The organism is Microbispora hainanensis (genome assembly GCF_006874475.1).
GTDB lineage: Bacteria > Actinomycetota > Actinomycetes > Streptosporangiales > Streptosporangiaceae > Microbispora > Microbispora hainanensis.
The window spans coordinates 1-56,215 of record NZ_VIRM01000056.1 but is presented as its reverse complement, the minus strand read 5'-3'; the positions used below and the strand labels follow the sequence as shown (position 1 = coordinate 56,215).

The 56,215-nt window shown below is 72.1% G+C and carries 52 protein-coding genes (1 of these 52 cut by a window edge); 23 read left to right on the top strand and 29 right to left on the bottom strand.

Going from position 1 to position 56,215, the window contains the following annotated elements; translation table 11 throughout:
* The 4 genes from FLX08_RS33050 to FLX08_RS33035 form a co-directional block, all read right to left on the bottom strand.
* On the bottom strand, positions 1–336 hold the start of the coding sequence (locus tag FLX08_RS33050) for a glycoside hydrolase family 16 protein (RefSeq protein ID WP_142624181.1). It extends 1,059 nt beyond the left edge of the window; only the first 336 of its 1,395 coding nucleotides appear in the window; it begins with the start codon at positions 334–336; its stop codon lies off the left edge, out of view.
* Positions 337–641: 305 nt separating this feature from the next.
* Positions 642–2,021: a DHA2 family efflux MFS transporter permease subunit gene (locus FLX08_RS33045; RefSeq protein WP_208761808.1), complete on the bottom strand. Its 1,380-nt coding sequence runs from the start codon at positions 2,019–2,021 to the stop codon at positions 642–644.
* Positions 2,018–2,554, bottom strand: coding sequence for a PadR family transcriptional regulator (locus FLX08_RS33040; RefSeq protein WP_142624180.1), 537 nt, complete (start codon positions 2,552–2,554; stop codon positions 2,018–2,020). The genes FLX08_RS33045 and FLX08_RS33040 overlap by 4 nt, the downstream gene beginning before the upstream one ends.
* A 39-nt stretch (positions 2,555–2,593) precedes the next feature.
* Positions 2,594–3,097, bottom strand: a complete 504-nt coding sequence (locus FLX08_RS33035; RefSeq protein WP_142624179.1) for an anthrone oxygenase family protein — start codon at positions 3,095–3,097, stop codon at positions 2,594–2,596.
* A gap of 167 nt (positions 3,098–3,264) precedes the next feature.
* Between FLX08_RS33035 and FLX08_RS33030 the strand changes: the two genes are divergently transcribed.
* The 7 genes from FLX08_RS33030 to FLX08_RS33005 all read left to right on the top strand — a co-directional run bounded on the left by FLX08_RS33030 (position 3,265) and on the right by FLX08_RS33005 (position 10,216).
* Positions 3,265–4,272 (top strand): AraC family transcriptional regulator, encoded by a 1,008-nt coding sequence (locus tag FLX08_RS33030; protein ID WP_142624178.1) that lies wholly within the window; start codon positions 3,265–3,267, stop codon positions 4,270–4,272.
* A 254-nt stretch (positions 4,273–4,526) separates the two neighbouring features.
* Positions 4,527–5,828, top strand: a complete 1,302-nt coding sequence (locus FLX08_RS33025) for an ABC transporter substrate-binding protein (protein ID WP_142624177.1) — start codon at positions 4,527–4,529, stop codon at positions 5,826–5,828.
* Between the two features lie 87 nt (positions 5,829–5,915).
* Positions 5,916–6,521, top strand: a complete 606-nt coding sequence (locus tag FLX08_RS43310; RefSeq protein WP_341874366.1) for a carbohydrate ABC transporter permease — start codon at positions 5,916–5,918, stop codon at positions 6,519–6,521.
* A gap of 39 nt (positions 6,522–6,560) precedes the next feature.
* Positions 6,561–6,938 carry a carbohydrate ABC transporter permease gene (locus FLX08_RS43305; RefSeq protein ID WP_425280658.1) on the top strand — a complete coding sequence of 126 codons (378 nt, stop codon included), beginning with the start codon at positions 6,561–6,563 and terminating at the stop codon, positions 6,936–6,938.
* The gene (locus FLX08_RS33015) at positions 6,931–7,755 is read left to right on the top strand and encodes a carbohydrate ABC transporter permease (RefSeq protein ID WP_142624176.1); all 825 of its coding nucleotides are present in this window, start codon (positions 6,931–6,933) and stop codon (positions 7,753–7,755) included. The genes FLX08_RS43305 and FLX08_RS33015 overlap by 8 nt, the downstream gene beginning before the upstream one ends.
* Positions 7,752–9,140, top strand: coding sequence for a GH1 family beta-glucosidase (locus FLX08_RS33010; protein ID WP_244313083.1), 1,389 nt, complete (start codon positions 7,752–7,754; stop codon positions 9,138–9,140). Before FLX08_RS33015 ends, FLX08_RS33010 begins: the two co-directional genes overlap by 4 nt.
* Positions 9,141–9,220: 80 nt before the next feature.
* Entirely contained in the window at positions 9,221–10,216 is a 996-nt protein-coding gene (locus tag FLX08_RS33005) for a LacI family DNA-binding transcriptional regulator (RefSeq protein ID WP_142624175.1), read from the top strand.
* 3 nt (positions 10,217–10,219) lie between these two features.
* Here FLX08_RS33005 and FLX08_RS33000 read toward each other — a convergent pair whose 3' ends face one another.
* From FLX08_RS33000 to FLX08_RS32990, 3 genes are read right to left on the bottom strand one after another with little or no spacing between them, the layout of a single operon-like run.
* Complete coding sequence (locus FLX08_RS33000; protein WP_142624174.1) at positions 10,220–11,416, bottom strand: hypothetical protein; 1,197 nt, start codon at positions 11,414–11,416, stop codon at positions 10,220–10,222.
* A gap of 2 nt (positions 11,417–11,418) precedes the next feature.
* Complete coding sequence (locus tag FLX08_RS32995) at positions 11,419–11,805, bottom strand: Rid family detoxifying hydrolase (RefSeq protein WP_142624173.1); 387 nt, start codon at positions 11,803–11,805, stop codon at positions 11,419–11,421.
* Positions 11,806–11,818: 13 nt separating this feature from the next.
* Positions 11,819–13,060, bottom strand: a complete 1,242-nt coding sequence (locus tag FLX08_RS32990) for an alanine racemase (protein ID WP_142624172.1) — start codon at positions 13,058–13,060, stop codon at positions 11,819–11,821.
* Positions 13,061–13,176: 116 nt separating this feature from the next.
* Here FLX08_RS32990 and FLX08_RS32985 point away from each other — a divergent pair, with 116 nt between their 5' ends.
* From FLX08_RS32985 to FLX08_RS32975, 3 genes are all read left to right on the top strand, one after another.
* Positions 13,177–13,854 (top strand): tetratricopeptide repeat protein, encoded by a 678-nt coding sequence (locus FLX08_RS32985; protein ID WP_208761807.1) that lies wholly within the window; start codon positions 13,177–13,179, stop codon positions 13,852–13,854.
* 411 nt (positions 13,855–14,265) lie between these two features.
* Complete coding sequence (locus FLX08_RS32980; RefSeq protein ID WP_244313082.1) at positions 14,266–14,847, top strand: hypothetical protein; 582 nt, start codon at positions 14,266–14,268, stop codon at positions 14,845–14,847.
* A 60-nt stretch (positions 14,848–14,907) separates the two neighbouring features.
* Positions 14,908–16,188 (top strand): hypothetical protein, encoded by a 1,281-nt coding sequence (locus FLX08_RS32975; protein WP_142624170.1) that lies wholly within the window; start codon positions 14,908–14,910, stop codon positions 16,186–16,188.
* Here the strand turns inward: FLX08_RS32975 and FLX08_RS32970 are convergent.
* Genes FLX08_RS32970 through FLX08_RS32945 form a run of 4 tightly spaced genes read right to left on the bottom strand, consistent with a single transcriptional unit; the run spans position 16,166 to position 22,501 of the window.
* Entirely contained in the window at positions 16,166–16,399 is a 234-nt protein-coding gene (locus tag FLX08_RS32970) for a hypothetical protein (protein WP_142624169.1), read from the bottom strand. The two genes, FLX08_RS32975 and FLX08_RS32970, sit on opposite strands and share 23 nt — an antisense overlap.
* Before the next feature lie 7 nt (positions 16,400–16,406).
* Positions 16,407–17,951 (bottom strand): N-acyl-D-amino-acid deacylase family protein, encoded by a 1,545-nt coding sequence (locus FLX08_RS32965; RefSeq protein ID WP_142624168.1) that lies wholly within the window; start codon positions 17,949–17,951, stop codon positions 16,407–16,409.
* A 25-nt stretch (positions 17,952–17,976) separates the two neighbouring features.
* Complete coding sequence (locus FLX08_RS42565; RefSeq protein WP_244313081.1) at positions 17,977–21,786, bottom strand: DUF4153 domain-containing protein; 3,810 nt, start codon at positions 21,784–21,786, stop codon at positions 17,977–17,979.
* Positions 21,787–21,811: 25 nt separating this feature from the next.
* Complete coding sequence (locus FLX08_RS32945; RefSeq protein ID WP_142624167.1) at positions 21,812–22,501, bottom strand: response regulator transcription factor; 690 nt, start codon at positions 22,499–22,501, stop codon at positions 21,812–21,814.
* A 210-nt stretch (positions 22,502–22,711) separates the two neighbouring features.
* Between FLX08_RS32945 and FLX08_RS32940 the strand changes: the two genes are divergently transcribed.
* Together FLX08_RS32940 and FLX08_RS32935 are read left to right on the top strand one after the other, a co-directional pair.
* Positions 22,712–23,305, top strand: coding sequence for a hemerythrin domain-containing protein (locus FLX08_RS32940; RefSeq protein WP_244313080.1), 594 nt, complete (start codon positions 22,712–22,714; stop codon positions 23,303–23,305).
* Positions 23,306–23,681: 376 nt separating this feature from the next.
* Positions 23,682–23,876: a hypothetical protein gene (locus FLX08_RS32935; protein ID WP_142624166.1), complete on the top strand. Its 195-nt coding sequence runs from the start codon at positions 23,682–23,684 to the stop codon at positions 23,874–23,876.
* 114 nt (positions 23,877–23,990) lie between these two features.
* On the opposite strand, the gene FLX08_RS32930 is transcribed toward FLX08_RS32935, so the two are convergent.
* Positions 23,991–24,311: a DUF3817 domain-containing protein gene (locus FLX08_RS32930; RefSeq protein ID WP_167530665.1), complete on the bottom strand. Its 321-nt coding sequence runs from the start codon at positions 24,309–24,311 to the stop codon at positions 23,991–23,993.
* Between the two features lie 68 nt (positions 24,312–24,379).
* The gene (locus FLX08_RS32925; RefSeq protein WP_142624165.1) at positions 24,380–25,267 is read right to left on the bottom strand and encodes an SURF1 family protein; all 888 of its coding nucleotides are present in this window, start codon (positions 25,265–25,267) and stop codon (positions 24,380–24,382) included.
* Between the two features lie 156 nt (positions 25,268–25,423).
* Here FLX08_RS32925 and FLX08_RS40950 point away from each other — a divergent pair, with 156 nt between their 5' ends.
* Together FLX08_RS40950 and FLX08_RS32920 are read left to right on the top strand one after the other, a co-directional pair.
* A complete protein-coding gene (locus tag FLX08_RS40950; protein WP_167530664.1) occupies positions 25,424–25,597 on the top strand; it encodes a hypothetical protein in 174 nt (57 codons plus the stop codon).
* A gap of 201 nt (positions 25,598–25,798) precedes the next feature.
* A complete protein-coding gene (locus FLX08_RS32920) occupies positions 25,799–27,262 on the top strand; it encodes a flavin-containing monooxygenase (protein ID WP_142624164.1) in 1,464 nt (487 codons plus the stop codon).
* 70 nt (positions 27,263–27,332) lie between these two features.
* Here the strand turns inward: FLX08_RS32920 and ggt are convergent, their stop codons facing one another.
* Positions 27,333–29,099, bottom strand: a complete 1,767-nt coding sequence (gene ggt, locus FLX08_RS32915; protein WP_142624163.1) for a gamma-glutamyltransferase — start codon at positions 29,097–29,099, stop codon at positions 27,333–27,335.
* A 207-nt stretch (positions 29,100–29,306) separates the two neighbouring features.
* Here ggt and FLX08_RS32910 point away from each other — a divergent pair, with 207 nt between their 5' ends.
* Both FLX08_RS32910 and FLX08_RS32905 read left to right on the top strand, forming a co-directional pair.
* Positions 29,307–30,458 (top strand): sensor histidine kinase, encoded by a 1,152-nt coding sequence (locus tag FLX08_RS32910; RefSeq protein WP_244313079.1) that lies wholly within the window; start codon positions 29,307–29,309, stop codon positions 30,456–30,458.
* Positions 30,455–31,117: a response regulator transcription factor gene (locus FLX08_RS32905; protein WP_142624162.1), complete on the top strand. Its 663-nt coding sequence runs from the start codon at positions 30,455–30,457 to the stop codon at positions 31,115–31,117. The genes FLX08_RS32910 and FLX08_RS32905 overlap by 4 nt, the downstream gene beginning before the upstream one ends.
* A 21-nt stretch (positions 31,118–31,138) precedes the next feature.
* Here FLX08_RS32905 and FLX08_RS32900 read toward each other — a convergent pair whose 3' ends face one another.
* Positions 31,139–31,759, bottom strand: a complete 621-nt coding sequence (locus tag FLX08_RS32900; protein WP_142624161.1) for a TetR/AcrR family transcriptional regulator — start codon at positions 31,757–31,759, stop codon at positions 31,139–31,141.
* A gap of 88 nt (positions 31,760–31,847) precedes the next feature.
* On the opposite strand from FLX08_RS32900, the gene FLX08_RS32895 reads away from it, so the two are divergent.
* Positions 31,848–33,314: an MDR family MFS transporter gene (locus FLX08_RS32895; RefSeq protein ID WP_142624160.1), complete on the top strand. Its 1,467-nt coding sequence runs from the start codon at positions 31,848–31,850 to the stop codon at positions 33,312–33,314.
* Between the two features lie 131 nt (positions 33,315–33,445).
* On the opposite strand, the gene FLX08_RS32890 is transcribed toward FLX08_RS32895, so the two are convergent.
* From FLX08_RS32890 to FLX08_RS32880, 3 genes are read right to left on the bottom strand one after another with little or no spacing between them, the layout of a single operon-like run.
* Complete coding sequence (locus tag FLX08_RS32890; protein ID WP_142624159.1) at positions 33,446–34,264, bottom strand: MerR family transcriptional regulator; 819 nt, start codon at positions 34,262–34,264, stop codon at positions 33,446–33,448.
* Positions 34,265–34,285: 21 nt separating this feature from the next.
* A complete protein-coding gene (locus FLX08_RS32885) occupies positions 34,286–35,461 on the bottom strand; it encodes an anhydro-N-acetylmuramic acid kinase (protein ID WP_142624158.1) in 1,176 nt (391 codons plus the stop codon).
* A gap of 20 nt (positions 35,462–35,481) precedes the next feature.
* Positions 35,482–36,111: a TetR/AcrR family transcriptional regulator gene (locus FLX08_RS32880; protein ID WP_142624157.1), complete on the bottom strand. Its 630-nt coding sequence runs from the start codon at positions 36,109–36,111 to the stop codon at positions 35,482–35,484.
* A gap of 76 nt (positions 36,112–36,187) precedes the next feature.
* On the opposite strand from FLX08_RS32880, the gene FLX08_RS32875 reads away from it, so the two are divergent.
* On the top strand, positions 36,188–36,907 hold the full coding sequence (locus FLX08_RS32875) for a carboxymuconolactone decarboxylase family protein (RefSeq protein ID WP_208761806.1): 720 nt from the start codon (positions 36,188–36,190) through the stop codon (positions 36,905–36,907).
* Positions 36,908–37,047: 140 nt separating this feature from the next.
* On the opposite strand, the gene FLX08_RS32870 is transcribed toward FLX08_RS32875, so the two are convergent.
* Entirely contained in the window at positions 37,048–38,619 is a 1,572-nt protein-coding gene (locus FLX08_RS32870; RefSeq protein WP_142624156.1) for a glycoside hydrolase family 10-like protein, read from the bottom strand.
* A 244-nt stretch (positions 38,620–38,863) separates the two neighbouring features.
* Here FLX08_RS32870 and FLX08_RS32865 point away from each other — a divergent pair, with 244 nt between their 5' ends.
* A complete protein-coding gene (locus FLX08_RS32865; protein WP_142624155.1) occupies positions 38,864–39,763 on the top strand; it encodes a MurR/RpiR family transcriptional regulator in 900 nt (299 codons plus the stop codon).
* Positions 39,764–39,833: 70 nt separating this feature from the next.
* Here FLX08_RS32865 and murQ read toward each other — a convergent pair whose 3' ends face one another.
* The 6 genes from murQ to FLX08_RS32835 all read right to left on the bottom strand — a co-directional run bounded on the left by murQ (position 39,834) and on the right by FLX08_RS32835 (position 46,803).
* Positions 39,834–40,862, bottom strand: a complete 1,029-nt coding sequence (gene murQ, locus FLX08_RS32860; protein WP_142624154.1) for an N-acetylmuramic acid 6-phosphate etherase — start codon at positions 40,860–40,862, stop codon at positions 39,834–39,836.
* 65 nt (positions 40,863–40,927) lie between these two features.
* Entirely contained in the window at positions 40,928–41,932 is a 1,005-nt protein-coding gene (locus tag FLX08_RS32855; protein ID WP_142624153.1) for an ABC transporter ATP-binding protein, read from the bottom strand.
* A complete protein-coding gene (locus FLX08_RS32850) occupies positions 41,929–42,960 on the bottom strand; it encodes an ABC transporter ATP-binding protein (RefSeq protein WP_142624152.1) in 1,032 nt (343 codons plus the stop codon). The genes FLX08_RS32855 and FLX08_RS32850 overlap by 4 nt, the downstream gene beginning before the upstream one ends.
* 2 nt (positions 42,961–42,962) lie before the next feature.
* Complete coding sequence (locus tag FLX08_RS32845) at positions 42,963–43,871, bottom strand: ABC transporter permease (RefSeq protein WP_142624151.1); 909 nt, start codon at positions 43,869–43,871, stop codon at positions 42,963–42,965.
* 103 nt (positions 43,872–43,974) lie between these two features.
* Positions 43,975–44,982 (bottom strand): ABC transporter permease, encoded by a 1,008-nt coding sequence (locus tag FLX08_RS32840; RefSeq protein WP_142624150.1) that lies wholly within the window; start codon positions 44,980–44,982, stop codon positions 43,975–43,977.
* Between the two features lie 3 nt (positions 44,983–44,985).
* Positions 44,986–46,803, bottom strand: coding sequence for an ABC transporter substrate-binding protein (locus tag FLX08_RS32835; RefSeq protein ID WP_142624149.1), 1,818 nt, complete (start codon positions 46,801–46,803; stop codon positions 44,986–44,988).
* A 257-nt stretch (positions 46,804–47,060) separates the two neighbouring features.
* Between FLX08_RS32835 and FLX08_RS40945 the strand changes: the two genes are divergently transcribed.
* Together FLX08_RS40945 and FLX08_RS32830 are read left to right on the top strand one after the other, a co-directional pair.
* Positions 47,061–47,261 carry a hypothetical protein gene (locus tag FLX08_RS40945; RefSeq protein WP_167530662.1) on the top strand — a complete coding sequence of 67 codons (201 nt, stop codon included), beginning with the start codon at positions 47,061–47,063 and terminating at the stop codon, positions 47,259–47,261.
* A gap of 2 nt (positions 47,262–47,263) precedes the next feature.
* Complete coding sequence (locus tag FLX08_RS32830; protein WP_167530661.1) at positions 47,264–48,436, top strand: urease accessory protein UreH domain-containing protein; 1,173 nt, start codon at positions 47,264–47,266, stop codon at positions 48,434–48,436.
* A 96-nt stretch (positions 48,437–48,532) separates the two neighbouring features.
* Here FLX08_RS32830 and FLX08_RS32825 read toward each other — a convergent pair whose 3' ends face one another.
* The gene (locus FLX08_RS32825; RefSeq protein WP_142624147.1) at positions 48,533–49,042 is read right to left on the bottom strand and encodes a hypothetical protein; all 510 of its coding nucleotides are present in this window, start codon (positions 49,040–49,042) and stop codon (positions 48,533–48,535) included.
* 621 nt (positions 49,043–49,663) lie between these two features.
* Between FLX08_RS32825 and FLX08_RS32820 the strand changes: the two genes are divergently transcribed.
* Positions 49,664–51,109, top strand: coding sequence for a tetratricopeptide repeat protein (locus tag FLX08_RS32820; protein ID WP_142624146.1), 1,446 nt, complete (start codon positions 49,664–49,666; stop codon positions 51,107–51,109).
* A 16-nt stretch (positions 51,110–51,125) separates the two neighbouring features.
* Here FLX08_RS32820 and ald read toward each other — a convergent pair whose 3' ends face one another.
* A complete protein-coding gene (gene ald, locus FLX08_RS32815) occupies positions 51,126–52,241 on the bottom strand; it encodes an alanine dehydrogenase (RefSeq protein WP_142624145.1) in 1,116 nt (371 codons plus the stop codon).
* A gap of 67 nt (positions 52,242–52,308) precedes the next feature.
* Positions 52,309–53,691: an aspartate aminotransferase family protein gene (locus tag FLX08_RS32810; RefSeq protein WP_142624144.1), complete on the bottom strand. Its 1,383-nt coding sequence runs from the start codon at positions 53,689–53,691 to the stop codon at positions 52,309–52,311.
* Between the two features lie 250 nt (positions 53,692–53,941).
* On the opposite strand from FLX08_RS32810, the gene FLX08_RS32805 reads away from it, so the two are divergent.
* Positions 53,942–55,294: a M20/M25/M40 family metallo-hydrolase gene (locus FLX08_RS32805; protein ID WP_142624143.1), complete on the top strand. Its 1,353-nt coding sequence runs from the start codon at positions 53,942–53,944 to the stop codon at positions 55,292–55,294.
* Positions 55,295–55,446: 152 nt separating this feature from the next.
* Here the strand turns inward: FLX08_RS32805 and FLX08_RS32800 are convergent.
* Positions 55,447–56,215 (bottom strand): pectate lyase (locus FLX08_RS32800; RefSeq protein WP_208761805.1); only part of this gene is annotated, 769 nt, incomplete at its 5' end.

The window sequence follows — 56,215 nt, the reverse complement described above, 5'->3', positions numbered from 1 at the left end:
GGTCCAGTTCTGGCCGCTGCCGATGGGGGTGATGCGCAGGTTGCCGGAGCCGTCCAGGCTGACGTTGGCCGGGTCGGCCGTGTAGTTCTGGATCTCGCCGGTGCCCCAGTTGCCGGGGCCTCCGGGGTACGAGTGGCCGGTGTCGATGATCCAGTTGGTGGACGACGGAAGCGTTCCGGCCGCGCCGTTGAAGTCGTCCGACCAGACGAGCGACCAGCCGGACGGCGTCGCGGGCACCGACGCGTCGGCGGGCCGTACGGCGAGGGCCAGGACCGCGGCGGCCACGGCGAGCAGCGCCGGCACCGAGCGCCGCCATGGGGAGTGGAGCACACGCATGAGTACCTCTCTCCTCGGTCCGGTCGTCGCGGCGGGGGGATTGGGGGGTGCGGGTGGCCTCACGCAGCGGAGACGGCGAACGTCCGCGGGGCCGGACGGCGGTGTCCGGAGAGGGTCGTGAGGGCCCGCGCACCGCGATCGCGGACCGCTTGAGCGACACTGTCCCCTCTCGCTCTCACTCGCGTCAAGAGGATCTGTGAAATCCGAGAGAGCGTTCTCAGCACATGCCACCCAGTGTAAGCAGCGAAGAGAGAGCGCTCTCCAGGCTGCTTCCTGTGAAGACCCGCGACGCCCCGCCATCGATGTCAGGAGACCTGCGGCAGGCGGAGCCTGGTCGCGCCCAGCGTGCCCAGCAACGCGGTCGCGGCCAGGACCAGAGCGGTCTCGCGGAAGCCCGTGAGCGGCGAGCCCGTCGCCGCGCCGCGGGTGGTGAAGAACGTGACGAGCAGGGCGATCCCGAACGATCCCGCGAGCCGCTGCGCCACGCTGAACAGCGTGTTGGCGTCCGGGACGCGTTCCGGCGCCAGCCCGCCCAGCAGCGAGATCACCAGCGGCTGGCTCGTGAACCCGATGGCCAGGCCGCGTCCGCACAGGACGAGCGTGGTGAGCCACACGGGCGTGTCCGGCGTGAACAGCGCCATCAGCCCGGTCGTCACCGTCAGGAGCACCATCCCGAGCACCACCGCGAACCGCACCGACCGCCACTCGGCCACCCTCTGGCCGATCGGGGCGGACAGTCCCATGGCCAGGCCCTGCGGCAGGAGCGCGAGCCCGGTGACAAGGCTGGAATGGTGCTGGATCGTCTGGAGATAGAGCGGCGCGAGGAACAGCACGGCGAACAGCACGACACTCGACACCGCGCACAGCGCGAGGGTCATCGCGCGCGCCCGGTCCCGCACCAGGTCGAGCGCCAGGGCGGCCTGCGGCCGGCGGCGCGCCCACAGCACGTAGGCGGCGAGGAGCGCCAGACCGGCCGGCCATGACGGGGTGGCCCAGCCCTGGGCCGCCACCCGTTCGACTCCATAGGTCGCCAGCCCTAGTCCGGCCGCCAGCAGGATCAGCCCCGGCAGGTCCGGCCGTACGGCGCGGTCGCCCCGGACGCCCAGGCCCGCCCGACAGGCCGCGAACGCGCCGGGCAGGGCGAGCAGCCCGATCGGCAGGTTGATCAGGAAGATCGAGCGCCAGCCGTACGCGCCGATCAGCAGGCCGCCCAGGGAGACGCCGAGCGCGGGCGCCGCGAAGAACGCGAGACCCGCGGCGAGCGGCACCCTGCCACGCGCGCCCGTCGCGGCTCCGCCCTCCCCGATGAGCAGGCCGATCGCCAGCGGGACGAGCGGCGCGCCGCCCAGGCCCTGCAGGGCCCTGCAGCAGATCAGCGTGCCGGCGTCGGGGCTCAGCGCGCACGCGGCGGACGCGAGTGTGAACAGGACCAGGCTGCCGATGTACGTCGGAACCAGCCCGAACCTCCTGGCCAGGTAGGACGTGAGGCCCAGACCGACCGCCAGGGCGAGCAGGTAGCCGCTCACGGTCCACTGCACGACGTCGAGGGGCCGGCCGAGCTCGCGGGTCAGGCCGGGCACCGCGAGGTTGACCACCGACGAGTCGACCATCGACAGGATCGGGCCCGCGACGAGCCCGAGCGACATGAGGCGGGTGGGCCTGCCGACCTCGGCGCCCGTCGTCACATGGACTCCCCCGGCGATGGCGACGGCTGCGGGAGCGCCGCCTCCAGCTCGTCCAGCCAGGCCAGCTCGAGGCGATGGCGCTCGATGTTGAAGCGGAGGACGCGCAGACCCCACGGCTCGTGTCCCGCCGCCGCGGCCATCTCCTCCTGCGCCGCCAGCGAGTGCTCCACGCACTCCCGGCGCACCTCGATGATCCTGCGGCGGTCGGGCTCGGGCAGCAGATCGAACAGACCCACCCTGACCTGGAACTCCTCGTCCTTCGTCAGGAGCGTCGTGTCGGCGGTGCGCAGCAGCGCCCCCAGCCGCTCACGCCCCTTGCCGGTGATCCGGTAGACGGTCCTCGGCGGACGGCCCAGGGTGGTCTCCTCCGCCACCTTCTCGATCTCGCCACGCTGCTCGAAGCGCCGCAGGGCGGGATAGAGCGTGTTGTTGTTGAGCAGGCCACCGGTGACGCGCTCGATGTACTTCTTGATCTCGTAGCCGTGCTTCGGCGTGTTGAGCAGCCCTCGGAGGATCACGATGTCGGAGTACACCCGTCCAAAATAACCTAGGTTAGATTAACCGTCGAGGGGTCAGGCGCCGCGGCCCCAGCGGTAGGCGCCGTAGCCCATGAGCAGCAGGCTCACCGCGCCGGCCACGGCTCGCCAGGTGTTCCACGTGGTCCACCGGGCCGAGTAGTCCGCCCAGATCCGGGCGGCGGCCTCGGCCGGGTCGCCGTGGGCGGCCGCGGCGAGGGCGTTGTTCATCGGCACGTTCACGGCGGCCGTGATCAGGAGCACGCCGACGACGTACACCGCGGCCGCAGCGAAGAACGGCCAGGCCGCGCCGGAGCGAGGGGTGGCGAGCAGCAGGCCGCCCGCCCCCGCGGCGGCCACCGGGGCGAGGACGAACGCCGCCAGGAACACCGGGTTCTGGATCTTGACGTTCATGGCGTTCATCGCGTCGATCGCCGAGGAGGCCGGCGCGGCGTTCAGGCCCGGCATGACCCCGACCGAGAATCCGAAGAACGTGCCCGCGATCCCGGCGGTCATCAGCGTGGACAGGCCCGCCGCGACGGCGGCCGGCAGGTACGTCATGACGCCTCCGCCGCGGCCCGGGAGCGGACGCCGGCTGTGGCGGTGGCGGTGGCGGTGGCGACCGGATTGTGCGCTGTCGTCGTCATGGCGATCAGTCAACCGGCGGACCGCTCCCGGCGACATCGCCGAGACGCTCGACCGCATATCCGGCCGTCTACGATCTGGCCATGGACGCGCTGGCCGATCTCCTCGACGGCCCCCGGGCGCGGGGAGCCTTCCTGCTGCGGGCGACCCTGAGCCCGCCCTGGTCGGTGCGGATCCAGGACGAGGCGCCGCTGTGCCTGGTCGCGATGGTGCGCGACCAGGCGTGGATCACCCCCGACGAGGACCCCGCCGTAGAGGACAGCGCCGTAAAGGACAGGGCCGTAAAGGACGGCGCCGTACGGGACAGGGCCGTACGGGTGGGGCCCGGCGACGTGGCGGTCGTGCGCGGTCCCGGTCACTACACGGTCGCCGACGACCCGGCGACCACGCCGCAGGTGGTGATCCACCCCGGGCAGGTCTGCACCACCCCGGACGGCCGCGCCCTGTCGGGGGAGATGGACCTGGGCACGCGCACCTGGGGCAACGACCCGGACGGCTCGGCCGTGCTGCTCGTCGGCACCTACCAGATGCGCGGCGCGGTCACCCGGCGGCTGCTGGCGGCGCTGCCCACGCTGCTGGTGCTGCGCGGCGACTCCTGGGACGGCTCCCTCGTCACGCTGCTCGGCAAGGAGATCGGCAAGGACGAGCCGGGCCAGGAGGTGGTGCTCGACCGCCTGCTCGACCTGCTGCTGATCGCCGTGCTGCGCACGTGGTTCTCCCGGCCGGACGCGCAGGCGCCGGGGTGGTATCGGGCGCACGGCGACCCGGTGGTCGGCCCGGCGCTGCGGATGCTGCACGCCGACCCGGCGCATCCCTGGACGGTCGCCGAGCTGGCGGGCCGGGCGGGCGTCTCCCGCGCCGCGCTGGCCCAGCGGTTCGCGAAACTGGTCGGCGAGCCGCCGATGGCCTACCTGACCGGGCTGCGGCTGGCGCAGGCGGCCGACCTGCTGCGGGAGACGGACGCGACGCTGGAGGCCGTGGCGCGGCGGGTCGGCTACGGCACCGCGTTCGCGCTCAGCTCGGCCTTCAAGCGGGAACACGGCGTGAGCCCGCAGCGCTATCGGGAGACCCTGAGCCACCCGGCCGGCTGAATCCTCACGGGCGGCACTCCCCCGGTCCCGCATGAGAGAACGCTTTCTCATGCGTCCAGGAGGACGCACCCCGCGCCGGACGCCCCTCTTCCTGCGCGAATAGCCGTGGGAGCGCTTCCACCAGGCATAACGCCGTCCTCAGATAACGGGAATCGTTACTGATCCAGCCCTTGACGGCCTCACGACCGGCTCCCAATCTTGTGCGAGAGCGCTCTCTTCATGATCATTAATACACAGGAACCCAAGGAGGGTTCATGGGCACTCCCCACGCGGGCCGCCGGGTCGTCCGGTTCGTCGCCCCCATGCTGGCCGCCTCCCTGCTCACGCTCACGGCGTGCGGCGGGGGCGGGTCCGGCTCCACGACCGGCGGCGGCCAGTCCACGGAGAAGATCAAGCTCAGCGTCGGGCTCTTCGGCGACTTCGGCTTCAAGCCGCTCTACGAGGAGTTCACGAAGACGCACCCCAACGTCGAGATCGAAGAGCGCCAGGCGGCGTACGCCGACCACCACACCAACCTCGCCGCGCACCTGGCCACCGGGGCGGGCGCCGCGGACGTCGAGGCGATCGAGGTGGGCTACATCAGCCAGTTCACCTCGCAGCCGGACAAGTTCCACGACCTGAAGCAGTTTGGCCTCGACAAGCGCCAGGGCGAGTATCTCGACTGGAAGTGGCAGCAGGGCCTCGCCCCCACCGGCGCGCTCGTCGGCCTCGGCACCGACGTCGGCGGCCTGGCCATGTGCTACCGCACGGACCTGTTCGAGAAGGCCGGCCTGCCGAGCAAGCGCGACGAGGTGTCGGCCCTGTGGCCCACCTGGGAGCAGTACATCGAGACCGGCAGGAAGTTCGCCGCCAAGGCGCCCAAGGGCGCCAAGTTCTTCGACAGCCCCGGCGAGATCTTCCGGGCCATCATCGCCCAGGCCCCGGTCGGCGTGTACGACGCGCAGGACAACGTCGTCGTCGCCACCAACCCCGACGTGAAGAAGGCGTGGGACCTGTCGGTCCAGATGATCGGCGCGGGCCTCTCCGCCAAGATCGGCGCGTTCACGCCGGAGTGGAACACCGGCTTCGCCAAGGGCTCGTTCGCGACCGTGATCTGCCCAGCCTGGATGACGGCGTACATCCAGGACCAGGCCAAGAACGCGGCCGGCAAGTGGGACATCGCCACCGTGCCCGGCGGCGCGGGCAACTCGGGCGGCTCCCACCTCACGGTGCCCAAGCAGAGCAAGCACCCCAAGGAGGCCGCCGAGCTGATCGACTTCCTGACCTCGGCGCAGAACCAGGCCGCGGTGTTCAAGGCGATCGGCAACTTCCCGTCGATCCCGTCGCTGTACGACCAGCCGGACATCCAGAACTTCACGAAGAACTTCTTCAACGACGCCCCCGTCGGCAGGATCTACTCCGACGCCGCGAAGAACCTCAAGCCGCAGCACCTCGGCCCCCGCGAGGGCGACGTGCGCACGGCCGTCGGCAACGGCATCGGCCGGGTCGAGCAGGGCAAGCAGTCGCCCGACGAGGCGTGGGCCCAGGTCCTCAAGGACGTGGAAGGCATCAAGTAGTCCGTCACAGGCGGGGCCCCAGACGATCGGCTCAGACGATCGGCTCGGGTTGTCGGCCCTGGGGCCCCGTCCAGAGGAGGATCTCCCATGGCATCACCCCCGGGCGGGTCCCTGCGGACCGCGGCGCCCTCCCCCGGCGGCCCACCGGCCGCCTCGCCCGCCCCGGCGCACGCGCGAGCGGCGTCGGGCCGGCGCTCCGTCCTTCACCGGCTCGACCGGCAGGCCTCGCCGTACGCGTACGTCGCGCCGTTCTTCCTGCTGTTCGCGGCCTTCGGCGTCTTCCCGCTCGTCTACACGGCCTGGGTGTCGCTGCACGACTGGAACCTGCTGAGCAGCGACAACCCCTTCGTCGGCCTGGACAACTACACGGCGCTGTTCGCCGACGGCTACTTCTGGAACGCGGCGTTCAACACGCTGTCGATCGGCGTGCTGTCCGCGGTGCCCCAGCTGCTGCTCGCGCTCGTGCTGGCGCACCTGCTGAACCGGCCGCTGCGGGCGCAGACGCTGTTTCGCATCACGCTCCTGCTGCCCAACGTGACCAGCGTCGTGGCCGTGGTCGTCATCTTCAGCCAGCTCTTCGGGCGCGACTTCGGGCTGGTCAACATGGTGCTCGACTGGCTCGGGTCCGGCCGGATCGACTGGCAGGCGGGCGTGGCCACCTCACACGTGGCCATCGCCGTCATGATCATGTGACGGTGGACCGGCTACAACGCGCTCATCTACCTCGCGGCCATGCAGGCCGTGCCCAAGGAGATCTACGAGGCGGCGACGCTCGACGGCGCGTCCAGCCTCAGGCAGCTGTGGGGCATCACGCTCCCGATGATCCGGCCGACCGTCGTCTTCACGGTCATCGTCACCACGATCGGGTCGATGCAGATCATCGCCGAGCCGCTGCTGTTCGGCGCGCAGGTCAGCAACGGCGCGGCGGTCACGGGCGGCACCGACCGCCAGTTCCAGACCCTGGCCCTCTACCTGTACGAGAAGGGCTTCCGCAGCTTCGAGTTCGGCTATGCCTCTGCGGCGGCCTGGGTGATGTTCCTGCTCGTGGTCGTGGTCGTGGGCGTCAACTACCTCGTCGTACGGCGCATGCGTGGAGGACTCGATGCCTAGGTCGCTGCGCGCTCGTCCGCTCACCTACCTGACCCTGGTGGCGGTGGCGTTCTTCTCGGCGTTCCCCGTCTACTGGAGCGTGGTCGTCGCCTCGCACGACAACACGGCGCTGGCCGAGGTGCCGCCGCCGCTGATGCCGGGCGGCAACTTCTTCGCCAACGTGCAGCGGGTGTTCGACACCGCGCCGTTCGCGCTGGCGCTGCTCAACTCGTTCGTCGTCGCAGGGACGATCACCGTGTCGGTGATGTTCTTCTCCACCCTGGCCGGCTTCGCGTTCGCCAAGCTGCGCTTCCGCGGCCGCAACGTGCTGCTGCTGATGACGGTCGTGACGATGATGGTCCCGGCGCAGCTCGGCATCATCCCGCTCTACATGCTGATGATCAAGCTGGAGTGGACCGGCACGATGTACGCCGTGATCGTCCCGGCGCTGGTCAACGCGTTCGGCGTGTTCTTCATGACGCAATATCTGAGCCGCGCGCTGCCGACCGAGCTGCTGGAGGCGGGCCGGATCGACGGGTGCAGCACGGCCCGGCTGTTCTGGCACGTCGTGATCCCGGCCGCCCGGCCGGCCGCGGCGGTGCTCGGCATGCTCACGTTCATGACCGCGTGGAACGACTACTTCTGGCCGCTGGTGGTGCTCACCCCGGACGACCCCACCGTGCAGGTGGCGCTGTCGCAGCTCGCCAGCGGCTACGTGCGCGACTTCACGCTCGGCCTCACGGGCACGGCGGTGGCGACCCTGCCACTGGTGCTCGTCTTCGTCCTGCTCGGCAAACAGATCATCGGAGGCATCATGCAGGGAGCTGTGAAGGGATGACGGCGACGACCACGGCCACTCGGGGGACCGGATCGTCGACGATGGTCTTCCCTGACGGCTTCGTCTGGGGCGCCGCCACCGCGGCCTACCAGATCGAGGGCGCCGCCGCCGAGGACGGCAGGGGTCCCTCGATCTGGGACACCTTCTCCAAGGTCCCGGGCAACGTGGCCGACGGCCACACGGGCGACGTCGCCTGCGACCACTACCACCGCTACGCCGAGGACGTACGGCTCATGGCCGGTCTGGGCCTGGCGGCCTACCGGTTCTCGGTGGCCTGGCCGCGCGTCCTGCCCACCGGGGCGGGACGGGTCAACGCCTCAGGCCTCGGCTTCTACGACCGCCTGGTGGACGAACTGCTCGCCCACGGCATCACGCCCTACCCCACGCTGTATCACTGGGACCTGCCGCAGACGCTCGAGGACGCCGGCGGCTGGGCCGCGAGGGACACGGCGCAGCGCTTCGCCGACTTCGCCGCCGTCGTGCACGAGCGGCTCGGCGACCGCGTCGGCACCTGGACGACGCTGAACGAGCCGTGGGTGGCCGCCTTCCTCGGCTACTGCTCCGGCGTCCACGCCCCGGGCAGGCGCGACCCGGCCGCCGCGTTCCGCGCCGCCCACCACCTGCTGCTCGGGCACGGGCTGGCGGCACGGGCCCTGCGCGCGTCCGGGGCCGCCGAGATCGCGCTCACCCTCAACCTCTCCCCCGTGATCCAGACGGACGGCCACGAGGAGGCCGCGCGGGTGGACGCGCTGATGAACCGGCAGTTCCTCGACCCGGCGCTGCGGGGGCGCTACCCGGAGGAGGTGCTGGAGATCGCCGCCCGCCACGGCGGCCTCGGCCACATCCGGGACGGCGACCTGGCCGTCATCAACCAGCCGATCGACCTGCTCGGCATCAACTACTACAACCCGTCCTTCGTGTCGGCCGCGCCCGGCGAGCCGGCGAACCCCGCCTTCCCCGGCACGGACGGCATCCGGTTCGAGCCGCCGACCGGCCCGACGACCGCGATGGACTGGCCCATCGAGCCGTCCGGCCTGGAGACCCTGCTCGTACGGCTGTCGCGCGACTACCCCGACGTCGGGCTGCTCGTCACGGAGAACGGCGCGGCCTTCGACGACCACCTCACGGGTGACGAGGTGCACGACGACGACCGGATCGGCTACCTCGACGGCCACCTGCGGGCGGCGCACGCCGCGATCTCCGCTGGTGCGGACCTGAGGGGTTATCTCGTATGGTCGCTCCTGGACAACTTCGAGTGGGCCTACGGCTATCACAAGAGGTTCGGCATCGTGTACATCGACTTCGAGACCCAGCGACGCGTTCCCAAGGACAGCGCGCTGTGGTATCGAGACGTCATCGAACGCAACGGGCTGGGGAGTGCCTGACGAATACTGCCCGTCGTGAGCGGCCCCCCGGACCGCGCGCGGCGCGGCGTGACTCGCCGGGCACGACGAAGGGGGACTGCATGAAACGACCCACTCTGGAGGCGGTAGCGGCGCGGGCAGGGGTCTCCCGCGCCACCGTCTCCCGGGTCGTCAACGGGCAGATGACGGTGACACCGCAGATCAGGGATGCGGTGATGCGCGCCGTCGACGAGCTGGGATACGTCCCCAACTCGGCGGCGCGCAGCCTCGTCACGCAGCGGACCGACTCGATCGCGCTGGTCGTGTCGGAGCCGCCGACCAGGGTCTTCTCCGAGGACCCGATGTTCTCCACGGTCATCCGCTCGGCCAGCGTGGAGCTCGAGGCCGCCGACAAGCAGGTCGTGCTCATGCTCGGCGGCTCGGCCCAGAGCCACGCGAGGATCGAGCGTTACATCGCCAGCGGCCACGTCGACGGGGTCATGCTGATCTCGATGCACGGCGCCGACCCGCTGCCCTCCGCCGTCGCGCGGATGGGCGTCCCCGTCGTCTCGTACGGCAGGCCGCCCGTGCCGGTGCCCCTGCCGTACGTGGACAACGACAACGTGGGCGGCGCGGAGAAGGCGGTGCGCCACCTGCTGGACGGCGGACGGCGGCGCATCGCCACGATCGCCGGGCCACAGGACATGATCGGCGGCCAGGACCGGCTCAAGGGTTATCGCGACGCGCTGCGCGAGTCCGACCGGCGGTCGATCGTCGCCGTCGGCGACTTCACCCGTGAGTCCGGCGCCGTCGCCATGCGCCACCTGCTGCAGGACGACCCGGAGCTCGACGCCGTCTTCGTCGCCAACGACCTCATGGCCATCGGGGCGCTGCAGACCCTGCGCCAGGCGGGCCGCCGGGTGCCCGACGACGTGGCCGTCGTCGGGTTCGACGACATCGAGGCGGCCCGCTACACCGAGCCCCCGCTGACCACGATCAGGCAGCCGGTCATCGAGCAGGCCGCCACGATGGTCCGGCTGCTGCTGGGCCTGTTCAAGGGCGGCCCGGCCGACCCGGTGATCCTCCCCACCGAGCTCGTCGTCCGCGAGTCCGCGTGACGTTCAGGCGAGCGCCTCGGTGATGCGGCCGAGCGCCTCGAAGGGCGCCAGGCCGTACGCGTAGAAGTCGGCGGCCCCGGCCCCCGCCGTACGGGCCGCGCGCACCTTGGCGGCCAGCCGGTCGGCGGAGTCGGTGTCCGGGGCGCCGGGGCGCAGCACGACCCGCAGCTCCGGGTTCTTGCCGACCGAGCGCCGGTAGGCGGCCACGTCGTCGGCCACCCGGGCCGGGTCCCTGGCATAGCCGAGGACCGCGAACGACGGGACCAGGTCGCCGAGCGCCACCAGGTCGATCCCGAGCTGCCAGGAGTCGTGCGCGGCCAGGCCGGCGGAGGGCAGCCCGTGGGCATAGCCCTTGACCGCGCCCGTGCCGTCCAGGAACGTCAGCCGTGCGCCTTCGGCCGTCACCGCCGCCGCGACCTCTCCCACCAGGGAGGTGACGCTCTCGGAGCGGGCCCGCGCGTACGCCACCGTCTCCGGGCCTGCGTACGCCGTCAGCGCGGCCCGCGTGACCTCGCCCTCCGCCGGCGGGTCGCCGTCGAGCACGCCCCCGACGATCCTGGCGCACTCCTGCCTGGCCGCCTCGGCGTTCACCCCGAGGTCGGCGGCCCGGCGCATGCAGTGGACGCAGAAGCACAGGCCGAACAGGAAGGCGTCCATCGGGCCGAGCGCCACGAAGCACCGCTCGTAGGCGAAGGCCCCGAAGTGCAGCGACTCCGCGACGACCGTGTCCACCCCCTGCCGGGCGACGGCCCGGGCCAGCGCCACGGCGTACGCCCGGACGTCGGGGTGCGAGGGGCACAGGTCGGCCGGGGAGCCGTGGTCGCCGAAGCAGTTCTCCACCCTGATGTCGGGGTGGGCCAGGCCGAGGGTGGCGTTGTTGAGGAACACGGTCCAGCCGTGCAGCCGCATGCCCCGGTCCTCGCAGGCGCGGCGCAGCTCGTCGAGCGGCCGGTCCTGCGCCCCGGGCTGCACGGGCGGGGTCAGGCGCAGCCCGTCGAACAGGTCCTCCGGCGGCGGGAAGTGGACGCCGTCGCGGCGCAGCGTCAGGCGCGACGCGCCGTGCGGGGTCACGTCCCTGGCCTGGTGATAGGCCGCGGCCACCGCGACGCCTCGCACGCCGTACGCCGAGGCCCGGTCGAGCAGTCCCCGCGCGCCCTCGGCGTACAGGTCCTCGACGAAGACGTACAGGGCGCTGTCCATCGTCAGCGGCCCGCGTACGCCACGAAGTCGATCTCGACGAGGATGTCCATGAGATCGGAGCCCACCGTGGTGCGCACCGGGTAGGGCCGGGTGAAGTAGGACCGGTAGACCTCGTTGAACGCGGCGAAGTCCTCCTTGAGGTTCTGCAGGTGGACCGTCGCCTTCACCACGTCGTCGAACGTCAGGCCGTGGGCCTCCAGCACCGCCCCGAGGTTGCGCATGGTGCGGTGGGTCTGGGCGGCCACGTCGTCGCCGACGACCTCGCCGGTCGCCGGGTCGAGCGGCCCCATGCCGGAGGTGTAGAGGAAGTCGCCCACCACGAGACCCTGGGAGTAGGCGCCGACCGGTGCGGCCCCTGCGGTCGTACGGATCTCCTGCTTGCCAGCCATTGTCACCGCTCCATCAGAAACACGTGTTGATCAAATCAATCACGACGTCGTCGTCGTCCACCACGGGGATGACCCGCCATTTGTCGAAGGCCGTGCACGGATGCGACAGCCCGAACGACACCAGGTCTCCCGGGCGCAGCCCGGCGTCGCCGTCGAGATAGGCGTGCTGGTCCTGCACCGTGACGACCGTCACTCCGCTCAGCGGCTCGGCCGGACCCCGGCCACCCCGCCGTACGGCCCGGGGGAACGGCAGGTGGATGTCGTGGGGAACGTCCCGTTTGCCCATGCCGACCAGCACGAGACCGGGCTCGGGCACGGACAGCACCTGGGCCCAGACCTCCAGCGCGGGCCGCAGCTCGCCCTCCAGCCGGTTGTAGGGCGTGTGCTCCCGGTAGTAGCCGTCGTCGTGGGCGATGTAGGCGCCGCTGCGCAGCAGCACGGTGGCGCCCGGCTCCTCGGTCAGCGGCGCGAGCTCCTCGGCCACCAGGTCGAACCACGAGCTGCCCCCGGCGGAGACCACGATGGGCCCTGCCACCTGCGGCGCGAGCGTCCGGGCCGCGCGGGCCAGGTCGCGCAGGAACCCGCGCACCCCGGCGGCCTCGTGGTGGGTCCCCTCATATCCGGCGACCCCGGCCAGCTCGGTCCCCCGGGCCTCCTGGGCGGCGCGGGCCACCGCCAGCAGCTCGTCGTGGTCGCGGCAGCCGGTGCGGCCGCCCGGGTGGCCCAGCTCGACCAGCACGCGGAACGGGACGTCGCCGGCCATCTCGTCGAGCACGCGCACGCCCTCGATCGAATCGGCGAAGCAGAGGAAGTCGAAGCGCCCGATCTCGCCGGCCAGCCAGCCCAGCGCGCCGCGGTCGAAGATCTCGTTGGCCAGCAGCACGCGCGGAACGCCGAAGGAACGGTGGACGAGCACCTGGCCCGGCGTGGCCGCGGTGACCCCCCACGCCCCGGCGTCGAGCTGGGCCCGCACGAGCTGCGGCGACATCGTGGTCTTGGCGTGCGGCGCGAAGGCCAGCCCGTGCCGGTCGGCGAAGCGCGCCAGCGTCGCGATGTTGTAGTCGAGGGCCGAGCGCCGGGCCGTCATCACCGGCCAGGTGAACGCGCCGTCGAACAGGGAGTGCCGGGCCTCGGCGAACTCCCGTCCGCCGATCGGCCCGCCCGGCCACAGGAAACCACGGGTGCGCGCGTCGACGACGATCTCCGGGAGCCCCGGCTCCGCGGGCTGCGCCGGGAGGCCGTCCGTGAAACCCACGCCGCCCCCCTTGTTGTCCAATTCAGACCACCTCGTGGATCGTACTGGACCACCGTCTCGGGGGTAGACTCGCGCCCTCACACCATGATCGGAACGGGGTGGCGATGAGCGGCGACGTGCGACTCGATCGGGCCCTCGCCCTCTATGAGCAGGCGGTCTTCGGCGGCGACGCCTCGGCTCTCACCGAGGCCGACCGGGAGCTGGACGCGGTGGAGGCCGGCCTGACCACGCGGGGATCGGGACGGGACATCGCCGCCGCCGAGGCCGGTCTCGCGCTGGCCCGCGGCCGGGTCGTCCACGCGCGGTTCCTCGAACACCACGAGGAGGACCCTCGCGAACTGGAGCTGTTCGAGCGGGCGGCCGATCTCTTCCGGCGGCTCGGCGACACGCGCGGCGAGGGTGAGGCGCTCTTCTGGATCGGCTGCTTCCATCAGGTCGTACGGCACGACGACGAGGCGGCCGGGCCCGCGCTGCGGCGGTCGTACGAGCTGGCGGCGGGGGCCGGCGACAAGCTGACGATGTCCTACGCGCTCCGGCATCAGGGCATCGCCGATCACAAGGCGGGACGGCTGGAGGCGGCACGCGAACGGCTGGAGGAGTCGGTCCGGCTGCGCCGGGAGCTCGACTTCCATCCGGGGGTCGCCGCCAACCTGGTCGGACTGGCCTACATCGCCGTCGCCGAGGGCCGCCGGGACGACGCCCTGCGGCTCCTCGACGAGGCGGCCGTCCTGGCGGAGACGAGCGGGGCCCTGGGCATCGCGCGGCACGTGGAACAGGCACGCACGGCCCTGTGACCCCAGCCTGACGGCGGATCGCCTCGCATTCGATGACATGTTCGAGATAGGGTGTGACGGACCTCATAGGGGCTCTGTGGTTCCGCAGCGCGGACGTCCCACAGCGCAGACAGAGGAGGGACCGCCCATGACCGAACCCAGGACGCACACCCTTGAGGTGCCCGGCTGCGTTCTCCACTACGACGTACGCGAGGCCGAGGGAACCACCGAGCCGATCCTGATGATGATCGGATCGCCGATGGGCGCCGCCGGGTTCACCGCCCTGGCGCGGCACTTCGAGGACCGCACGGTGGTCACCTACGACCCGCGCGGAAGCGACCGGAGCACCCGGACCGACGGCGTCGCCGAGTCGACCCCCGGCCTGCACGCCGACGACCTGCACCGGCTGATCGACGCGCTCGGAGGCGGGCCGTGGACGTCTTCGCCAGCAGCGGAGGGGCGGTCAACGCGCTCGCGCTCGTCGCCCGGCATCCCGGGCAGGTGCGCACGCTCGTGGCGCACGAGCCGCCCGCCCTCCAGGTCCTGCCGGACCGGGAGCAGGCGCTGGCCGTCGTGGCCGACATCCGGCGGACCTACGACCGGGACGGTTTCGGGCCGGCGATGGTGAAGTTCATCGTGAGCACGGGCCACCAGGGCGAGATCCCGGCGGACTTCGCCGATCGGCCCGTGCCGAGCCCGGCGGATTTCGGGCTGCCGGCGGAGGACGACGGTGCGCGTGGCGACGTGATGTTCGAGCAGAACCTCATCACCTGCACCCACTACGAACCCGACTTCGAAGCGCTCCGCGCGGCTCCGGCCCGCATCGTCGTCGGCGTCGGAGCCGAGTCGGAGGGGCAGCTGGCCCGCCGCGCGGGCGAGGCGGTCGCCGAGCGGCTCGGCACCAAGCCGGTGATCTTCCCCAGCAACCACGGCGGGTTCCTCGACGACACGTTCGGCATGCCGGGCGATCCGGACAACTTCGCCGTCACACTGCGCCAGGTTCTGGCCGAGTAGGCCGGCGAGCCCGTCGAGCCGGGCAGCGAACTCCACCCCGCCATTGGGCGTCCAACCTTCATGAGCCCGCGCGCGTCGTTCACCCCGGCCTTGTCAGCCGCCATCGTCGTGGCCGTGCTGGCCGCCGCCTGCACCGCCCCGCCCGCCCGCGGACGCGTGTCCGAGCGGGCACCGGCGTCCGCTGCCACGGGTGTCGCGCCGGGCACGCCGGGGGCGGGCGGGAAGGGATTTCGAGGGGCCTGGGACTTTCTGTATCCGGACGATCCGCCTGAGCGGCACCGGCCCGTGACGGTCGCGGCCGATGAGTCGGGGCCGTGGCGGCTGCGCCTGCTCGCCGACTACGGGGTGTTCGACCAGATCACCTGTGTCGTCGCCACGGCGCCCGGAGTGGCCTGGGCGTTCGGGTTCGATGAGACGTGGCGGGGCCGGCTGGTCGCACTGCGCTGGGACGGAGCCCGCTGGACCAGGTACGCCTCCGCACAGCGGGCCTACCCGGTTGCCGCTGCGGCCTCGGGGCCGGACGACGTCTGGCTGCTGCTGCGGGGGGCACGTCGCGGGCAGGTCCTGCACTGGGACGGGGCGCGGTGGGCGCCGGTCGGCGGCGGCGGGTCGTTCGCCCGGCTGGGCTCGGCGGGCCGGGGGCGGGCGTGGGCGCTGGACGGCAAGGAACCCGCGATCCGGCTGTCCGACGGCGGCCCCTGGCGGCGGGTGCCGGGACCCGGGACGGGGATGGCGGTGCGGGCGCTTTCCGTGCCCGCGTCCGGGACGTACTGGGCGGTCACCAATGACATGCGGCGGGGGCGCACGGCGCTTTACCGGCGTGCGCCCGGTGACTCGTGGGAGCCGGTCGCCTTCGGCGGGGCGCTGCCGAAGGACACCCGGGAGAACTCACTCGACCTCCAGGGGGTGGTGGCCGCCTCCGACTCCGACGTCTGGGCGTACGGCACGTACGGGGCACGCCCCGATCCGGAGGGGGACGGCGCCCCGGTGAGGGACCCCTTCGCCGCGCACTGGGACGGGCGGGCCTGGCGGCCCGTGGCCGTGCTCAAGGGCTGGCGGTTCACCGACGCGGCGGTCGCCGACGGGCAGGGCGGGCTGCGGGCCGTGGTGGCGAGCACGACCGGCGACGAGGACGCCGTCGCGGCCGAGACCGCCGTCCTCTCGCTGACGCCCACCGGCCCCGCCACGCCGGCCGAGCCGAAGATCGAGGGCGGGCGGGTGGTGCTGCGCGGGCTTGCGAGAGTCCCGGGGACGCACCGCTTCTGGGCGGTGGGCGCGGCCTTCCCTGTGTCGCCGGATATGTCGGCGTCCACCTCCGTCATCTATGGCTGGCGGCCCTGAAGGCGCTGCGGCCGGCGCCTGCCGCGCTCCGGGTGCGGACCAGAGACGCGAGTGCGAGCAGCAGCAGCAACGCGCAGGCCCAGGCGAACCAGTCGCCGAACCGTGTGTAGGGCCTGTCGGCCGAACGGGCAGGCACCGTGGTGAGAGCCGACACGACGGGCGCGTCCGCGCTGTGCGCCTCGATCCGGACCCGGCCGTTGGCGTCGCTCATGGTCCGGTTAGACAGGACGCAGCGCGCGGCCGGGGGTGGCGCCGGTGAGCTCGCCGCCGCGCAGCACCGGCACGCCGCCGACGAGCACGTCGTCCACGCCCACGGCGAGCGAGCGGGGCTTGTCGTAGGTCGCGGTGTCGGCCACCGTGGCCGGGTCGACGACGATCAGGTCCGCGGCCTGGCCACGCCGTACGAGACCGCGGTCGGGCAGCCGGAAGCGGCGCGCCGGATGCGAGGCCAGGTGCACCGCCGCCTGTTCCCAGGTGAGGTCGCCGAGTTCGCGTACGTGCCGGCCGAGATAGCGGGCGAACGCCCCGAAGCCGCGCGGGTGCGGATGGCCGCCCACGTAGATGCCGTCGGAGCCGCCCGTGTGGCCGGGGTCGCGCATGACGGCGCGCACCGACTCCTCCCCCGCCGGGCCCTCGTCGGGCCGGGCCTGCACGCAGCCCGCCTGCAGCCGGGTCTCCACCAGCAGCATCCGGCAGAACTCCGCGGGATCGGCGCCGAACTCCGCCGCGGCGGCGGGCAGGGTCATCCCCTCGGCCCACGCGAATCCGGGGGCGTGCGAGAGCGTGATGCGCGGCCACAGGTCGTCGCGTCCTGCCCACTCCCCGGCGAGGCGGTCGCGTTCGGAGGACAACATCGCCACGGCGCGGTCGGGGTCGGCGGCGGGCACCCACGGCGGCAGCGTCACCATCGCCAGGATCGTGCTGGCCCGCAGGTAGGGATAGGTGTCGAAGGTCAGGTCGACGTCCTGCCGCCGGGCGTCCTCGACCAGCGGCAGCAGAGTGGAGGCCGGGCCGTGGAGATGCGAGACGTGCACGGCCGCGCCGGACCGCCGGGCGATCTCCACGACCTCCGTCATCCCCACCGCCGCGGACGCGCCGTACGCGCGCATGTGGGTCACGTACGGCAGGCCGCCCAGCGGCGCGCACAACGCCGCCAGCTCGGCGGCGTCGGCGTAGCGGCCGGGGGCGTACTCCAGGCCCGACGACAGCCCGGCCGCCCCTTCGGTCAGGCCCGTCTCGACCGCGCGCAGCATGGCGCGCAGCTCGTCCGCGTCCGCGGCGCGTTCCGCCGGGCCCATCGCGTCGAACCGGATCGTCGCGTGCGGCAGCAGATAGACGGTGTTGAGCGGGGTCGCGCCGTCATATCCGGCGAGCAGGCCGGCGACGCCCACCGGGCCGTCCACGTGCGGGTGCGGGCCGTTGACCGCCGCGAAGTAGCGGCTCGCGTACGCGAAGGTGGCCGGGGAGGTGGCCGGGGCGAACGACAGCCCGTCCTGCCCCAGCACGAACGTCGTGACCCCCTGCCGCAGCGCGGCCTGCTGCACGAGCGGGTCGAACACGGCCGCGTCGCCGTGCGCGTGGCAGTCGACCAGGCCCGGCAGCACGAGCCTGCCCGCCGCGTCGATCCGCACCGCCGCCTCCGCCTGGTCGAGGCGGCCCACCGCCTCGACCAGGCCCCCGCGCACACCGACGTCGGCGCGGAACGCGGGGGCTCCGGTGCCGTCGACGACGCGGCCACCCGTGATCAGAACATCGAAGGTCACGTCCCGATTAGATCAGTCGCACGAATCAGTCGTACGGACCGGGCATACGCGAAGAGCCGGGGCAGTCGCGCGACGGCGAGGCGGGCGGCACGACGGGCCTGCGCTCCAGCACCTCCCGGGCGCGGGCGCGGGCGAGGTTCCAGCCGTTCCAGGGGTCCGGCTTCCACAGGTCGTTGAAGGCCACCACGTCGCTCAGCACGCAGCTGCGGTCGGGCTCGGGCAGACGGTCGAGGATCGGCACGGCCTCCGCCCCCAGCTCGCTCAGATAGCCGTGGTCGAGCCGCTCCACACCCCGGACCGTCAGCTGGGTCTCGGCCACCCGCGCGTCGGGGTCCCACACCGCGAACGCGAACAGCGACACCCCGGTGAGCAGCACGAGCGCGCGGAAGAACCACGACGTGCCGCCGCCCGCCAGGCGGACCGCTCCCACCACCAGGACCAGCACGAACACCGCGCCGAGCCACCAGATCGTCGCCTCCACCGAGGCCCGCAGCCGCGACAGACCGTACGCGTCGGTGTAGAGGCCGAGCCGGTGCAGCGCCGAGGCGAGGATGACCAGGGTGAACGCGCACAGCAGGCCGAGCAGGACGGCCAGCAGCCAGCGGTCGGCCCGGCTCTCGCGGCGCAGCAGGGCGACCGCGGCCGCCACGATGCCCAGCACGAAGAGGCTGACCGTGACGAGTTCGAAGAAGCCCGACCTCGCATACTGCGCGTAGGTGAGCCCCGCCGTCGTCAGCACCCTGCGGCTCCCGCCGAACAACACCGTGATCTGCACCGTCACGAACGCCGCGAACAGCAGGTTCAGCCCGATCAGCGGGATCATCCACACCTGGCGGCCGATGGACATCCGCAGGTCGGGCGCGGCGGGCTCGGCCACCGGCCGCAGGCCCACCAGCACCGCCGCCGCGGCCAGCGCCGCGAACACGCAGAATACGAAGGCCCGGTAGGGCAGGCTCTTGACCCAGTCGGGGGTGCGCAGCAGGTCGCTGAGGAAGGCCGAGAAGACGGCGTCGGCGGAGGCGAACAGCAGGCCGAAGACGGCCAGCAGGACGACGGTCACGAGGGCGCTGACCAGCGTGGGCAGCATCCTGCGCCGGGTCAGTCTCCGGAGCGGCCCGCTCAGGAACCACGGCTGCGGCAGCAGCGCGAGCACGACCGAGACTCCCCCCTTGATCACCGCGAGCCAGCCCCGTCCGCCGCCCGACACCGCGAGCGACCCGACTCCGAACGCGGCCAGCAGCACCGGCCCGACCAGCCAGTCGGCGTCGCGGAAGAGCACCACGGAGACCAGCGCGTACGCCAGGAGGCCGAAGGCCACCGTCCACGGCGTGATCCGGCCGCGCCGGAGCGGCAGCACCGCGGGGAACGCCGCGGCGCCCATCGCGACCGCCGTCAGCGCGAAACCCAGCCCGGGCGACGCGTCCGGCAGGGAGACGGCGGCCACCAGGCCGGCCGCCGCGGCGGCCGGCAGCAGCCACCGGGGCGCGTCCGGAAGTTCCGGGCGCGGGAACAGCGGCGGCGGCACGTACGCGGGCGGCGGCGGGTATCGCCCCGGCCCCTGCGGTCCGGATCCCTGTGTTCCCGGTCCCAGCGTGCCCGGGGCGGGCGGCGGGGAGGCGCTCACGCCCTGGGCGGCGGCCTGAGCGGCGCCCATACGAGCGACCGGCCCAGGTGAGGGCACGGGTGGCGACGCGGATGACGGCCCAGGGGGCGGCCCGGGTGGCGGCCCGGGTGGCGGCGCTGCGCCCTGCCAGGGCGGCGGCGCGGCGCGGCGAACCGACGACGAGCCACGTGTCGCTCCCACGATCGCGCCGCCGACGGCGAACAGCAGCACCAACACGACGCCCAAGCCGAGTATGACCGAGACGACCATTCCGGTGAGGAATCCGACGATCATGCCGAGGCTCGCCCCCAGCGCCGCCCGCGCCAACTGCCCGGCGGGGTCATGGACGGCGCCAGGCTGCGGCGCGGACATATGCGATGCCGCATGCGGCGCGGGCGCATGTGGAGCGGGCATCTGTGGTTCGGACGTGTCCGAGGCGAGCATGTGCGAGACAGGCGCGTGTGACGCGGGCATTTGTGAGGCGAGCGGCCGTGAGGCGGCACCGGCGTCCTGCGCACCCATGTCCTGGGCGCCCACGTCCTGCGCCGCCGCACCCGGCTGATCCGCTCGTGCGTGGACAAGGCCCGGCCGCGACTCATCCCGATCCTCACCACCGCCCGGGGCACCGGCGCCGTCCGGAGAGCCGCCGTGGTCCGCGGGCCGGAGGTGGCCGCCTGCCGGAGTCTCGGTCCGCCGCGACGCAGCCGGGACCTCGTGAAGGAGTTCCGGCCCAAGGGGCGCCAGGCTGTGGGGCTCCGGGCTGTGGGGCTCGGGGCTGCCGGGCTCCGGGCGGGGGTGCGCCGGGCTGGGGGGCTCGGGGCTGCCGGGCTCCGGGCGGGGGTGCGCCGGGCTGGGGGGCTCGGATCCCCCTCCACGCCCGGCCTCTGTTCGCTCGTCCCCGGCCGGAGTCACGGGGAAGGTTCCGGGCGGGATCGCCCCCGCATCCTCGCCCCGCGTTTCCTCTCCCCACGCATCCTCGTCTCGCGCCTTCTCCTCCCGCACGTCCTCGTCAGCGGTCTTCTCCGGTCCCCGAGCCGAGGCGAGGGCGCCATCGATGAAATCGGCCTCGCCTCCGGATGGGCCCTGCTCGCCGGGCCTGCCTTCGGCGCGGCCCGCGCCCGTCTCACGGACGTCCATGTCTCCCTTTCCGGCGTGGACGAGTCCGTCCGCGCTCTCCGCCGCCGCGGCCTCCGCGTGATGCGGCAGCACGACGACCATCCGGCACCCGGGGGCCGTTCCCCGGCCTCTCCCTCCGGTCCCCCCGGCCCGCCTCGCGGCCGGGATCGGGTCGGACACCGAGATCGACCCGCCGTGCAACTCGACGATCTCCTTGGCGATGGCGAGCCCGAGCCCGGCCCCGCCCGCGTCGGCGGCCCGTCCGGCGTCGAGCCGTGAGAAGCGCTCGAACACCCGGGCCCGCTCCGCCTGCGGGATGCCAGGACCGTCGTCGGTCACGCTGATCTCCAGGTTCGCCCCGGCCGGCCGCGCCTCCACGCGGACCGTGCCGCCGGGCGGGCTGTGCCGTACGGCGTTGTCGAGCAGGTTGGCCAGCACCTGGGCGAGCAGGGCCGCGTCGGCGGACAGCACCGTCCCCGGCCTGACCGCGCTCACCACCGTGACGTCGTCACGCGCGAGCGTCGCCTCCGAGACGGCCTGGCGGCACAACGACGCCAGGTCCAGCTCCTCCGGCTCGATCAGCCGGGCCCCCGAGTCGAGCCGCGACAGGTCGAGGAGCTGGGCCACCAGGCGGCCGAGCCGCTGCGTCTGGGCGAGGGCCGTGCCCAGGGTGTCGAGGTCGGGCGGCGTGACGCCGTCCACGATGTTCTCCAGCACGGCCTGCAGGCCGGTGATCGGCGTGCGCAGCTCGTGGCTGACGTTGGCCACCAGTTCACGCCGCTGGCGATCGACCTCGGCGAGGTCTGACGCCATGGCGTTGAAGGCCCGCGCCAGCTCTCCCACCTCGTCGCGGGAGGTCGCGCTCACGCGCAGGCCGTAGCGGCCCTTGGCGATCGTCTGCGCGGCCGCGGCCATCTCGCGCAGCGGCCGGGTCATGCCGTGGGCGAGGAGCTGCACCATGATCATCGCGAGCACGACGGCGATCGCGATCCGCAGGTCCCGGGACAGGCCGGAGTTGATGCCGACCTCGTTGACGACGAACGCCGCGACCACGGCGAGCACGATCACGATGCCGAGCTTGACCTTGATCCGGCCGAGGAAGTCGAGCGGCCTCAATTGCCTGGCTCTCCTTGATGAAGCGTCATGGACGGACGAGCGCGTATCCCACGCCGTGGACGGTGCGGACGACCTCCGGGCCGAGCTTGCGGCGCAGCGCGCGGACGTGGCTGTCCACGGTCCGGGTCGCGGCGGCCTCGGAGAAGCCCCAGATGTCCGACAGCAGCCGTTCCCGCTCGAAGACCTGGCCGGGCCGCTCGGCGAGACGCCGCAGCAGGTCGAACTCGGTCCGGGTGAGCTGGGCCTCGGCCCCGCGGACGAACACACGGCGCTCGGCCGTGTTGATCTCGACGTCGCCGACCCGGATCACCGCGTCCTCGTGGGCCAGCAGGCCGGCCCGCTCCACCCGCCGCAGCAGGGCGTGGATCCTCGCGACGAGTTCCCGCATGCTGAACGGCTTGGTGATGTAGTCGTCGGCTCCCACGCCCAGGCCGACCAGGACGTCCGTCTCCTCGCCGAGCGCGGTCAGCATGAGCACCGGCACCGGACGGGCGGCCTGCATCCTGCGGCACACTTCGAGCCCGTCCAGGCCCGGCAGCAGCCGGTCGAGGACGACGAGGTCGGGCTCCGCCTTCGCGTAGGCCGCGAGCGCCCCCTCGCCGTCACTCGCGACGCGTACGTCGAAACCCTCCGCCACGAGCCGGAGCCGTACGGCGTTCGCGATCGTGGCGTCGTCCTCGACCACGAGGATGCGGCGCTGCTGAGGGGTAGCCATGGACGGAAGCGTAGATGCCCTCTGTGCAGAGTCGTCGTCCGGAAATGTGCAGATCCCGTGCATCCCGCGCATCCCGCGCATGACGGGCCGTCTGCGCCCGCCGTGACGGAGCTGCGGGCCGCCGCATCGCTTCGATGAGCCGAATCCGCTGGTCAGGGGTTTCGCCCCCGGGTTACGGGTAGCCCGGATATGACCAGAAAGGAGGCGCTAATGGACCGCCAGTCAAGGCCGGAGACCATGCGGGAGAACGACGTGATCGATCTCCTCATGCAGCAGCACGTCCTCATCCGGGAGCTGTTCGACGAGGTCGGCAGAAGCCAGGGGGAGCAGCGCAGGGAGGCGTTCAGCCGCCTCGTCCGCCTGCTCGCCGTCCACGAGACGGCGGAGGAGGAGATCGTCCACCCGTATGCACGGCGCAAGCTGGTCGGCGGCGACGCGATCGTGGACAACCGCCTCCAGGAGGAGGAAGAGGCGAAGGAGATGCTCAGCCGCCTCGACGACATGGACGTGACGACGGCCGAGTTCTCCCAGGAGCTGGAGAGGCTGCGGGCCGCCGTGTTCGCCCACGCCGCAGCCGAGGAGCGCTACGAGTTCTCCGAGCTCAAGGCGAGCACATCCGAGTCCGAACGCAAGGCGATGGCCGTGGGGGTCAAGGCGGCCGAGGCGATGGCTCCCACCCACCCGCACCCCGGGGTCGAGTCGGCGACGGAGAACATCCTGCTGGGACCGCCCGCCGCGATCATGGATCGTGTCCGTGACCTGATCCGCAAGGCGATGGGCAAGTCGGAGTCCGGCGAAGATTGAGTCTCCGGCCAGGGGTCTCCAATCGGGAGTCTCCGATCAGGGGCCTCCGATCAGGGGGCTCCGATCAGGGGGCTCCGGTCGGGCCGCCGTACGGGAACGGAGTCCGTCCCGTCGGATCGGGAGCGCGGCCCATGCCGGACGACCGGGGAGTGCGCGCGGCGCCGCGGAGCCGGGCGGGAGGCGATCACTCGTCTCCCGGGCACCGCGGCGCCGCGGCGCGCACGCGCACCGACCGGGATCGAACCCGGGTCGAACAGGCTCAGGCCGCGATCGAGCGGCTCCCCTGGGCGTTCGCGGAACTCGGCCGGGACGCCGGACGTTCTCCAGGCGACGCGGGACTTCGCCCCGCGCGGGACCCGACACGAAAGGCCTGACGATGTCGCCACTGGGCAAGTACTACGTGGGCGCGGCGGTGGTGGCCGTGCTGGTCTTCATCCTTCCGGTGCCGTCGCTCCTGGCCTGGCTGATCACCATCGGCGCGCTGGGTGCGCCGATCGTCGCCTACTTCATGCTGGACGAGTCGCAGCGGACGCGGCTGCGGCGCATCCGCCGCCGCCAGATCGGCCGCTGAGGCCCGCAGACCGACCGCAGACCGACCACAGGCACGGCCACAGGCACGGCCACTGACACGGCACAGACAAAGGTACGGCCGGGTCGCGCTCGCGGCCCGGCCGTTCCGCGTCGCTCACGAAGCGGTGGCGATCCTCCTGCGCGCCCGCTCGGTGACGCTGCGCTCCATCACGAAGGACAGGAACGGGATCGTGCCCGCGATGAGCACCAGCAGCAGGTAGCCGACCGACCAGCGGGCCTTGATCAGGCCCAGGTTGATCGCGGCCACCAGATAGACCATATAGAGGAAGCCGTGGATCGGCCCGACGACCGCGACCATCGTGCCCCTGTCGAAGCCGTACTTGACGACCATGGCGGCACACAGCACGAGCAGCATCACGCCGACGATGTAGGCCATGACGCGGTAGAAGTTGAGCGCGGATTCCACGTCGATCATTACCTCTGCTGGGAGAAGGGTCACCCCACGATATCCGGGCCACCCGGTGGTCCCGGCTCCAGGGCCGCTCAGGCCTCCACGTGAGCGGCGGGCTCGGACGTCTGAGGCTCCGAGGTCTGAGGCTCCGGGGGCTGCGGCTCTAACGGCCGCGGCTCCCCAGGCTCCCGTTCCTGTTCCTGTTCCTGTTCCTGTTCCTGTTCGCGTTCGCGTTCCCGCCGCCCGCGCAGGGCGTCGCGGACGAAGTGGAACCACATGTACACGGCGAACAGCGCGAAGATCCACCACTGGAGGGCGTAGGCCAGGTTGCGCCAGGTGAACCCGCCGCCTTCGGTCGGCGGCGACACGGTCACCGGCGTGACGCGGGACGGCGGCTCCTGCGCGCTCGCGACGACGAACCCGTCCCGCACCCGCGCGTCCGGCCACAGGTTGATCAGCTCCGCCGTCGACACCGTCGCCACCTGGCCGCCTGGCAGGTTGCCGCTGCGCATCACGTCGTCGGTCTGCTCGGCCGGCCGCAGCCGCCCGGTCACGGTCACGGTGCCCTCGGGCACGGCCGCGGCCGGGTCGTCCGCCCTGGCGACCCAGCCGCGTACGACGGGGACGACCGTGCCGTCCGCGAGCCGCAGCGGTGTGAGCAGCCAGAATCCGTCCCCTTGGGCCGCCCGGCCGCCGGGGGCGGCGACGTCGGCGACCCGGTCGGCCACCAGCAACTGGTGCGCGGCGTCGTAGGTCCCCGTGGCGGTCACCCTGCGGCTGATCGCGGCGCCGCTCACATGCTGCCCCACCTGAGCCAGCTCGGTGACGGCCACGGGCGCGGGGTCGGGGGCCCGCTTCGGGGCGCCCGACGACTCGAAGACGCCGAGCTGCCAGCGGCCGAGGAAGGTGAAGGAGACGAGCACCCCGATGACCAGCAGGTGCAGGGCCACCAGCCGGGGAGCCAGGAGGGTGCGGAGCATGAATACAACGCTATCCGCCGCCCACACCGGTCCGGTATTCGCTCCGGTCGCTGAAGGGGCAGCCGGGGTTCTGCGCTTCCCCAAACCACCGCCAGGAGAGGGCAAAATCCGACAAATCACAGCCACGACACACCATGTGTCGCTAGAGTCTTGCCCATGTCCGACCCTCATATCGACCCGGCCGGAAACACGCAGGCTTTCCGGGCGTTCGCGCAGCAGCAGGACGTGGAGGCCTCGAAGGAGCAGCCGTCCCGCCTGCCGATTTGGATCGCCGTCGGTGCGGCGCTCGTTGTGATCCTCGCCGTGGTGGCGTACCTCCTGGTGCGCTGACATACCTGTACCAGCCGCCGACGACCGCGCCCGTCGGCGGCTTTGTCATGCCCGCCGACACCCCCACGACGCCGCCCACGACGGCGCCCTGACGGCACCGACGGCACTCCCCGGCAGCCCGGGCCGTACGCGCTCGGCCCTGGACCCGGCCCACCCGCGGGAATAGATTGGACAAATCTTCTAATAGGACGGGGAGGTCGCATGCCCAGTCCGGGCGTCACGATCATCGGTTCCGGGTTCGCCGGGCTGTGCATGGCCATCAAGCTCAAGGAAGCCGGCTATCACGACTTCGTGATCCTGGAGAAGGCGGGCGAGCTCGGCGGCACCTGGCGGGACAACAGCTATCCCGGCTGCGCCTGCGACGTCCCCTCGCCCCTGTACTCCTTCTCGTTCGAGCTCAACCCCGGCTGGTCGCGGCTGTTCTCCCCACAGGAGGAGATCTGGGACTACCTGCGAGCCTGCGCCCGGAAGTACGGCCTGGAGCCCCACCTGCGGTTCGGCAAGGAGGTCTGCGGGCTGGAGTACGACGACGAGCGGGCCCTGTGGCGGGTGTCGACCGGCGACAGGGAGACCTTCGAGACCCACGCCGTCGTCTCCGGTGTCGGCGCCCTGCACGTGCCGTCGTTCCCCGAGATCCCCGGACGTGAGCGCTTCACCGGCACGGCGTTCCACTCCGCCCGCTGGGACCACTCCGCGGACCCGACCGGCAAGCGCGTCGCGGTCGTCGGCACGGGCGCGTCGGCGGTCCAGTTCGTCCCGGTCCTCGCGGAGCAGGCGAGCCGGCTCACCGTCTTCCAGCGCACCCCGCCGTGGATCCAGCCCAAGCCCGACCTGCCGATCGGCGGACGCCTGAAATGGGCCATGGAGGCGCCCGGCGGCGCCCGCCTGCTGCGCGACGCCGTCTACTGGCTGCTGGAGACCCGGGCGGTGGGGTTCACGATCGACCCGCGGCTGATGAAGGTCCACCAGGCCATGGCCGAGCGGCACCTGGCCCGGCAGGTGCCCGACCCCGGATTGCGCGCGAAGCTGACGCCCGGCTACACCATCGGCTGTAAGCGTATCCTGCTGTCCAACGACTACTATCCGGCGTTGACCAGGGACAACGTCGAGCTGGTCACCGACGGGATCACCGAGATCAGGGAACGGTCGATCGTGGACGCCGCGGGGCGCGAGCACGAGATCGACATGATCGTGTACGGCACCGGATTCAAGGTGGTCGACTCGCTCAACGAGCAGAGCATCGTCGGCAGGAACGGCGTCAAGATCCAGGACGCGTGGCGCGACGGCGTCGAGGCCTACTACGGGATCACCACCGCGGGTTTCCCCAACCTGTTCTTCCTGCTCGGCCCCAACACCGGTCTCGGACACTCCTCTGTCGTGTTCATGATCGAGTCACAGGTCCGCTATGTCATCGACTGCCTGCGGCTGCTGTCGAAGACCAAGGCCAGGGCGCTCGACGTACGGCCGGCGGCGCAGCGGGCCTTCAACGACCGCCTCCAGCGGCGGCTCGACCGGCTGGTGTGGAACGAGGGCGGCTGCACGAGCTGGTATCTCGACGAGCACGGCAGGAACCGCTCGCTGTGGCCCGGCTTCACCTTCGAATACTGGGCACGCACCCGGAAGGTGAAGCCGGCGGCCTACGAACTCATCGGCGCCCGGCCCTGACGCGGCCCGGCCCTGACGCGGCCCGGTGCTGACCCGGCCCGGCGCTGACCCGGCCCGGCGCTGACCCGGCTCAGCGCCGCGGGCTGACCACGAGGGCGCTGCCTCCGCCGCGCCTGCCCGGCTCGGCGACCGCCTGAACACGGCCGTCGCGCAGGAACTCCAGGCCGGTCGCCGCGCCGATCTCCCCGACCGGCGGCCCGGGGACGTCCGTCAGCGTGTGACCGAGCGCGGTCAGCTCCGGGCCGTACCGGTCGGCGAACGCGGGCTCGGCCTGGGTGGCGGCGGTGTTGCGCTGCGAGGCGCGCGGCGCGGCCACGGCCTCCGGGAGCGACATGCCGAAGTCGAGCCGGTTCAGCAGGATCTGCAGCACGGTCGTGATGATCGTCGAGCCGCCGGGCGAGCCGACGGCGAGCAGCGGCCTGCCGTCCTTGAGCACAATGGTCGGGGCCATCGACGACCTCGGGCGCTTGCCGGGAGCGGGCAGGTTGGGGTCGCCCGGCGCCGGGCCGAAGGTGAAGTCGGTCAGTTCGTTGTTGAGCAGGATGCCGCGGCCCGGCACCACGATCCCGCTGCCGCCGGTCTGCTCGATGGTGATGTTGTAGGCGGCCACGTCGCCCCAGCGGTCGGTCACCACGAGATGGGTGGTCTCCGGCCCCTCCTTCTTCTCCTCCGGGGCCGAACCCCCCGAAGCCCCCGAGGGGCACGGTCCGTAGGAGCCGTCGGGCGAACCGGGCGCGGCGGGGTGGGCCATCGCCCGCGGGCCGATCAGGCAGGCGCGCTCCTTGGCGAACCCGTCGGACAGCAGCTGGTCCAGCGGCACGTTCACGTACGCCGGGTCGCCGACGTAGGCGTTGCGGTCGGCGAAGGCGAGCCGGGACGCCTCCAGGTATTCGTGCAGGCCGACCTTCGGGAGGGCCTCCAGGATCTTCAGCGCCTCCCCCACCGTGGATCCGCCGGACGACGGCGGCGCCATGCCGTACACGCCGAGGCCCTTGTAGGTGACCTTGCTGGGCGGCCGTTCGAGCGCCCGGTAGGCCCTGAGGTCGGAGACCTCCATGAGGCCGGTCCTGACGTTCCGGGTGGCCCCCTTGCGCACCGGCGGCTTCTTCACGGTCGCGACGATCTCGCGGCCGAGCCCGCCGCCGTACAGCCAGTCGGGGCCGCGGATGCCCAGCTCACGGTAGGTGCGGGCGAGGTCGGGGTTGCGGAAGACCGACCCGACCGGCGGCGGCTGCCCGCCCGGCAGGTAGAGCGAGGCGGTCGAGGTGAAGTCGGCGAAGCGGGCGGTGTTCTGCTCCGTCTGGTCGTGGAACGTCTGGTCGACGACGAAGCCCTTCTCCGCCACCTCGATCGCGGGGCGCAGCACCTGCCGCAGCGACATGGTGCCGTAACGGCGCAGCGCCAGGTCCCACTGCGCCACACTGCCCGGGACGCCGACCGACAGCCCGCTCGTGACGGCCTCGTCGAACGGGATGCCCTCGAACGCCGTCGAGGGCATCGCCCGCGGCGCGGTCTCGCGCCCATCGATGGTGGTCACCTTCCGCTTGCCGGCGTCGTAGTAGACGATGAAGCCGCCCCCGGCCAGCCCGGCCGAGTAGGGCTCGGTCACACCCAGCGCCGCGGCGCCCGCCACCGCCGCGTCCATCGCGTTGCCGCCCTGACGCAGCACCGAGAGCGCGGCCCTGCTCGCGTCGAGGTCCACGGTGGCCACGGCCCCGCCGTGCCCCTCCGCGACCGGCCGCTTGACCTCCTTCGCGGGCGGTGAGGCGTGGACGGGCGGCGCGAGGAAGCCCGCGAACGTGACCAGTCCCAGCGACGCGACGACGACGCTCCTCATGCCCCGGCACCTCCATCAGACGTGACCGATCACTCCAGCATGACTCACGACGGTCAAAAAGGCTGCGGGAATGTCCGCTTTCGGACGCCGGTCGGGCCGGAGCGAGCCGGCCGGCGACGGAGGGAGGCCCGCTACTCCTTGCGGCGTACGGCGGACTGCCGCGCCGGGCGGATGCGGTGACCAGGGGTGATGGCCTAGCGTGCGGGTGTGCGCTCCGCCGTGTATCACCGTATCGATCCCGTTCTGCCGGTCATCGTGGGGATCCTCCAGGTGTTCCTGTCGATCGGCGCCCAGTATGGGCAGTTGCGGAACCCGGACCTCGGACGGGTGCCGCTGACCTGGTGGGGCTTCGCGCTGCTGCTGGTCGGGCCGATCGCGATCGCGCTGCGCCGCCGCGCCCCGGTCGCCGTGCTCGTCGTCACGCTCACGGCCACCTCGGTCTACATGCTGTTCGACTTCGCGTACGGGCCGGTGTTCCTCAGCCCGATCATCGTGATCTTCAATGCGGTGCTGTCGGGGCACCGCCGCGCGGCATGGCTGTCGGCGGGGGCGTTCTTCCTGTTCGTGGTCGTCTACGCCACCTGGTTCATCCCCCATCGGGCGAGTCTCTTCCACCACACCGCGGTCGCGGCCTACCTGCTGCTCACGCTCACCGTCGCGGAGTTCTACCGGATGCGCCGCGAGCGCCTCGCCGAGCGTCAGCGGATGGCGCGGGAGGAGGCCAGGCGGCAGGCGAGCGAGGAGCGGCTCACCATGGCCCAGGAGCTGCACGACGTGCTCGCCCACAACATCTCGCTGATCCACGTGCAGGCGTCCACCGCCCTGCACATCCTGGACGACCACCCCGAGCAGGCCCGCACCGCGCTGACCACGATCAAGCAGGCGTCCAAGGACGTGCTGACCGAGATGCGCGGCGTGCTGAGCCTGCTCAGGGAAGGCGCGCCGCGCTCCCCCACGGCCGGGATGGCCCACCTGGCCGACCTGACCGAGCGCAGCGGCCTGCCGGTAACGCTGGAGGTCACCGGGCAGGAGCGCCCGCTGCCCGCCGGCATCGACCGGGCCGGCTACCGGATCGTGCAGGAGTCGCTGACCAACGTCTCCCGGCACGCGCCCGGCTCCCGGGTGACCGTACGCGTGGCGTACGCGCCGGAGGAGCTGACCGTGGTGATCGAGGACGACGGCGCGGGGACGGCACGGGCCGAGGCGGGCCTCGGCAGCGGCAACGGCATCCCCGGCATGCGCGAACGGGCCGCGGCGCTCGGCGGGTCGCTGGCGGCGGGCCCCCGGCCCGGCGGCGGCTTCCGCGTCGAGGCCCGTCTCCCCCTCCCCCCAACCGCCGACCAGAAGGAGCCGAAGTGATACGCGTCCTGCTCGCCGACGACCAGGCGCTGGTGCGGGCCGGGTTCCGGGCCCTGCTCGACGCCCAGGAGGGCATGACCGTCGTCGGCGAGGCGGGCGACGGTGAGCAGGCCGTGCGGCTCACCCGCGACCTGCGTCCCGACGTGGTGCTGATGGACATCCGCATGCCCGGCACCGACGGACTGACGGCCACCCGCCGCATCGGCGACGACCCCGCCCTCGCCGACGTGAGGATCGTCATGCTCACGACGTTCGAGCTGGACGAGTACGTCTTCGAGGCCCTGCGCGGCGGCGCGAGCGGCTTCCTGGTCAAGGACACCGAGCCGGCCGAGCTGATCCAGGCCGTGCGGGTGGTGGCCTCCGGCGACGCGCTGCTGTCCCCCGGCGTGACCCGCAGGCTCATCGCCGAATACGTCGCCCGCGCCAAGGAGCCCGGCATCGCGGTCCGCCTCGACCCGCTCACCGAACGGGAGCGGGAGGTGCTCGCGCTCGTGGGCACCGGCATGACGAACGACGAGATCGCCGCCAGGCTCTACATGTCCCCGGCGACGGCCAAGACCCACGTGAGCCGCACGATGACCAAGCTGCACGCGCGCGACCGCGCCCAGCTCGTCGTCATCGCGTACGAGTCGGGCCTGGTCAGACCCGGCTGGGTCTGACACGCCGTACGGCCGCCCGCGTCAGGTGGCCGCTTGCCCCGGCCTGCTGACGAGGGGGAGGAAGATCTCGTCGACGATCGACCGGATGCGTGCGGGCGCCACGGGTTTCAGGTCCATGAGCAGGTCGTGGCGCACCAGGTCGAACGGCATGGCGAGCACCGCGGGCGGGATCCGGTCCAGATCGATCTCGCCGCGGTCATGGGCGCGCTGGTAGATGGTCCGGACGCGCGGGAGCCGCTGGTCGCCGATGATCCGGTCGCGCACCTGGGCCGGAGTGAGCCCCGTGCCGGTCAGCAGCCCCGAGAAGGCGGCCGCCGCGGCGACGGCGAAGAAGGCGGCCCGGGCCTCGCCCATGCCGGTGAGCACGGCGAGGAGATCACCGCGCAGGGTCCCGGTGTCGGGGAGCTCGACCGGGTGCCTGCTCCGGTAGTGCTCGAGCGCGGCGAGCACGAGCTCGTCCTTGTTGGCCCAGCGGCGGTACAGCACCGCGATGCCGGTGCCGGCGCGGGAGGCGACGGACTCCATGGTCAGTTTCGCGAAGCCGGCCTCGACCAGCTCGTCCCAGGCCGCGTCCAGCAGCGCGGCCTCGAGCGCGGGCCCGCGTCGGCGTCGCGGAGCGGACGCGGCGGCAGATGAGGTCACGGCCCCACTATAAGAAAGGATTGCGTTCCCTATCAACGCGTCCTACTCTCCTAAGAGATGGATTCCACTCTTACTTAAGGGCGAGACGATGACGGAGACCACCGAGGCGAAGCTGTCGCCGCAGGTGAAGAACGCGCTGATCGCGCTGATCGTGGGCGGCATCGCGGCCATCCTCGACTCCACGATGGTGACGCTGGCGATCCACACGCTCGTGGTGAAGCTGCACACGAACGCCGGCACGATCCAGTGGGTCACCACCGGATTCCTGCTGGCGATGGCCGTCGCGATCCCGGTCACCGGGTGGGCGGAGCGCCGCTGGGGCGGCAAGCGGGTCTGGATGGCCGCGCTGGTGCTGTTCGTGCTCGCCTCGGTGCTGTGCGCGGCGGCGTGGAATGGTGCGAGCCTGATCGGCTTCCGGGTGCTGCAGGGCTTGGGGGCCGGGCTGATCTTCCCGCTGATGCAGACGCTCGCGGTGAGGGCCGCGGGCGGGCGGGTCGGCAGCCGGCTGATGGCGGCCGTCAGCCTGCCGATCGCGCTCGGCCCGATCCTCGGCCCGGTGATCGGCGGGGTGATCCTCGACTGGCTGGGCTGGCGCTGGCTGTTCCTCGTCAACGTGCCCGTGATCGCCGCCGGGCTGCTGCTGGCGTGGCGGTTCCTGCCCGCCGACCACCCCGGCTCCCCGGCCGGGCGCGAGCGCCCGGACTGGATCGGCCTGGCGCTGCTCGCGCCGGCGCTGACCGGGATCCTGCTCGGCCTCTCGCAGCTCTCCGAGGAGGGCGGAATCGGCCACGCCTGGGTGCTCGTGCCGCTCGTCGCCGGGGTCGTCCTGCTGGCCGCGTTCGTCGCGTGGGCGGCGCGTCCCGGCGAGCGCGAGCCGATCGTCGACGTCCGGCTGCTGCGCGTGCGCTCGCTCGGCAGCGCCTCCGCGGTCCTGTTCACCGCAGGCGCGGCCATGTACGCCGGCATGTTCCTGCTGCCGCTGTACTACCAGCAGCTTCGGGGCGACAGCGTGCTGGACGCCGGGCTGCTGCTGATCCCGCAGGGTGTGGGCGCGCTCGCCTCGCGTTTCGTGGTCGGCGGGCTGGCCGACCGGTTCGGCGCGCGCGCCGTGACGATCGCCGGTTTCCTGGTCGCCGCCGTCGCCACCGTCCCGTTCGCGCTCGCGGGGCCGGGCACGAGCCTGTGGTGGCTGGGAGCCGTGCTGCTGGTTCGCGGCCTGGGAACCGGGGCGGTGATGATCCCGCCGATGTCCGTCGCCTACCAGGACGTCCGCCCGGCCGGCATCCCCCACGCCACCATGAACACCCGCATCGCCCAGCAGGTGGGGGCCTCGTTCGGCACCGCCGTCGTCGCCGTCGTCCTGCAGTCGCTCCTCGGCGACGGCGCCACGGCCGCCTTCCACGGCGCGTTCTGGTGGGCGATCGGCATCGCCGTCGCGGCGGTCGTCCCCGCCGTCGCCCTCCCGGCCCGCACGCCGGCGAGCCGGTCACCGACGCCGGTGCACGGCGACGTGACCGCGAGCCCCCGGGCGGCCGCACCGGAAACGGCCGGGTGACCCTGGGGGTCCTCGCGCCGGGGCGCCGCGGCCGATCGGTGCCGGGATAGGCCGATCGCGCACGTCGCCGCGCAAGCGTCCTCGCGCCGGGGCGCCACGGCCCCTGTCCGCGGCGCCCCGGCCTCGTACGTCTAGCCGGCGAGCGGCTCCTGGAGTTCGGTGACCCACCCGGCGGGGTCGTCGGGGCACTCCAGGTAGAGCTCCCTGGCGTACCCGGCGGAGCGTTCACCGCCGTCGGCGATCCACCGGGCGAGCGTCTGCGAGGTCGGGAGGACGTCGTCCATCGGCCCGCGGTGCACGATCGTGGCCGCCCGCTCGATCGCGGGCAGGTCCACGACCGCGAAGTCGCGGCCGTCTCCGGACGCGACCGCGACCGGCAGCGCCACGTGCGCGAGGATCCCGTCGCCGCCCGGGGCGTCCTCGTAGTAGGCGATCCCCGGCCCCACCGGGGTCACCCCGGCCTCGTCCAGCCTGCGGCACAGCTCCTGGAACAGCGGGCCGACCACCGGGCCGATGTCCTCGGGTTCGTAGCTGCGCGCCACGCCGCTGAGCTCCGCCACCCGGACGGCGGGGATGCGCTTGACCACCACGTCGTCGGTGCTCATGTGTCCCTCACTCTCGATCGTCCGGAGCCTCGCCTCGACCTGGGCCAGCCGGGCCGCCGCGGCGGCCATCGCCGCCTCCAGCTCGGCCTGCCGCAGCCGCAGCATCCCGCGCAGTTCCCCGGCGCTCACCTGCTCGTCCAGAATCTCCTGCACCTGACCGAGGGTGAAACCCAGGTCCTTGAGCGCGATGATCCGGTTGAGCCGGGCGAGCTGGCCCGCCTCGTAGAAGCGGTAGCCGCTCGCGGGATCGACGCGGGCCGGGCGGAGCAGCCCGATCGCGTCGTAGTGGCGCAGCATGCGGACCGACACGCGGCCGTGCCTGGCGAAGTCTCCGATGGTGAACATGATGCGGCCGATTCCAGCGCCTCACACGGTGTGAGGGTCAACAATGCCGCCCATGCGAATCCTCCGAGGCGGCTGGTCCAGCGGCTCGGGGAGCCGCAGCGGGCCGTGACCAGGGGTGATCGTGCCGAGCACGCGCGACCCTGTGGCGCCGGTGCACGCGGGCACCGTGCCGGGCAGGCCGTGCGCGGTCAGCCAGCCGAGGTAGGAGAACGCGACGGCCTCCTTGGCGTCCGAGGGCACGCCGAGGTCGTCGCTGGGCAGCAGCCGCACGCCGTCGGCCCGCTCGCGCAGCGCGCCCATCAGGGCCGGGTTGCGCACGCCGCCGCCGGAGACGACGACCGTGCCGAGCCCGTGCCGCCGGAGCCGCGCCGCGACCGTCTCGGCGGTGAGCGCCGTGAGCGTCGCCACCAGGTCCGGCAGGCCCAGCGCGTACGGCCCGGCGATCCGGTCCAGATAGCCCGCGTGGAACAGTTCCTTGCCCGTCGTCTTGGGCGGCGGCCGGTGATAGTAGGGCTCGGCGAGCAGCTCGGCCAGCAGGCCCTCGTGCACCTTCCCCGCCGCGGCCAGCCTGCCGTCCTCGTCGTACGGCATGCCGGTGGCGGCGCGTACGGCCGCGTCCGTCAGCGCCGCGGCCGGGCCGGTGTCGTAGGCGAGCGGAGGCTCGCAGGCGGTGGTGGCGACCGTGATGTTGGCGATGCCGCCCAGGTTGAGCGCGCCCGCGCGTCCCGCCGAGGCGGGCAGCCCGGCCAGCAGCGGCAGGTCGAAGGCGGACACGAGCGGCGCGCCCTGTCCGCCAGCGGTCACGTCGCGCACCCGCAGGTCCGACACGACCGGCACGCCGAGCCGTTCGGCGATCCAGGCGGGCTGCCCGAGCTGGAGCGTCCCGCGAACGCGCCCGTCCTCCACCCAGTGGTACATCGTCTGCCCGTGCGAGCAGACGAGGTCGGCGGCCGGGCAGGCCGCCGCCGCGTCGGCGAACGCCTGTCCGACGAGCGTGTCGAGGCGGCAGACCTCGCCCATGTCCGTGCGGCCCGGCGGCAGCGCGGCGACGATCGCGGCCCGCAGATCAGACGGGTAGGGCACGGTGCCGGTGTGCTCCACGACGCCGGTGAGCAGGTCGCCGTCCCGCGACCAGCGGACGAGCGCGCAGTCGATCCCGTCGTGGGAGGTCCCCGACATCAGCCCGAGTACGCGCACGCCTGCCTCTCCGGGGTCCGTCAGCCGGCTCGCGGCGGGAGGCCGACGAGCTTGGTGAGGAAACGGTCGATCTGCTCCTCCGCGGGCGGCCAGGGCAGGTCGGGCTCGTTGATCCGCTGCGACAGCATGCCGTTCACCGCCGTGCGCAGGTCGATCGCGACGGTCGCCGCGTCGTCACGCGGGGCGACCCCGGCGTCCATGCAGCGCTGGACCGCCTCCGTCGTCCTGGCGACCAGCACCTCCTTGAACGGCATGCCGAGCCGCCGATGGACCGCGCTTTCGTGCAGCACCTTGTAGAGGCCGGGATGCTCGTGCGCCCAGGCGGTCTGCGCGAGGATGCGCGCCCGCAGCCGCGCCGCCGGGTCCTCGTGCGCGGCGTCCGCCTCGTCACCGTTGCGCACCAGCTCCTCGTTGCAGCGCCGCAGCACGGCGAGCACGAGCGCGTCGCGGTCGGGAAAGTGCAGGTAGACCGAGGTGGCCGCGATCGACACCTCGCGCGCCACGGCCCGCAGCGACAGCGCCTCGTCGTCGGCGAGGTCGTCGAGCATGCGCATGGCCGCCGCGACGATCTCCTCGCGCAGCCGCTCGCCCTGCCCCCGCGCGTTCGGACGGCGGCGGGCGGCGGGAGGCGGGGGTGTGCTGGATTCCATGACCGGCCCATTGTACGAGGACGAGTTTCACACTACAGTCGTAGCGCTACAACTGTTCATCAAAGGAGCGATCCCTGTGACCGTCCACGCTTCAGCCGACTTCGACACGATCAACGAGATGGACCCGGTGTTCGCCCAGATGGCGGCCGCCAGCGTCGGGCACTGCTGGGCGGTGCCCGAGCTGACCGACCGCGAGAAGGTGTTCCTCGCCCTGGTGGCGGACATCTGCCAGCCGGCCCTCGGGCTCCCGTTCGAGACGCACGTCCGCGCGGGGCTGCGACGGGGCGTGTCCACCGCGGACATGCGGGCGCTGCTGCGCCTGATCTCCTACGACAGCGGCTATGTCGCGGCGCTGGCCGCGCTGGAGCGGCTCACCGAGATCGAGGTCGCGGCCGGGCTCCCCCGTCCGGACGCGGAACCGCTGCCCCGCGAGCTGCTGGAGACCGGCCCGGGTGCGGCGCCGACCCCGCTGCCCGCGCCGGTGCGGGCCGAGCTGACCGAGCTCGACCCGTACTTCCTGGAGTATTTCGAGCTGCAGTCGCGGATGCGGGGCGTCCAGGGTCCGGGCACGCTGAGCATCCGCGAGCGGGCGTTCACGACGATGAGCGTCGACGTGCACTACCAGACGCTGGACGAGACGTTCCGCATCCACGTGGGCCGCGCCCTGGGGGCCGGCGCGACCCCCGAGGACGTGCGGGCCGTGCTGCGCTTCAACGCGCAGTTCGGGGCGACCCGGGCGTGGCAGGCGTGGAAGGCGCTCAACGCCTGCCTCGCCGACCTCGCCCCCGCCCGCTGACGTCCGCTGACGTCCGCTGACGTCCGCGAACGCCGTACGCCTCGGCCCGCACCGCCTGCGCGTGCGGACCGAGGCGCGGACCCTGCTCAGTGGGCCCTGCTCAACGGACCCTGCTCAACGGACCCTGCTCAACGGTCTGCTCAGTGGACGCTGCGTTCCTGGCTCGGGTCGCTCTGACGGGAAACCCGGTCGACGGCCGTGACGTAGTAGTGGTGGCCGGGTCCGCCGCCGGGATCGACCCAGCGGATGTGCCGGTCCGCCGGGATCACCGCGACCAGGTGCGCCGCGTCGGCGAAGTCCTGCCGGCGGGCGGGCCGGTCGAACCGGAAGACGGCGAACTGGAACGGCGCACGGGGTCCGGTGGCCTCGATGTGCAGCTCCACGCCCCCGCTCACGCGGCGGGCCGAGGCGAGCACGGGACGGCGCGGCGGCGTGCCGCCCGCGAGTCTCGGCAGCAGCGGCGCGAGCGCGGGCCGGGTGTAGTGCTCGTTCAGCGCACCGCTGATCGACCCGAGCCGGTCGTCGCGGACGTCGGCGGCGTTGTACCAGATGTCTCCCCCGACCTCCGGGTGGTCGCGGTTGAGCGTGAGGTGCCGCGACAGCTCGTCCGGCTGGAACCACTCGGCGGGCTGCCCGGCCGTCCCCGCCTTGTACGCCGCCTGGCCGATCCACAGCTGCACGCCGGTGCCGGCGGCCACGCCGGACCACCAGGGGACCAGCTTGGCGTAGTCGGCGTTCGACTGGCCGATGTACCAGTAGAGCTGCGGCGCGATGTAGTCGAGCCAGCCCTTCCTCACCCAGGTGCGGGTGTCGGCGTGCAGGTTGTCGTACGACTGGCCGCCGCTGGTGTCGGAGCCCAGCGGGTCGGTGGCCTTGTTGCGCCAGATGCCCGACGGGCCGATGCCCCAGATCACCTCGGGCTTTGCCTGCCGCACGCGCTGCTGCATCTCCCGCACCAGCAGGTCGACGTTGTTGCGCCGCCAGGAGGCCAGGTCGGCGAAGCCCCCGCCGTACGCCGCGTATGCCGCGCTGTCGTCGAACTGGGTGGTGTTGACGGGGTAGAAGTAGTCGTCGAAGTGCACGCCGTCGATGTCGTAGCGGGTGACGGCGTCCAGCATCGCGTCCTGTACGAACGCCCGGACCTCGGGGATGCCGGGGTTGTAGTAGAGCTTCCCGCCGTACGGGACGATCCACTCGGGGTGCTTGCGGCCGGGGTGGTCGGGGTGCAGCTTGGCCGGGTCGGCCTGCATCGACACGCGGTAGGGGTTGAACCAGGCGTGGAACGCCAGCCCCCTCCGGTGGGCCGCCTCGACGGCGAAGCCCAGCGGGTCGTAGCCCGGGTCCTGCCCCTGCGTCCCGGTGAGGTACTGCGACCACGGCTCGTACGGGGACGGCCAGAAGGCGTCGGCGGTCGGCCTGATCTGCACGAACACGGAGTTGAGCCGGCGCGCCACGGCCAGGTCGCACCAGGCTTCGAACTCGGCCCGCTGCTGCTCTGGGGTGAGGCCTGTTTTGGACGGCCAGTTGATGTTGACGACCGAAGCGATCCACATGCCGCGCATCTGGCGCAGCGGCGGCACGTATCCAGGCGGCACGTACCCAGTGGAAGAGGCGGAAGCGGGGGACGCTGCGAGGGCCGGCAGCGGTGCGGCCGACGCCGCGGCGGCGAGAGCCAGGCCGCGCAGCACGGCACGCCGGGAGGGGGAGCTCAATCGGACCTCCGAAGGCCGGGGGGATTCGGCGATCACGACACTGGCAGAAACTTACTTTCAGATCAATGCGGATAAAAGAAAGTGTCATCGACGTGTAATCTGCCCCAAGAGGTGCTCATGGGAGACGGCTGCCGACATCCAGGTCACACCGCATATGTCTCGACATGTGGACTTCTGTTCGCGTTGTCCCGCACCGGCGGGCGCGTGGATCTAAGCTGATCGCGCATAGGAGAGGCTGCACGCAATGAACGAGAACGAGGGCGCCGCACCGGTCAACCCGATCGCGACGGTGCGTGCGGTGTTGCCCTCGCTCACCCCCGCCGCCCAGACCATCGCGCGCCTCATCCTCGACGACCCCGCCATGGTGGCCCGCAGCACCATCACCGAGGTCAGCGCGGTCTCGGGGATCAGCGAGGCGACGATCGTGCGGACGGCACGCGCGCTGGGCTTCGCCGGTTACTCGCAACTGCGGTTCGCCCTCGCGGCGGCCGTCGCCAGGGACACCCCCGAGCGGCTCGTGCCCGGCGACCTCGCCCCGGACGACCCGCTGACCGACGTGATCGCCAAGGTCACCCGGGCCGAGTCGCAGGCGCTCGCCGACACGGCGGCCCAGCTCAACCCCGACGGCCTCGGCGCGGTCGTGGACGCCGTCGCCGGCGCCCGCCGCGTGGACGTGTACGGCGTGGGCGCCTCCGGCCTCGTCGCGGCCGACATGGCGCAGAAACTGATGCGGATCGGGCTGCCCGGCCACTACTTCACCGACGCCCACCTCGCGCTCACCAGCGCCGCGCTGCTGCGTGAGGGAGACGTGGCCGTCGGAGTGAGCTGCACCGGCGAGACGCCCGACGTGCTCGGCCCGATCAGGGTCGCCCGCAAGGCCGGTGCGACGGCCGTGGCCATCACCAACAACCCGCGCTCGTCGCTGGCCGGGCTCGCCGACCACGTCCTGGTCTCCGCCGGGCGCGAGACGGCGTTCCGGCCGGGCGCGCTGGCCAGCCGGATCAGCCAGCTGCTCATCGTCGACTGCGTCTTCGTCGGCGTCGCGCAGCGCACGTTCGACAGCTCGGACGCGGCCTTACGGGCGACCCGCGACGCGCTCGCCGACTATCTCGGCGACGCACACCGCCGCGCCCGCTCGGCCTGACCCACCCTCGCGAAACCGTCCCCTCCACCGGTTCCCCGTCAGCGTGGCCACCGGTCAGGCGGTCAGGCGGTCACGCGGCGCCTCCGGCGCGGCGGGCGGCCTCCAGCCGGTCGCCGTTGGCCTTCAGCAGCGCCCGGGCGCCGTCCGGGCCGAGGTCGCGCTCGATCATCAGCACGGCCACCTTGACGTTCCAGTCCGCCGCCTCCAAGGCGCCCCGCGCGGCGGCGGCCCCGGCGCCGGTGATGTCGCCGACCATCCGCGTCGCCCTGCGCGCGAGCTTCTCGTTCACCGCCGAGACCTCGATCATGGCGTTCCCGTACGTCCTGCCGAGCCGGATCATCACGATCGTGGAGATCATGTTGAGCACGAGCTTCTGCGCGGTCCCCGCCTTGAGCCGGGTCGAGCCGGCCACCACCTCGGGGCCGACGACCACCTCGATCGGATGCTCGGCCCGCTCCGACAGCGGCGACCCCGGGTTGCAGGACAGGCTCACGGTCAGCGCCCCGCGGCCGGCGGCCGCGTCCAGCGCCCCGAGCACGAACGGCGCGCGTCCGCTGGCGGAGATCCCCACGAGCGAGTCGAGCGGGCCCAGGCCGCGGTCGGCGACGGCCGCCGCCCCGCCGTCGCGGTCGTCCTCGGCGCCCTCGACCGACCGGGTCAGCGCGGCCTCGCCGCCCGCGATGACGCCCTGCACGAGCTCGGGGTCGGTGCCGAAGGTCGGCGGGCATTCCGAGGCGTCGAGGACGCCCAGCCTGCCGGACGTCCCCGCTCCCACGTAGAACAGGCGTCCGCCCCGCGCCATCCGTCCGGCGATCGCGTCGATGGCGGCCGACACGGCGGGGATGGCCCTGGCCACCGCGCCGGGCACCGTGGCGTCGGCCGCGTTCATCAGGCGGGCGATCTCCTCGGTCGGCAGCCGGTCGATCTCGCGATAACGCGGATCGCTCTGCTCCGTGTACAGCTCGCCCTGCTCCGTGTAGAGCTCGCCCTGCTCGGCGTAGAGCTCGCCCTGCTCGGCGTAGAGCTCGGTGTCGCGTTCACCATGCTCGGTGTCGATCTCGCTTCGCTCGGTGGACAGGCCCGTCAGTGGGTCAGTCATCTCGTCCCTGTCGTCGGTTTCCATCTCCGGCCTCCCCCGCTCGCCGTACGCGTCCTGACGACTCCTCACCCGCGGCTCACCGGCAGGGCGACCACGCTGCGGCGCTCGGGATGGAAGCACGCGTGCTCCTGCGGCGTGCCGCCGTCGCGGCCGAGCGCGGGCCGCTCGCGTTCGCACCGCTCGGTCCTGAACGGGCAGCGCGGCGCGAACAGGCACCCGTCCGGGTGCTCTCCCGACGCCTCCACCGGCACCACGCGCTGCTCGCCCGGCGACTCCAGGCCGTGCAGCACCGGGATGGCCGACAGCAGCGCCTGCGTGTAGGGATGCACCGGGGCCGAGATGACGGTCTCGACCGGGCCGCGTTCGACCACCTGGCCGCGGTAGATGACGTACAGCTCGCCGTCGGTGCCGATGTAGCGGGCCGTCGCCACGTCGTGGGTGATGAACAGCACGCTCACCCCGAGCCGCTCGCGCAGGTCCTTGAGCAGCGCGAGGATGCCCAGGCGCAGCGACACGTCGATCATCGAGACGGCCTCGTCGGCGACGAGGACCTCGGGATCGACGGTGAGCGCGCGGGCGATCACCACGCGCTGGCGCATGCCGCCCGACAACTGGTGGGGATAGCGCGGCAGCACGTAGCCCGGGTCGAGCCCGACCAGCCCGAGCAGCTCCCCGGCCCGCTCGTCCGTCCACGAGCGCGGCCGGCCGGTCTGTTTCGCCCGCAACGCGAGCGGCGCGGCCAGGGCCTGGTGGATCGTGCGCGTCGGGTTCAGCGCGGAGTAGGGGTCCTGGTGGATGAGCTGGACCCGGCGGAAGTACGGCTGCCGCCTGCGGTGGCTCAACGACGACATCGCCACGTCGTCGATGACGATCTCCCCGGAGTCGCAGGTCTCCAGCCCGGCGATGATCCGGCCAAGTGTGGTCTTGCCGCAGCCCGACTCGCCGATGAACGAGACCGCGCCCCCCTTCGGAATGGCGAAGTCCACGCCGCGCAGCGCGGGCACCTCCCGGGCGCCGAGCACGCCGCCGCGCTGCCGGAACGTCTTCGTGATGCCGATCCCGCTGATCATGCCTGGTCCTCCCCCGTCGCGGCGGCCACGGCCGGTCTGTCCCCCTCGTCGTCCCGTACGGCATGGCAGGCCGCCGACCGGGAGCCGGAGACGACCACCGGCGGCCGGCCGGTCTCGCACACGTCCATGCGCAGCGGGCAGCGCTCGCGGAACACGCACCCGTCGGCCGGGACGCCGGCCAGCGTCGGCGGGCGGCCCGGCAGGGCGCGCGCCTCGCCGATGTCGCCGACGAGGCGCGGGATGGCCCCGAGCAGCCCCCGCGTGTACGGGTGGCGCGGCCCGGCCAGCACCTCCCGGGTCGGGCCCTGCTCGGCCAGCCGTCCGCCGTACATGACCGCGAGCCGGTCGGCGACCTCGGCGACCACCCCGAGGTCGTGGGTGATGACGAGCGTGGTGAGCCCGCGCTCGGCGTGCACCTCCCGCACGATGCGCAGGATCGTCGCCTGCGTGATCATGTCGAGGGCGGTCGTGGGCTCGTCCAGCACGACGAGGCGGGCGTTCAGCACCAGGGCCAGCATGATGCCCACCCGCTGGCGCATGCCGCCCGACAGCTCGTGCTGGTAGGAGTCGAGCACCCGGGCGCCGTCCAGGCCCATCCGGCCGAGCAGGTCGCGGGCGTCGGCCAGCAGGCCGCGCGGGTCCTCGACGCCGTGCGAACGGCCCAGGTCGAGCACCTGTTTGCCGACCGTCTTGAGCGGGTTGAGGGAGTTCTGCGCCGCCTGGAAGACATACCCGACGTGCCGTCCCCGGGCTCGGCGCAGCCCCTCGCCGCCGAGCGCGACGACGTCGCCGAGTCCGTCGATCTCGACGCTGCCCGCCGCGATCCTGCCGGGCGGCTGGACGGCGTTGAGCAGCGACAGCGCGAGCGTCGACTTGCCGGACCCCGACTCGCCGACGACGCCGGTGATCGTGCCGGGCGCGAGGTCGAGATCGACGCCGGACACCGCGGGCAGCTCGCCGGCCGGGGTGCGGTAGACCACGGTCAGCCCGCGGATCCGCACGCCGGGAGGGCTCTGCTCGGGAGCCATGCTCACTCCTCCCGCAGCCGGGGGTTGAAGATCTCGTCCATCGCGTCCACGACCAGCACGATGCCGAGCGTGAGCAGCAGGATCGCCAGCAGCGGCGCCAGCAGATAGGGCAGCGCGGCCGTCGTGGTCAGCGCGCCGCCGCCGAAGACGGCGAGGTTGAGCATGACGCCCCAGTTGTTCGCCTCGAACGGCAGCACGCCCAGGAAGAACAGGCCCACCTGCGCGTAGACCGCGCCGGTGACCGCGATGAGCGCGTTCATCGCGATGTACGGAGCCATGCCGGGCAGCAGCTCCCTGCCGACGATGTGCGTCGTGGACAGGCCGAGCCCCCTGGCGGCCTCGATGAAGCCGCGTTCGCGCAGCGACAGCGTCTGCGACCGCACGGCCCGGGCCACGCCGCCCCAGCCGAGCAGCCCGAGCACCAGGCCCATCTCGACGGCGCCGGTGAACTTCCACACGGTCGACAGCACCAGCAGCAGCGGCAGCCCCGGGATCGTGAGCTTCATGTCGGTGAACCGCATGAGCACGGTGTCCCAGCGGCCCCGCCGGAACCCGGCGAACAGCCCGACGCCCGCGCCGACGACGACCGTGATGGCGGCCGTCACGAGGGCGGTCAGCAGGACGTACCGGGAACCGGTGACCACGAGGGCGAGCACGTCCGTGCCCTCGAAGTCGGTGCCGAACGGATGCCGCAGGCTCGGCGGCGCGTAGAGCGCGCTCGTGTCGCGCGGCAGGGGGTCGGGGTAGAGCACCGGCCCGAGGACCCCCATGAGGGCGAACACCACGAGGATGACCGCCCCGACCATCCGGCTCGGCTTGCGCCGCATGACCCGCCAGACGCCCCGCCAGAAGTTGCGGCGGACCGCCGCGGCGGCCCCCGTCTCCGCCTCCGGCACGATGGTCGCGCTCATGCAGCCCCCTCGCCTGGCGGCTCGGGGTGGCGTCGTGCCGGAGGCGCGCAGACGACTGCGTCGCGCAGCACGCTGTGTTCACTCATTCGCTCGCTCCGCTCGCTCATGCCGCCTCACCCCCGCTGCGCACCCGGGGGTCGATGACCGTGTAGAGGAGGTCGGCGGCGATGTTCGCGACGACGACCGCGGTCGTGATGAGCAGGAACGCCCCGCCCATCAGCGAGTAGTCGCGGTTGTTGATGCTGTCGATGAGCATCAGCCCCAGGCCCGGGTAGTTGAAGATGCGCTCGATGAAGATCGAGCCGCCGAAGAGCAGGCCCAGCGAAAGCGCCAGGATCGTGAACAGCGGCAGGATCGCGTTGCGCGCCACGTAGCGGAAGATGATCGACCGCTTCATCCCGCGCAGCTCGGCGGCCAGGATGAAGTCGTCGCCGAGCACGGTGACCACGCTCGACTTCATCGCGAGGATCCACCCGCCGTAGCCGGCCAGCGCGTACGTGACGACCGGCAGGGTGGCGTGCTGGACCAGCGAGCCGATGTAGTCGGCGGTGAAACCGGGGTCGATCACGATGTCGGCCGTCCCCCCGGCGGGGAGGATCGGGATCAGCGTGGTGAAGATCGCCCCCAGCAGCAGCGCCAGCACATACTGCGGCACGCCGTGCAGCAGCGACCCGGAGATCGCGAGGAGGTCGCCCAGCACGCCGGTCCGCTTGATCGCCGCGTAGACGCCCATGACGACGCCGACGAGGAAGCTTAGCAGCGTCCCTGCGAGCACCGGGATCAGGGTCCACTTGGCGGCCGAGAACAGCACGGTGGACACGCCGGTGCCGGGCACCGACAGCGACTGCCCGAGGTCGAGGTGGGCCAGCCCGCCCATGTAGTCGAGGTACTGCTCCCACAGGCCGCCCTTCGGCGTGAAGCCGTACAGCGCCTCGACCGCACGCTGGGCGGCGTCGGGGGCCATGCCCTGCTCGACGAGCTTCTGGTAGCGGGCCAGGAGCGGGTCTCCGGGAACGCTCCTGATGATCAGAAAGCTGATCGTCGTGACGACCAGGATCATGACGAACCCGCGGGCCACATGGCCCGCGAGCCGCCTGAGGAGAACCGCCATGGACTACTGCTTCTTCTTGATCAGGCCGAGCTGGATCCAGACGCCGGAGGGCTGGCGCAGCAGGTCGCTCTCGTCCTCCGGGAAGCCGGTGAAGCGGTTGGTGTTGACGAACTGGGTGTTCACGTAGTCCCAGAGCTGGATCACCGGAAGATCCTGGTTGGCCGCCTTGGCGAGCTTGGCGATGACGGCCTTCTGCTCGTCGCCGCTGACGCTGTTGAGCTGGCTGGTCAGCTCTCCGGGGTTGACCGTGCCGACGCCGTCGACGTCGATCGTCTCGGGGCCGCCCATCCAGTTGCCGTCCTTGCCGGCCGGCGAGTGCTTGACCTTGCCACCGAGGATGTTCCAGCCGTTGGAGGTGCCGTACAGGCGCTGGTAGATGTTGTACGGCGCGGGGCCGAGCGCGATGAGCCAGAAGCCGAGGTCGTACTTGCCCTCGGCGAGCTCGGACAGGTAGAGCGGGTAGTCGGCGGTGGTCACGACCTCGGCCTCGACGCCCGCCGCGGTGAGCTGGCTGGTGACGGCCTTGGCCGCGGAGACCCAGTCGGAGAACGGCGCCGGGATGTTGATCGTCACCTTCCACGGCTTGCCGTCGGCCAGCGCCCACTTGCCGTCCTTCTTCTGGAGGCCGGCCTCGGAGAACTCCTTTTCCGCCTTCGCCGGGTCCAGCGCGTACGGCTCCAGCGCGTCGAGCTCGGCGCCGAGCCATTCCCTGGCGGCCTTCTGGTGGATGCCCGACGTGGTCACGGCCGCCGTGCCGCCCTCGGGTGAGGCGATCTGCGTGACCTCCTGACGGTTGATCAGGTAGGCCAGCCCGCGCCGCACGTGCACGTTGTCGTACGGCTTCTTCGCCTGGTTGAACGCCAGCGAGACGGCCACCGGGGAGTAGCCCTTGATGACCTGGTTGCCGGGCGTCGCCTTGATGCGCTTCATCACGTCGGCGGGCACCGCGGTGAACGGGGCGTTGTCGAGCGTGCCGGAGGTCAGGTAGTTCCAGATCTGCTCGTTGCCCGTGGTGTTGAGCAGCTTGAGCTGGTCGGGCGCGACGTTGGCGGCGTTGTAAAAGTTCGCGTTCTTCACCAGCAGCGCCTCGCCGGGGTTCATCCGCTTGAGGACGAACGGCCCGGCCGACACGTCCTGGGCCGGGGCGAACGCGAGCACCTTCTCCGACAGCGCCTTGACCTGCCCGCGCGCCGCCTCCGCCTCGGGGCCGTCACCGCGGGCGGCCTTGAGCGTGTCCCAGAAGTCGGCGGGAACGACGGTCTGCCACACGTGCTTGGGCACCACGAACGCGTCCATGACCCCGCGCACGAACGTGACGCTGGGGTTCTTCATGTCCTGACTGATCTTGATCGTCTTGTCGTCGACGACCTCGACGTCCGAGGCCGCGCCGGCCGCGCCGGGGTCGACCGCGAAGGCGGTGCTGCCCTGCGTGTACGCCAGCGCGATCGAGAACTTCACGTCCTCGGCGGTGACGGGCTGCCCGTCGGACCACTTGTTGCCCGGCTGCAGGTGAAGGGTGATGGACGAGTTGTCCGGCGCGATGTCCCAGCTCGCCGCGATGCCCGGGTAGAACTGGTTCGGGTCGGTGAGGGTGTTCTTCGCCCAGGCGATCCTCATCGCGTTGTAGCCCCAGAACGCGTTGCCCTTGGGGTTCCACGGGTTGATCGGCGCGTTGACGTCGAGTGACGGCTTGTTGATGTCGACCGTGGTGTAGACGCCACCACCACCGCCGCCCGTGGATTTTCCGCTCGTGCCGCCGCCGCTGCATGCCGCGACGGCCGCGAGGCTGAGCAACGCCGCGACCGCTGTCAGACGTTTCATTGACCGCTCCGGGGGGTTGTTCTGATGCGGATCTTGTCCGGACCTTATGCGGCACCCCAAGCGTAGGTCAATAATCTGCAAAACTCGTGAGGGTTCTGCAACTTTCCTTCATCGCAGTCACGGCGAAACCGAGCGCCGCGACGAACCGTCACAAGTGGTGGTCTTCTCTCCCGCCGGTCAGCGAAGTGTTACTGGTCGCTGCCACGCGATCACATTACGTTGCGAGCAAAGACACCCGTCCTGCGAGGAGGACCTGCGTGAAGTCCATCGCCCGATTCTGTGGCAACTGCAGCTGCGGCTGCCCCGAGCTGTTCGTGGACGTCTCCGCCCCGGCGGAGCGTCAGGTCGTCATCACCGACGACTTCGGTCAGAAGGTGGAGATGAGCCTCGACCAGCTCGGCTCTCTCGTGGAGGCGGCGAAGACCGGCGCGCTGGACGACCTCGCGCTCACCGGCTGACCGTGAACCCGGCCGCCCTGTTCGCCGGAGGCCTCGTCGCCGGCCTTGCCGCGGGCACGGCGTCGTGCACCGCCGTCCAGGGCGGCCTCCTCATCGGCCTCGTCGCCCCGTCTAACGGCCCGTCTCACAGCCCGTCTCACGGCCCGTCCGGTGGCTTACCGCCGGTGGCGGCGTTCCTGGCCGGCAGGCTCGCCGCCCACACCGCCCTCGGGGCGCTGCTCGGGCTGGCGGGCGCCGCCGTACAGGTCGGCCCGCGCACTCGCGCGGCACTGCTCGTCGCCGCCGGGACCGTGGTCGTCGTGCTCGCCGTACGGATGCTCCGTCGCCGCCGGTGCGCACCGGTGAGGACGGCGCCCGAGACGGCAGGCGGCGACCCGCGTGAATGCTCATGCCCGGACGGCGGGCACGCACAGGACCGCACACCACCGAAAAGCGCATTGCCGGACAACACATCACCGCCCCGGGGTCCTGCACTGCCGGGTGGCGCACCACGGGGTCGTGCACCACTGGGCGGCGCGGCCCGCGGGACCGGTTTCTCGGGGATCGCGGCCCATTCCCCCACCCTCGTGCGGGCGGGGGTGCTGGGCATGGCCACGATCCTCGTACCCTGCGGCGTCACGATCGGCATCGAGGTCGTGGCCGTCGGCGCGGGTTCGGCGCTCGGGGGCGCGGCCGCGCTCGCGGGGCTCGCGCTCGGCACCGCGCCCGCCTTCGCCGCCCTCGGACTGCTGCTGCGCACGCTCGTCTCGACCCGGCTGGCCGTCCTCGCGGGGATCGCGGCCTTGGCCGCCGGGCTGTTCACGGTCGGCTCCGGGCTGCGGCTCGGCGGCTGGCTGCCGGACGTCTCCCTGCCGGAGTTCGGCTCCCCCGCCGCCGCGGCGGGACGCGCCCTCACCGGCACGGACGGCGTCCAGCGGCTCACCGTCTGGGCGACCCCGGAGGGGTTCCGGCCCGGGATCGCCGTCGCCGCCGCCGGACGGCCCGTCGAAATCGTCTTCAGGACGAAGGACAACCGGGGCTGCACGCGCACGCTCGCGATCGACGACCACGACGTCGTGCTCCCCGTGACGGGCGAGCGCGTGGTGCGGCTGGCCGCCCGCCCGGAGGGGCGGCTGCGTTACGCCTGCGGCATGGGCATGTACGTGGGCTTCGTCAGGTTCGAGCGCTCCCCCTGACCCCGGGCATGGCGAAACGGATGCCGGCCGGGGGTTCCGGCCGGCATCCGCAGGGAACGCGGGGCGAGGGAACACGGGGTGAGGGAACGCGGCTGGTCAGAAGACGCGCCGGCTCGCCGCGAGGGCGTTGTCGGTGCGCGCCTGGTCACGGGTGGCGGGCGTCACGCAGACGTGGTCGGCGGGAGTGGCCTCGCGCCAGACGTATCCCTGCTTGCACGTGTCCGGCCCGTACGGCTTCTTCACCGAACCCCCCGGCCAGAAGGGCGGGTTCTTCGGCACGGTGTACGTGATCTCGGTCCAGCCGGAGTAGCGGGTCGCGAAGAGGCCGCCTGACCAGGCGCCTTCCACCTTGAAGGTGTAGGTCTTGCCGGGAACCAGCGTCCCCGTGGTGGCCGTGGTCGCGTTGCCCGGCAGGTCCACCTGCACACCGGGGTCATACCGGAACAGCACCTTCTTGTACGAGCTGCCGTTCACCCACTGCACCGTCGCCCGGTAGTCGCGGTAGCCGACGACCCGCAGGTTCTGCGGCTTGGGCACGGGGCGGAACTGACCCGCGCCCGGAGGATAGGAGGGGACGTTCCCGGCGATCGGGATGGGGTCCGGCACTGCACTCCGACGGGTGCCCGACGCTGGGCCACAGGTAGCAGACGGTCACCCGGGGCGCCTGTCCGGCGTAGGCCCGCACGTGCGCGGAGGGAATGGTGAAGGAGGTGGTGGCGCCGCGGTCGTCCCATTTGCCCTCTTGAATGCCGCCGAACGTCAGGACCGTCGTCTCGCCCGCGACCGTGCCGGGGAAGAACGTGTCCGGCCCCCACGTCACCCGTAACCCGCCGTCGACGGGAATGACGCTGTTGATCCTCGGAGGGTGCCGGTTCACGTCCGCCTGCGCCGGACCGGCCACCGTCGCGCACGCGAGACCGGCGGCAAGCCCGCCGATCACGAGGGCCTTGACGCATGCTCCACAGCGATTCATCTGAATCATCTCTCTTCTCCTGTCCGAGCTCCGTTCTGACGACTCCCACGATGCGCCGGGGCCCTGACCGGCCACATCGTGGCAATCCCTGCGGCCGGCTCCGGGATATCCCTCTACCGCCGGCCGCCGGAGCGCCGCCGAGCTCAGGCGAGAGCGCGGGGTGTGGCGCCTGCGCGGCGCCGCGCCCGGTGTGTCATCCCAATGTCTTGCAATAACCCTCCGTGACGACTCGGTTACGTGTCACCCTGTGTCCCATGACACTAGTGGGAGCGACGGAGGCGACCGCGTGGCCCGGGATACCGGTCCCGCGTACCCCTGAACCCCTGGACCCGGCCGAGGCGAACCTGGTCGACAGGGCCCGTGACGGCGACAGCGACGCGGCGCACCGGCTGGGCCGGCTGTGCGCGGAGCGCGACGACCGGCTGGGCGCCCGGCTCTGGTGGGAGCGGGCGGCGCGGGCGGGCAACGTCGACAGCGCCTACAACCTTGGGCTGTGGCACCGCACGCACGGAACGACCGAGGAGGCCGTCGGCTGGTTCGAGCTTGCGGCGGGCACCGGCGACGCCGACGCGGCGACGAACCTGGCATCACTGCTGCTGGAGCGGCGCGGCGACGTCGACGGAGCGCGCAAGTGGTTCGAGCGGGCGGCCGAGGACGGCTCCCGCCACGCGGCCCGGCGGCTGGCCCTGCTCTGCGAGGACCAGGGCGACGGCATGGGCGCGCGGCGCTGGCACTTCAGGGCCGCCGTGGACGGCGACCTGCGCTCGGCCCACGACCTGGGATTCCTCGGCTACGCCGCGGGCGACGAGGCCGAGGCGCTGCACTGGTGGGAGTACGCGGCGCGCGGCGGCCACGCGGAGGCCGCCTATCACATGGCCCTGCTCCTGCACGCGGCCCGCGACGAGAAGGGCGCGGAGGGGTTCTATCGGCTCGCCGTCCGCGCCGACCACCCCGGGGCGGCCTTCCGGCTGGGCGACATGGCGCTCTGCCGGGGCGATCTGACCACGGCACGCGCCTGCTTCGAGCGGGCGGCGCAGACCGGCCGGCCGGACGCGCGACGGATGGCCGGCCTCGTCTGCGCCCGCATGGACGACAAGCCGGGAGCCGCCCGATGGTACGGGCAGGCCGCCACCGACGACCCCGAGGCCGCCTTCCGCTTCGGGCTACTGCTCGTCGCCGAGCACAACGACCTGAAGGGCGCGCGCCACTGGTTCAGGCGGGCGGCCGAACGCGGGCACCACGGCGCCATGGTCGAGCTGCGGACGCTGCTGCCCCTGCTCGGCGCGTCACCCGAGGCCGAGGAGTGCCTGCTCGACCCGGCCCCGCCCTACTGGAGCCGCCCGGCGGAGCCCGGGCAGGCCGCACGCGCGGAGCTCGCCGTGGCGGCGGCGCGCAGGCGCGGCGACCCGGCGGCGGAGCCCGCGGACCTGGTCGAGATCCTCGGCACGTGGGATCTGGTCACCGGTGAGCTCGTCACAGGGGCCTCGCCGCTCGGCGACGGCCCGGACGAGGTAAGCCCGGCGGACACCGTGGGGTGGCTCGCGCGGGCGAGCGGGCTGCACCGGGCCGCCATCGAGCACCTCGCCCTGGTGCGCGCGACGCTGCTGCGGCCGGGCACGGCCCCGTTACCCACCCCGGCCGAGGTCGAGCACGTGCTCGGCACCGCGAGGGATCTGCGCAGGCGCCTCGGACTGCGCTGATCCCCCACGTTTGCGGTCAGGCGGCGAGGATCTCCGCGACCGGCGTGTACGCCAGGCCGTGCGCCGAGGCGACGGGCTCGTTGGTGAGCACGCCGGCGTGGGTGTTGAGACCCAGGCCGAGCGCCTGGTCGCCGCGCAGCGCGTCCTTCCAGCCCTTGTCCGCGATCTTCACGGCGTACGGCAGGGTCGCGTTCGTCAGGGCGTAGGTGGAGGTGTTGGCCACCGAGCCCGGCATGTTCGCCACGCAGTAGAACACCGACTCGTGCACGCGGAACGTCGGCTCGGCGTGCGTGGTCGGGCGGGAGTCCTCGAAGCAGCCGCCCTGGTCGATCGCGATGTCGACGAGCACGGAGCCCGGCTTCATGCGGGAGACCAGCTCGTTGGAGACGAGCGTCGGGGCCTTGGCGCCCGGGATGAGCACGGCGCCGATGACCAGGTCGGCCTCGATCACCGCCCGCTCGATCGCGTACGACGTCGAGACCAGCGTCTTCAGCCGGCCCTGGTAGACGGCGTCGATGAAGCGCAGCCGGTCGATGTTGACGTCGAGGATCGTCACGTCGGCGCCCATGCCGACGGCGATCTGCGCCGCGTTCAGGCCGGAGACGCCGCCGCCGATCACGACGACCTTGGCGGGGGCCACGCCGGGCACCCCGCCGGGGAGCACGCCGCGTCCGCCGTTGAACCGCATCAGGTTGTACGCGCCGACCTGGGGGGCGAGCCGCCCGGCGACCTCCGACATCGGGGCCAGCAACGGCAGGCCGTTGCCGACCTGGACGGTCTCGTACGCGATGGCGGTGGTCCCCGCCGCGAGCAGCGCGTCGGTGCACGGCCGGGAGGCGGCGAGGTGGAGGTAGGTGAACAGGATCTGGTCCGCGCGGAGGCGGTGGTACTCCTCCGCGATCGGCTCCTTGACCTTGAGGATCATCTCCGACTCGGCCCACACCTCGTCGGCGCCCTCGACCAGCTTGGCGCCGGCCGCGAGGTACTCCTCGTCGGTGATGTGGGAGCCGAGCCCGGCGCCGCGCTGGACGCTGACCTCGTGGCCGTGACGGACGAGCTCGTGGACGCCGGCCGGGGTGGCGGCGACGCGGTATTCGTGGTTCTTGACCTCGGCGGGCACGCCGATCTTCATGAGGTGTGTCCTTTCAAGCGGTCACTCGTCACGGTCGCCCCCTGTCCGGCCGCACGAGCTCGATGGTCTACAGGCGGGCCCACGCCTCGGTGAGCACCGAACGGAGAATCGACTCGATCTCGTCGAACTCCTTGGGGCCGCAGATCAGCGGCGGGGCGAGCTGCACGACCGGGTCCCCACGGTCGTCCGCCCGGCAGTACAGGCCGGCGTCGTACAGCGCCTTCGAGAGGAAGCCGCGCAGCAGGCGCTCCGACTCCTCCTCGTTGAACGTCTGCTTGGTGGACTTGTCCTTGACCAGCTCGATCCCGTAGAAGTAGCCCGAGCCGCGGACGTCGCCGACGATCGGCAGGTCGCGCAGCCGGTCGAGGGTCGCCTTGAACACCGGCTCGTTGGCCGTGACGTGCTCAAGCAGTCCCTCGCGCTCGAAGATGTCGAGGTTGGCCAGGGCGACGGCGGCCGACACCGGGTGGCCGCCGAAGGTGTATCCGTGCGCGAAGGTCTCGCTGCCGTGCTTGAACGGCTCGAACAGCCGATCCGAGACGATCATGGCGCCGATGGGCGAGTAACCGCTGGTCAGACCCTTCGCACAGGTGATGATGTCCGGCACGTAGTCGAACTTCTGGCCGCCGAACATCGTGCCGAGACGGCCGAAGGCGCAGATGACCTCGTCCGACACGAGCAGCACGTCGTGGGCGTCGCAGATTTCGCGCAGGCGCTGGAAGTATCCGGGGGGCGGCGGGAAACAGCCGCCGGCGTTCTGCACCGGCTCGACGAAGACGGCGGCCACGGTGTCCGGGCCCTCCATCTCGATGGCCTTGCCGACCTGGTCGGCGGCCCAGCGGCCGAACGCCTCGGGGTCCTTCTCCAGGCCGGGGAAGCCGGAGATCTCGTCGGCGCGGTAGAGGTTCGTGTTGGGGGCCTTGATCGCGCCGGGCACCAGCGGCTCGAAGACCTGCTTGAGCGCCGGGATGCCGGTGATCGACAGCGCGCCCTGCGGGGTGCCGTGGTAGGCGATGGACCGGCTGACGACCTTGGTCTTCAGCGGCTTGCCCTTGAGCTTGTAGTACTGCTTGGCCAGCTTCCAGGCCGACTCGACGGCCTCGCCGCCGCCCGTGGTGAAGAAGACGCGGTTGAGGTCGCCGGGGGTGAGCTGCGCGAGCCGCGCGGCGAGCTCGGCGGCCTTCGGGTGCGCGTACGACCACAGGGGGAAGAACGCGAGCTCCTGGGCCTGCTTGGCGGCGGCCTCGGCCAGCTCGGCGCGGCCGTGGCCGACCTGGACCACGAACAGTCCGGCCAGGCCGTCGAGATACCGCTTGCCGTGGATGTCGTAGACGTAGGCGCCCTCGCCGCGCACGATCATGGGCACCTCCCCTCCCTCGTAGGAGGAGTGGCGCGTGAAGTGCATCCAGAGATTGTCCTGTGCGGCCTTGAGAACGTCGGGGCGCGTCATCGCAACCTTCCCTCAGGTGATCCGTCGCTGCTGCACAGTGTGCATGCCGCTTCCGCGTTTTGCCAAGTGATTACGTGGCGTCACTGTGAAAGAAGTTCGGATTCCGTGACGTCGACATGTAACGGCAACGAAATCCGTCACTGTAGATTGGGGCTGTCAAGACGCGCGAGATGGGTCCGCCTGACCTGTGGTCAAATGGGGTTCCACCAGCCAGGTTTGGCAAGATCCGCGTACATTCCGGGAGAACGTCGTGACACCAGAGGAGATCGAGCGCGCCGTCGAGGAGGGCATGCCGCAGACGGTCGAGGACCTCAAGCGCCTCGTCGCCATACCGTCCGTCGCGTTCCCCGGCCACTCCGAGGCCCCGGTCCTTGAGGCCGCGGCGCTCGTGGAACGGCTGCTCCGCGCCGCCGGCCTCCCGCACGTCCGGCAGATCCCCATCGAGGGCAGCTTCCCCGCCGTGTTCGCCGAGGCGCCCGCCCCGGACGGGGCCCCGACCGTTCTGCTCTACGCGCACTACGACGTGCAGCCCGCCGGCGACCTCGCCCTGTGGCGCACTCCGCCGTTCGAGCCCACGGTCGTCGACGGGGTCATGCACGGCCGCGGCGCGGCCGACGACAAGAGCGGCGTCATCGCCCACGTGGCCGCGCTGCGCGCCTTCAACGGCCGGTTCCCGGTCGGGCTGAAGGTCATCATCGAAGGCCAGGAGGAGTACGCCGGCGAACGTCTGGAGGCGTTCGTCGAGGAGAACCCCGACCTGCTGCGCGCCGACGCCATGGTCATCGCCGACGTCGGCAACCCCGCCGTGGGCGACCCCGCGATCACCACGTCGCTGCGCGGCATGGCCGCGTTCACCGTGGAGGTCCGCACGCTCGCCGAGGCCGTGCACAGCGGCGCGTTCGGCGGCGCCGCCCCCGACGCGCTGGCGGCGCTCATGCGCATGCTGACCGCCCTGCACGACGACCAGGGCAACGTACGCGTGCCCGGGCTCGAACCGGGCACCTTCCCTGGCGAGGCTCTCGGTGACGAGGAGTTCCGCGCGCTCGCCGGTGTGCTCGACGGCGTGTCGCTGGTCGGCGACGGCTCGCTCGCCGACCGGCTCTGGGCGTCGTACGCGATCACGGTGACCGGTCTGGACGTGCCGACGGTGACCGGCGCGATCAACGCGGTCCAGGCGGTGGCCCGGGCGCGCGTCACGATCCGCATCCCCGCGAACGGCGACGCCCGGCAGGCGCTGAACGACGTGACGGCCTACCTGGAGAAGGTCGCGCCGTGGGGGGTCAAGGTCTCCTTCGGCGACTTCGTCAGCGGCTCGGGCTTCCAGATCGAGCCGGGCGGCCCGGCCATGAACGCCGCGGAGCGTGCGCTGGAGCGCGCCTTCGGGCGGGCGCCGCGTCAGGTCGGCCAGGGCGGCTCGATTCCGCTGGTGGCGGCACTCGCCCGGCAGTTCCCCCAGGCCGAGATCCTGCTGTACGGCGCCGAGGACGACGGCGCCTCGATCCACGCCCCCAACGAGCGACTGGTGCTGGACGAGCTCAAGCGGATCATCACGACCGAGGCCCTGTTCCTCGCCGGCTACGGCGGCTGGCACGGCGCGTCCTGAGCCCGCCGTGCCGGAGGCGCACTTAGCTTGCCGTGCCGGAGGCGCGGCAATTCAGCACAGAAGGCCCGGTGGATGGGGGGACCACCGGGCCTTCCGTTTTCTCGCACCGCCGTCACACGTGGCCCGGGGGATCCGCGGGCCGGTCGGCGCGCTTACTGGTAGTGGATGTCGGAAGAGCTGTAGATGCAGTTCGTGCCGTCGGCGCCCTCACCGATCTTCGAGGGCTCGCTGCCCTTCGGCACACCCTTGTACTTCTCGCAGATCACGATCTTGTGGCTGGCGTCGTTCTTGATCGTGATGTTCGAGAAGCGCGCGGTGTCGCCCCAGTTGGTGTTGATCCCGGCGAGCGCCTTGCCGGGAGAGGTCGCCACGATGTTCGACATCTGGACGTGCCGCTGGTAGGAGTTCGTGCAGTTGCCGCAGGCACGGTAGAGCTTCCCGAAGTTCTCCACCTGGAAGTTCCTGATGATCATGGTGCCGGGGCCGTTGTGCTGGAACACCTTGTCGGATGCGCTCCTGGCGCCGCCGCCGTCGATGGTCATGACCTGCGACGACGAGCTGCCCAGCAGGGTGGCGGCGTCCTCGCCGACGTCCTCCCACCAGACGTTCTGCAGCGTGCAGCTGCCCAGGCAGTGGATGCCGTCGGCGCCGGGCGAGCCGATGATCACATTCTTGAGCGTGGCGCCGTTGGCCAGCTCGAAGATCGGGTCCTGGCTCTCGCTCTGCCCGCCGTCGCCCATGTCACCGCTGGCGTAGTAACGCTTCAGGCCGCCGTCCATGGTGCCGGAGACGCTGATCGTGCTGGTGACCCCCTGCGAGCCGTTCGGGCTGGGCCAGCCCGACGGCGGCGTCGTCGGGCTGGTGCTCGGCGTGGGCGACGGGGACCTCGTCGGCGTCCTGGTGGGGGTGGGGGAGGCCGGG

What these genes read in the sequence shown, in the direction of transcription:
- FLX08_RS32810 (WP_142624144.1), bottom strand. Translation starts at nt 53,691, where the DNA reads ATGACGCGCCCCGACGTTCTCAAGGCCGCACAGGACAATCTCTGGATG.
- FLX08_RS32930 (WP_167530665.1), bottom strand. Translation starts at nt 24,311, where the DNA reads ATGATCGACGTGGAATCCGCGCTCAACTTCTACCGCGTCATGGCCTAC.
- FLX08_RS33000 (WP_142624174.1), bottom strand. Translation starts at nt 11,416, where the DNA reads ATGGACAGCGCCCTGTACGTCTTCGTCGAGGACCTGTACGCCGAGGGC.
- FLX08_RS33010 (WP_244313083.1), top strand. Translation starts at nt 7,752, where the DNA reads ATGACGGCGACGACCACGGCCACTCGGGGGACCGGATCGTCGACGATG.
- FLX08_RS32975 (WP_142624170.1), top strand. Translation starts at nt 14,908, where the DNA reads ATGAGCCCGCGCGCGTCGTTCACCCCGGCCTTGTCAGCCGCCATCGTC.
- FLX08_RS32995 (WP_142624173.1), bottom strand. Translation starts at nt 11,805, where the DNA reads ATGGCTGGCAAGCAGGAGATCCGTACGACCGCAGGGGCCGCACCGGTC.
- ald (WP_142624145.1), bottom strand. Translation starts at nt 52,241, where the DNA reads ATGAAGATCGGCGTGCCCGCCGAGGTCAAGAACCACGAATACCGCGTC.
- FLX08_RS32880 (WP_142624157.1), bottom strand. Translation starts at nt 36,111, where the DNA reads ATGGAATCCAGCACACCCCCGCCTCCCGCCGCCCGCCGCCGTCCGAAC.
- FLX08_RS32970 (WP_142624169.1), bottom strand. Translation starts at nt 16,399, where the DNA reads ATGAGCGACGCCAACGGCCGGGTCCGGATCGAGGCGCACAGCGCGGAC.
- FLX08_RS32820 (WP_142624146.1), top strand. Translation starts at nt 49,664, where the DNA reads ATGACACTAGTGGGAGCGACGGAGGCGACCGCGTGGCCCGGGATACCG.
- FLX08_RS32920 (WP_142624164.1), top strand. Translation starts at nt 25,799, where the DNA reads ATGCCCAGTCCGGGCGTCACGATCATCGGTTCCGGGTTCGCCGGGCTG.
- FLX08_RS32895 (WP_142624160.1), top strand. Translation starts at nt 31,848, where the DNA reads ATGACGGAGACCACCGAGGCGAAGCTGTCGCCGCAGGTGAAGAACGCG.
- FLX08_RS32925 (WP_142624165.1), bottom strand. Translation starts at nt 25,267, where the DNA reads ATGCTCCGCACCCTCCTGGCTCCCCGGCTGGTGGCCCTGCACCTGCTG.
- FLX08_RS32945 (WP_142624167.1), bottom strand. Translation starts at nt 22,501, where the DNA reads ATGGCTACCCCTCAGCAGCGCCGCATCCTCGTGGTCGAGGACGACGCC.
- FLX08_RS32850 (WP_142624152.1), bottom strand. Translation starts at nt 42,960, where the DNA reads ATGGCTCCCGAGCAGAGCCCTCCCGGCGTGCGGATCCGCGGGCTGACC.
- FLX08_RS40950 (WP_167530664.1), top strand. Translation starts at nt 25,424, where the DNA reads ATGTCCGACCCTCATATCGACCCGGCCGGAAACACGCAGGCTTTCCGG.
- FLX08_RS33015 (WP_142624176.1), top strand. Translation starts at nt 6,931, where the DNA reads ATGCCTAGGTCGCTGCGCGCTCGTCCGCTCACCTACCTGACCCTGGTG.
- FLX08_RS33005 (WP_142624175.1), top strand. Translation starts at nt 9,221, where the DNA reads ATGAAACGACCCACTCTGGAGGCGGTAGCGGCGCGGGCAGGGGTCTCC.
- FLX08_RS32935 (WP_142624166.1), top strand. Translation starts at nt 23,682, where the DNA reads ATGTCGCCACTGGGCAAGTACTACGTGGGCGCGGCGGTGGTGGCCGTG.
- FLX08_RS32845 (WP_142624151.1), bottom strand. Translation starts at nt 43,871, where the DNA reads ATGAGCGCGACCATCGTGCCGGAGGCGGAGACGGGGGCCGCCGCGGCG.
- FLX08_RS33035 (WP_142624179.1), bottom strand. Translation starts at nt 3,097, where the DNA reads ATGACGTACCTGCCGGCCGCCGTCGCGGCGGGCCTGTCCACGCTGATG.
- FLX08_RS32940 (WP_244313080.1), top strand. Translation starts at nt 22,712, where the DNA reads ATGGACCGCCAGTCAAGGCCGGAGACCATGCGGGAGAACGACGTGATC.
- FLX08_RS43310 (WP_341874366.1), top strand. Translation starts at nt 5,916, where the DNA reads ATGGCATCACCCCCGGGCGGGTCCCTGCGGACCGCGGCGCCCTCCCCC.
- FLX08_RS32855 (WP_142624153.1), bottom strand. Translation starts at nt 41,932, where the DNA reads ATGATCAGCGGGATCGGCATCACGAAGACGTTCCGGCAGCGCGGCGGC.
- FLX08_RS32865 (WP_142624155.1), top strand. Translation starts at nt 38,864, where the DNA reads ATGAACGAGAACGAGGGCGCCGCACCGGTCAACCCGATCGCGACGGTG.
- FLX08_RS32840 (WP_142624150.1), bottom strand. Translation starts at nt 44,982, where the DNA reads ATGGCGGTTCTCCTCAGGCGGCTCGCGGGCCATGTGGCCCGCGGGTTC.
- FLX08_RS33025 (WP_142624177.1), top strand. Translation starts at nt 4,527, where the DNA reads ATGGGCACTCCCCACGCGGGCCGCCGGGTCGTCCGGTTCGTCGCCCCC.
- FLX08_RS32890 (WP_142624159.1), bottom strand. Translation starts at nt 34,264, where the DNA reads ATGTTCACCATCGGAGACTTCGCCAGGCACGGCCGCGTGTCGGTCCGC.
- FLX08_RS32835 (WP_142624149.1), bottom strand. Translation starts at nt 46,803, where the DNA reads ATGAAACGTCTGACAGCGGTCGCGGCGTTGCTCAGCCTCGCGGCCGTC.
- FLX08_RS33030 (WP_142624178.1), top strand. Translation starts at nt 3,265, where the DNA reads ATGGACGCGCTGGCCGATCTCCTCGACGGCCCCCGGGCGCGGGGAGCC.
- ggt (WP_142624163.1), bottom strand. Translation starts at nt 29,099, where the DNA reads ATGAGGAGCGTCGTCGTCGCGTCGCTGGGACTGGTCACGTTCGCGGGC.
- murQ (WP_142624154.1), bottom strand. Translation starts at nt 40,862, where the DNA reads ATGACTGACCCACTGACGGGCCTGTCCACCGAGCGAAGCGAGATCGAC.
- FLX08_RS43305 (WP_425280658.1), top strand. Translation starts at nt 6,561, where the DNA reads ATGCAGGCCGTGCCCAAGGAGATCTACGAGGCGGCGACGCTCGACGGC.